Raw genomic sequence first — 57,671 nt, forward strand, 5'->3', positions numbered from 1 at the left:
CAACAGAGGATTGTTCATTATTCCTCCTCATGGACAGGCGCAGGGAATGCTGTATTGGAAATCGCTGTCTCTGATAATGTCATCTCTGGTAACGAGAAGTCCGAAAACACCAGGCGAACCGTCAAATGACCGTTATCAGGTGTGACCGTGATGCGCTTAATCAGTAACGGGGGCTGCAACTTCTGAACTTCATTTAAAAAATGAAGTAATTGCTCATAGTTGAGTGACAGCATGATATGCCAGAGCATTTGTTCGTTTTCTTTAAGACTTTTCCACTCCATTAACTGGCTGCCAGAGCGGATGAGTGGTAGGTGTAGCCGTTTGAGGACAGTCGTATTTTGCGGCGGGGTATTTTTGTGGGGTAAAGAAAGATCACTGTTTTGAGCCAGGCTGGTCGTCATGTGTTGTATTTGCTGCTGTATTTCGACCAGAGGTGGCCGTTCAACCAGCTGTTGTTGGGCGTGTGCCACATTGTGTTGCTGTTCCTTAATATTGATCCGGAACGCATAAATGTCATGGCGGTTCTGTTGCCAGACCCAAAAATAGAATCCTAATAGCAGTGCCATAATGAGTAATTGCTGTAAGGCAAGTGTCTGCCAGACGGGTCGATAAAACCATTGATAAATCCACTCAACGTTATTACTTCTCATCAGCCCCTCCCGCTAACCAATTTGCATCAATGGTAAAGGCTTTGAAATGATCTTCCGTTGTTGTCATTTTTTTCAGTTGCACATTGATAAGCGAAGTACTGGCAGCCAGATTATCCAATAAATCGGAGATATCGGTGTAATGGTGACTGTGGGCAGTCAACATTAATTGTTCACTGTCATCACTCAATGCAGTCAGCCAACTGTTCTCTGGTAATACCCGAGGAAGTTGGCGAAATAGCTGTAAATACCGTTGATTCTGTTCCATGAATAGGTGTTTTTTCCGTAATTGTTGTGACAATTGCTGGTGGTGTTGCACTGCCTGATCTGTTGCTGCGATAGTGTGTTGTAATTCAGCCAATTGATGGGTAACTTCCGTTAATTGTCGGCGATATTGTTCCATTTGGTTGGTTTGCTGCGTAGAAAGAAACACTAATACTGTTGCCCATAATGCAAGCTGCAAGCCAAGCAGTGCCCCCCATACCTGGCAGCGTTGTTTCAGTTTTTCCTGTCGCCAGGGTAAGAAATTGACTTGATACATCACTAATCACCCGGTCTGAGTGCGAGACCTGCGGCAATCATGAATGCATCTGTTTTTTCTGGCAGTGGGGGATGATAATGACGGAATGCCGTCAAGAGTTGCCAACGATTAGCCTGTTTTGTCGATGTGGATGCTGATATTGTTTTTACTGATGCGCGTTTCAGGGATATTACTTGCTCTTCATCACTGTAATAAATTGCATAACCTTCTGTTTCTTGGGTGATGGGGAGTTGATTGATGATTTGCTCTAGAAGCGGATTTGATAATGAGGCTATCAATCCATAGCTAAAGGGCTGATTAGCAGGGGCGACCCATAGCCAATCCGTTGTACGTTTGTGAATTAACCAACTATCATCAGGCACACCTGCAAGTTTAGCGACATAACGTAATGCACAGGGTGCAATATCAATGGCATCAAGGGATAAATTGACTTCCGAGAACAGATTCAGCCAGAGATTGAGATCTTTTTGACGGGTTGCACTGAGATAAACCTGTTGATCATGAACACGATAATCCAACGCCAGATCACTGACAGGAAACTGTTTTTCAGCATTGGCATGTACAAACCAGCCAAGTTCTGGCTCTTGCAACGTGGTCTGGTTAGGCAGCGTTATCTGCCGTTGTAAAGTTTGCTGAACAGGGAGAGCGAATCTTAGACTAAGATTCTTAGGTAATATTTTTCGCCATTGCATTAAAATGCGGATAAATTTTTCGGGATCTTGTAGCCGTCCTCCTGAAATAATTTCGCTGGATAAATGATATTGCCAACAATGTCGGAGTTGCCAACCATGACGGCGTTTAATGGCGGCAAGGGCACGAATGTCATGATCTTGAATATCCAGTCCGATATACCATTTAGGTGAATACATGTAGCGATCTCCTTATCGACTAGCAACGACTTTAAGGTTGACGAAAACCTAATGAAAAGTTGTTATTGATGAAAGGGGCATTGGTAAAAGGTCATAATACTCATGGTTAGGGTGTTTATCGTCTTTATACTAATCCCTTTAATACTAAACTAAGCCTTTTATACTACGGACTGATCGTTTATAAACTGCCCGATTAACATGGCGTGAGAGATTTCAGGTGAAGTTCATAAAGTATTTTTTAATCCTCATTGTTGTTTGCATTTTATTGGGAGTCGTCTCGATTTTTGGTTTATACAAATATATCGAGCCACAGCTTCCTGATGTTGCAACATTAAAAGATGTGCGATTGCAAACGCCGATGCAGGTGTTCAGTGCTGATGGCGAATTGATCGCCCAATATGGCGAAAAGCGTCGTTTACCACTTACCTTGTCAGAAATCCCCCCCCTGATGGTGAAAGCTTTTATTGCGACGGAAGACAGCCGTTTCTATGAACACCACGGTGTTGACCCCATCGGGGTTATCCGTGCGGCTTTCGTGGTGATGACTTCTGGTCATGCTTCTCAGGGAGCGAGTACCATTACTCAGCAGCTTGCGAGAAACTTTTTTCTCAGTCGAGAGAAGACATTAATACGTAAAGCGAAAGAAGCACTTCTGGCGATTAAAGTTGAGCAATTGTTGACCAAAGATGAAATTCTTGAGTTGTATCTCAACAAGATCTATCTTGGTTACCGTGCTTATGGTGTTGGCGCTGCGGCTCATGTCTATTTTGGCAAGGACGTCAATCAGTTAACACTGGGTGAGATGGCGATGATCGCCGGATTACCGAAAGCACCTTCAACGTTTAACCCACTCTATTCCTATGATCGTGCGATAAGTCGCCGTAATGTGGTGCTGGGACGGATGCTGGAAGAGGGGTATATCACCCGGCGTCAGTATACCGAAGCCAGAGAAGAAAAACTGGTTGCCCGTTACCACGTGCCTCAAATTGTTTTTGCTGCGCCTTATTTAACTGAAATGGTGCGTCAGGAAATGATTAACCGTTATGGTGAAAATTCTGCCTATACAGAGGGCTATAAGGTCTATACCACTATCACGCGCAAAGCCCAATTAGCGGCGGTTAATGCTGTTTGTACCAATGTGATTGATTATGATGTTCGTCATGGTTATCGCGGCCCTCAGGAAGTGTTATGGAAAGCCAATCAGCCAGCATGGAATCAAACACAGATTATCGATAAGCTAAAAACCCTGCCTAAATATGCTTCTCTTCTGCCCGCAATTGTGACGGCATCTAACGTCAATCAGGCACAAGCTATATTGGGTGATGGCAGTAAAGTTGAATTGACAATGGCAGGTGTTCGTTGGGCGCGTCCATTTAAATCCGACAGCCTGCAAGGGGCGGTGCCACGCAGTGTCAATGACGTTATTCGGGCAGGCGAACAAATTTGGGTCAGAAAAGTCAATGACACTTGGTGGCTGGCTCAGCTTCCTGAAGTCAACGCGGCGCTGGTTTCCATTAATCCGATAAATGGGGCAGTAGACGCATTGGTGGGGGGATTTGATTTTGAACTGAGTAAATTTAACCGTGTGACTCAATCGTTGCGCCAGGTCGGCTCCAATATCAAGCCGTTCCTGTATACCGCAGCAATGGACAAAGGGCTGACGTTGGCCTCATTGTTGAATGATGCGCCTATCAGCCGTTGGGATGCCGGCGCGGGAACGGATTGGCGCCCGAAAAACTCACCACCTACTTACGATGGTCCTATTCGTCTGCGTCAGGGGTTGGGGCAATCCAAAAACGTTGTCATGGTTCGTGCTATGCGAGCAATGGGGGTTGATTACGCCGCAGATTATTTGAAGCGTTTTGGTTTGCCGGGTGAAAATGTTGTGCGTACTGAATCTTTGGCTCTCGGCTCACCTTCTTTTACGCCAATGCAGATAGTTCGTGGCTATGCTGTGATGGCAAACGGAGGATACCTGGTTGATCCTTACTTCATCAGCAAAATTGAAAATGATGCAGGGAAAGTGCTGTTTGAAGCGAAACCCAAAATTGCGTGTCCACAATGTGAAAACATACCGGTAATTTATGGTGAAACGGCTCGTTCCATCGAATTGTCTGAAGATTCTATTGAAAACGTGGCCCATTCTAACGTTCCACAAAATTTGGCGGAACCGCCTCAACCCGAGTTAGAAAGCGTATCGGGCAATGCAGAGGCAGGTGATCCACAGTATGCTCCTCATGTTATCAGTACACCGCTGGCGTTTTTGATCCGTGATGCTTTAAATACCAATATCTTTGGTGAACCGGGTTGGATGGGAACAGGCTGGCGTGCAGCCCGTGACTTAAAACGCCGTGATATCGGTGGCAAAACCGGAACGACCAACAGTTCTAAAGATGCGTGGTTCTCTGGTTATGGCCCGGATAGGGTGGCGACCGCCTGGATTGGTTTCGATGAACACAGTCGAAGCCTCGGACGGACTCCGGCTTTCAAAGGCGAAGGGGGAGCAAAGACAGCTCAGCCAATTTGGGATGATTTTATGAAAGTTGCGCTGGAAGGGGTTCCTGAGCAGAAAATAGAACCGCCAGCGGGTATTGTTGCTGTCACGATTGATCGCACTACCGGTAAGTTATCTGACGGTGGTGGGAATACCCGCAAGGAGTATTTCATTGATGGCACGCAGCCGACGGAATACGCTGTGCCGGATGTGGGGACAACAGTGATTGAAAATGGTGAAAGTCATGAGTTGTTCTGATTGTTGAAAATCAACAGTACAGCAACTAGAAATCAAAAGGCTCTGTCATCAGATTGACGGAGCCTTTTTTAAAAGTGATGTTTTGCTGCAACATGATGATCTGAAATCACCCATAGAATAATAAGCGAAATGATTTTAATGATGATGAAAATGAATTTCAAAAATATAGTTAAGGTATTTATTTGTTATTTTTAATAAATGAAATTATTCTTTATCATTATTCCACTGATTAAACCTTACTTTATTTAAGTGTTTGTTTTTCCTTTCTGCGATTTTGTCTAAAACGGGTAAAAAATGGGTATTGAAATATCCATTTTCCATACCCGTTTTGAAAAACAAAAAAGACTAATATTAATATTGTTTATTATTTTTTTCTTGCAAGTATCGCTGTGCAAAAAATAAAGCGCTGACATTTCTGGCTTCATTGAAATCGGGATGTTCCAGTAGTGACATCATGTCAGCGAGCGGCCATCGAATCTGCACCAGAGGCTCCGGTTCATCACCTTTGAGGTGTTCTGGATATAGATTATGGGCAATCACAATATTCATCTTGCTGGAGAAATAGGAGGGAGCCATCGTCAAGGTTGTTAACAATTCTAATTTTTCCGCGCCGAAACCAATTTCTTCCTTCAATTCACGATTGGCGGCTTCAAACATGTTCTCTCCCACATCAATGGCGCCTTTTGGAAAACCTAACTCGTATTGTTCAATACCAACCGCATATTCGTGGATAAGAATTAATTCTTCGCCCACGACCGGAATAATTAGAACTGCTTCACGATTTGTGGGTTTCATTCGCTCATAAATGCGTTTTACCCCATTACTGAATTCAAGATCAACCGATTGAATATTGAATAAGCGTGAGTGAGCAATGTTATTTATATTCAATATCTTAGGTTTTTTTAAGTCAATCATGCTTGCCTCTGATGGCTGTTATATACTGGACGTTGAAAATAATAATGCGCTAAATAACTTAAAAATTATTGTTTTATTTAAGTGTTGTAATGCCATTGCGCACGAATTCAACTTTGCTTTAATATGGCTGATTATGTTAGTAAATGATAGCGATTATCGCTTGAATGTATTTTTGTTGTTATCTTGCCCTTGCAAAAAGATGTTATTTTATGGAAGGTTATTCAGAAATTTATATAACATTTTGTGAATACAATCAAAAATAGATAGCAATAATCGGAATTGCCTGATGCTCTGTGCTTAAAGAGAGGGTTATTTTTTGGATCTCTGTACTGCGGTCACGGTCGTGGAGAAGAAATGAGTTCACTCGTCATTATATTAGCTGCTTTTATCATTAGCCTGATTATAATGGCTTCCTTTCTGATTTTTAGATGGAGGCGGCTTGATAACACGAGTTATTTACAGTTACTCGCCAAAAAAAATCGCCGTAAGCTGGATGCTGATGAATATCAAACAATAGAATCTTATGTGCGAAATGCGCGTCTTATAACAACGAATCGTCGGTACAGCACGAGTTATCCGGTATTACCGATTAAACATCATGGCGTTTATACCATCACCCATCCTGTTACCCGTTTTTCCTCTGCGACAGATGAGGTACACCACTGGCTTTATTATATTGATGAGATGGAAATACATTTGCCTGTATGGTTGGAACCCTTTATTAAGCAACAAAATACGCTGGAGATTGTACAAACAACCTCAATGCCACTTGTTATCACGGTAAACGGCCACTCCCTGAAAGACTATCAGCAAGCGCCATCCATCGTACAATCGACCGCAAAAACCGAACAGGCCTCCATTCAAAAAAATGGCAATTCGAGAGCGAATTTATTGTATACCCGCAAAGAGACATTAGAAGAATATCGTTTACGGAAATCAACAGGTCTCCAGGAAGGTATTCTGATGTGTGCGGGTTTATCACTGTGGTTTGTGGCACTTTTCTTACCTATCCCAATGTTCCCGTGGTTAATGCTGGTGGCGCTCCTGCTCATTCTGACAAGTTTTTGGCCATATTTCCGATTACCTTCTGACCGACAACGGGTCGATATCCATTGTTTCAGCGGCGTTCCGAAACGATGGGGCGTCTTTAGCGAATTTGATCAGAAGAAAAGAAAAAACGTCTCCTTAGGGGGGATTGATCTGATCTATCCCGCACATTGGGAGCCTTATGTTTCCCATGATTTTGATCAACATACCGATATTGATATGTACACCGACTGTCATGTCGTGCGACAGGGGCGTTATCTCTCATTGCATGAAGAAGAGAAACACTATCCTTATCAGCGCTACAATAAGAATTTAATTCTGGCCATTTTCTCGATATTGGCCTTGCTGATGCTCTACTTTTTCCAACCGGTAAGCCTATCTATGCGGCTGAGTTTTGCGTGGTTATATGGCAGCAATACTAAAGTTATCACCAGTCACCATGAGCTACAAAACATGGTGGTGAAAGAGGGCGATGTCTTGAAGGTGAAAGGTGCCGGGATGTGCTATATGCCCCCCATTGCCCTCCCCGAATCCGATGATCGGCTATTTGCACCATTTGACTGTCGTGGGATCTATTGGAATAGTGAAATTCCATTACCTATCGTGGAGTCTGAACTGATCGAAGATATTTCAGCACTGATTAAATTACTCAATGAGCAATTGCATCCAGATGAACGCGACCGAAAGATCAACCCCAGATTGAAACAATCTATGGCCAAATCAGGCATGATCCCACTCGACAAATTTTCGCAAATCATCTTGGCGACGCATAAAGTCTGTTTGCAAGATACGCGTTGTGATCGTTTGAAAACAGCGCTGGTCAATTTGGGAAATGCGGCTAATTGGGATGAATTGTTGAAAGAGGCTAAAACGGGAAAATTGGCTGAAACTAACGTGTTGTTGCGTGCTATCAGTGCCGATGCGTTGGAAAAGTTGGTTCACGCGACAACGCGAGAATTTATCTACCAGGAAATTGGTCGGTGGATTTCGCTGATAAACAGCCCCTCTCCGGGGGGCGTTTTGCTGCGCAGCGATGAAGATAAGTCATTGACTGAATATCCGGTGCGGACGAACTATATCTTCAATTTCACTCCGTTGGATCAGTGGTATGAATTACATGATATCTTAGCGCTGTTGCTGAAGACACCGTTTGATATCTCGGGGATTGTGACAGGCTTGTCCGTCGATCCCAATGGAACTCGTCATATCATGTTGCACCGTGAGCCTGATCCGGCGACGCTCATTCGTTATTTGTGGAGTTGTCTGCTGCTGGCGATCTTGTTGGCGACACTGACCATAAACCCCCTTTTGATTATCAAGAAACGACAGAAGAACCAACGACGCCTGCAAACAGTGACTCAATACTATAATAGCTGTTTCAATCTGTAATAATTGTTTCAATCTACCGCCTTTGCGGGATTAGCGATAAGCCGGCGGGCTGTGTTACCCTCAGTTTGCTTTTTGCCAGCACCGGTTAGGTTTATGGATTAGTTCATTGGGAGAAACATCCATGCAGAATTCAGACTCCGATCAGATTGTTCGCCTTGATAAATGGCTGTGGGCTGCCCGTTTTTATAAAACCCGTTCCATCGCACGTGAAATGATTGAAGGGGGAAAAGTCCATTATAATGGGCAGCGGAGTAGGCCGGGTAAACGGGTTGAGTTGAATGCAGAGATCAAACTGCGTCAGGGAAATGACGAAAAAACGGTCGTTGTCTTGGCATTAAACAGCCACAGACGGCGTGCCGTAGAGGCTCAGCAACTTTATCAGGAAACGGCTGAAAGTATTATGAATCGGGAAAAAACGGCATTGGCTCGTAAAATGAATGCACTCACCATGCCGCATCCCGATCGTCGTCCGGATAAAAAAGAACGGCGTACATTAATAAAATTCAAGAACACAAGATTAAATGGGTCGGAAGATACTGAAAAAGCCTGAAGCCAGAGAGTATCGCCGTCTCAGTGAGATGAGAGAGATTTATGACCAAGCATGATCAATTACACCGTTTTTTATTTGAAAGCCACTCTGTCAGGGGGGAACTGGTTTCTGTTAGTGAAACTTACCAACGGATGCTGGAAAATCACTCATTTCCTCAACCCGTACAGCAGCTATTAGGTGAGTTGTTGGTCGCAACCAGTCTGTTAACCGCGACATTGAAATTCAATGGGGATATCACCGTACAAATTCAGGGGGACGGGCCAGTGAAAATGGCGGTGATTAATGGTAATAACCAGCATCAGATGCGTGGCACAGCTCGCATTGATGGCGAAGTGAATGCGGCCAGCAGCCTGCGCGACATGATCGGTAATGGCTATATGGTCATTACCGTGACCCCAACAGAAGGTGAGCGTTATCAGGGCGTTGTGGCACTGGAAGGCGAAACGTTGGCGGAGTGTCTGGATGTGTACTTTAAGCAATCAGAACAGCTATCAACCCGTCTGTTTATCCGTACCGGGGAACTGGATGGAAAAATGGCGGCAGGCGGTATGTTATTGCAGATCCTGCCGGGGGCACAGAAAGGCAGTGAAGGCATGCTTGACCACTTATCACAGCTGACGGCAACTATTAAGGGAGAAGAGCTGTTTACATTGGAGGCGGCAGAAATTTTGTATCGCCTCTATCATGAAGAGGAGGTCACACTCTTTGATCCTCAGCAGATAGCATTCCGTTGTGGCTGCTCTCGGCAGCGCTGTGCTGATAGTCTGGTGACATTACCCGACGCGGATTTGCAGGACATTTTGCACCAGGATGGCAACATTGACATGGCATGTGAGTTTTGTGGTACGCACTATATGTTCGATGAGAAAGATATCGGTGAAATAAAGGCGGTTAAAGAAGAACCATGACACGGATAGTCATCGCCTGGATGACCGGTTTATCTCGAATGGTATTTATAGGGCGTTATTTACGCCCTTTTTAGTCTGCATTCATCTGTCATTTCGTGTCCTGTGTCTCATATAAACTTAAAAAAAGTAACGTGCTTTCAATTTTTTGATAACAATCGCGGTTAATTAGTCATAATTATTTATTATCCCCACAGAAACAAAGTATAACTGACCAGGAGTAATAAATGGGCGTTACAGGCATTACTGAGCAGGCACTTGAGGTTTATGGTATTCATGGCGTGAGTGAAATCGTTTATAACTCAAGTTATGAACAGTTATTCTCTGAAGAAACTCAATCCTCACTACAAGGGTACGAGCGTGGCACATTGACTCACCTCGGGGCGGTTTCGGTGGATACCGGTATTTTCACCGGGCGTTCCCCGAAAGATAAATACATTGTCCGCGATGATGTGACCCGCGATACGGTCTGGTGGGCTGATCAAGGTAAAGGAAAAAATGATAACAAACCGCTCAGTCAAGAAACCTGGTCTCACCTCAAAAGATTGGTTACTCAGCAGCTTTCAGGCAAACGTTTGTTTGTGGTTGATACTTTCTGCGGAGCTAATGCGGATACACGGCTGAAAGTGCGCTTTATCACAGAAGTGGCGTGGCAGGCACACTTTGTGAAAAATATGTTTATCCGTCCGTCAGATGAAGAATTAGTTGGCTTTACACCTGATTTTATTGTGATGAACGGTGCTAAATGCACTAACCCACAATGGAAAGAACAAGGGTTGAACTCTGAGAACTTTGTGGCTTTTAACCTGACCGAACGTATGCAGTTAATTGGTGGTACTTGGTACGGTGGGGAAATGAAAAAAGGCATGTTCTCAATGATGAACTACCTGTTGCCACTGAAAGGTATCGCCTCCATGCACTGCTCTGCTAACGTGGGTGAAGCAGGGGATGTTGCCATTTTCTTCGGTCTTTCAGGGACAGGGAAAACCACACTTTCTACTGATCCGAAACGCAAGTTGATCGGTGACGATGAACACGGTTGGGATGATGACGGCGTGTTTAATTTTGAAGGTGGGTGCTACGCGAAAACCATCAATTTGTCCAAAGAAGCTGAACCGGATATCTATCACGCCATTCGCCGTGATGCGTTGTTGGAGAACGTCACGGTATTGGCAGATGGGACAATTGATTTCAATGACGGTTCCAAAACAGAAAATACCCGTGTTTCTTACCCGATTTATCACATTGAAAACATCGTTAAGCCGGTCTCAAAAGCAGGTCACGCGACGAAAGTCATTTTCCTGACCGCAGATGCCTTCGGTGTCTTGCCCCCGGTTTCCTGTTTAACACCAGAGCAGACTCAATATCACTTCCTGTCTGGTTTTACCGCAAAATTGGCGGGCACAGAACGCGGCGTGACAGAACCAACACCCACATTCTCTGCCTGTTTCGGTGCGGCATTCCTGTCATTGCATCCGACACAATATGCGGAAGTGCTGGTTAAGCGTATGCAGTCATCAGGCGCGAAAGCTTATCTGGTGAATACGGGTTGGAATGGAACAGGCAAACGTATTTCCATCAAAGATACCCGCGCAATTATCGATGCGATTCTCAATGGTGACATTGAAGATTCAGACAGCATTCAACTGCCGATTTTTGATTTGGCTGTCCCGACGACTTTACCGGGAGTAGAGACCAACATTTTAGACCCACGTCATACTTATGCGGATAAATCCGAATGGGAAGTGAAGGCAAAAGATCTGGCACAACGCTTTATCGATAACTTCGATAAATATACAGATACTGCGGCGGGTGCTGCATTGGTGAACGCTGGCCCTAAACTGTCGGTTTCTTAAGGTGCTTATTTAACCTCAACTTTGCTTAAGCACAGCAATTTCTTGTTCACGTAAACCTAAGTTCGGCTTTTTCGGTTGGAACGTATCAGTCATTAAGCCTGATACCCATCCAACAAAAAGCCGACAACCCGCAATAAGGGCTTAAGCTATCAGGTGATCTGCAAAAAAAAGCCCCTAAAAAAAGGGACTATTATCTGATATCGGGTGTTTTGGTCTTAAAAAGAGACGGAGGTGTTTTGTGCTGTTAGGGTAAATTCTATGACATTGGTGTTTATGTTGCTCGATTGTTCCTTAATGAAACTGAACGCTTTCATCGGATCCCCATTCAGTGTGGGTAGCGGTTTTTCGATAATGAATAGGATATTATTGGTGTCCTCTGTGATTTTATAATCATTGGACTCAATAAAATTCATTGAACGACATACGACAACATCGTCATTAATACCCCATATCACTTCTTTGGGGAATGGATTTTCTATCACACTCGAATTAAATGGAGTGAATGTTTCTTTTCCCGACGCAACGGAAAGATTCAAATGACCTTTACCTAGTTTATTCACATCCTCTCCCCCGATAGGACACATGGAGATCAATGAGGCATAATTATAAATATCTACGATAGGATTTATTTTTTTTAACTTACCTTTCAAAAAAACATCCAGAAGATACTTGATAGAAACCCTGGCTTTTTTGGGGTGGCTAAACGCATTATAAATACCGGACCATTTTTCAATCTCAGATTTGAAAATAGCCTGATCGATATCTCCTATATTGCCGAAATCTACAGGTTTTATTAATTTGTTATTTATTCCTTTAACAAGCAAACCATAAACTGCGATATCAGGGAACAATTCGATAATGGGTCTAGCTATTGATACCTTCATTTGAAAACCTCATTAAATAAGAATTCATAATAATCGATCCCTTGAAGGGAAACGACCGCAAATGAAAAAACTTATCCAGAAAACCCGAGATAAGGACTATGATCCGCGGCTGATAGCATTTAGAAATACGCTGTCACTGAAAGTGTTCTACTCAGGGGAGGATTTTTCAATGACGGCTTAAACCATCTTCGGGTTAATGAATCCGTAACTCTTTCTTTAGCAATGCTAATATGCTACTCACTTTAGGAAGCAATTGCTTGCCAATTGGCCATACTAAATTCAGTGGTAGGCCATCTGTGGTCAGTTCAGGCAAAATGATCACTAAATCACCTCGTTTTATATCATCACAGACCAACCATGTTGCCAATTGTGCTATGCCATATCCCGCTTTAACTGCACTCGCCTGCGCCTCGCCGCTACCAACGATAATACGTCCTTCCATTGTCTTACGTTCAACCAAACCCGTATTATTTGTGATCAACCAGGGACTCGTGCTTCCATCAGCCTTACCGTAGAGTACAGAATCATGAGATAGCAACTCGTTGACTGACGTCGGTGTACCATTTTTTGCTAAATAGTCGGGTGAAGCACAAAAAATTAGACGCTCGCTACCAAGATAAGTGTGTCCCAAAGAAGCGGGCCAATGTTCCGCTCCCCCAATACGTACTGCTACATCTATGCCCTCATTGAGCAGATCAACAAAGCGATCCGTGAGGGATACGTGAGGCAATAAATAAGGATGCTGTTCTGTAAGCTGTAAAATGAGTGGCATAACATGTAAACGGCCAAACGCTTCTGGGGCATCTAAGCGCAATCGCCCTACCGGTTCTCTAAATTGGGTACTGAGAACAATTTCCGCTTCTTTTAAGTCAGCAAGAACACGTACACAAGTGCGGTAGAACGCACTGCCCGCGTCAGTCAGAGCCAATCGACGAGTTGTGCGTTCAAACAGGCGAGTACCTAGCCGATCTTCCAAACGTGCCACACTCTTGCTAATTGCAGAGTTGGTCAAATTCAACTGATGTCCAGCTGCAGTGAAACTCCCTAAATCAGCTGTGATTACGAAGGCTTCTATACCTTTAAAACGTTCAAAAGGCGTCATATTACCCTCCTAATTATGGATTTAAATTCCATAGTAGTATGAAAAAAAAACAAATATAAGATTTATTTTTTTCAATAAACTAGCACAACAATTGATATTAAGCTGGAGTCTTTTTTAATGTCTTCTTATTCCACATCGGTCGCAACAGAATCAGTTAGCCGTAATGGTCTTTCTATTGTTATCCTTGCCATCGCGGCTTTCGTTATTGTCACAACAGAATATCTCATCGTTGGGCTTCTTCCCTCATTGTCCCGTGACTTAAATGTTTCAATTTCAGCAGCAGGGCAACTTGTGACATTATTTGCATTTACAGTTATGTTGTTCGGGCCAGTATTAACTGCATTATTATCTCACATCGAGCGTAAGCGCTTATTTATCGTCATCTTGCTAATATTTGCGGTTTCTAATGCACTAGCCGCAGTTGCGCCAAATATTTGGGTACTTGCTATTGCGCGTTTTATTCCTGCTTTGATGTTACCCGTATTTTGGGGAACAGCCAGTGAAACTGCCGGGCAAATTGTGGGGCCAAAACGTGCAGGACGAGCTGTTTCACAAGTTTACTTAGGTATTTCAGCAGCGTTACTGTTCGGTATTCCATTAGGAACGCTTGCGGCAGATTCCATTGGTTGGCGAAGCACGTTCTGGGGGTTAGCTGGCTTGTCTCTTTTGATGGCAATGCTTATCTTTATCTTCATGCCGACCGTTGCTCGACCAGAGAAGATAAAAATTAAGGAGCAAACTCGTATTCTAAAAGATCCTCGATTTGTCGCTAACGTAGTGTTATCTGTTGTTATTTTTACTGCAATGTTCACCGCTTACACCTATTTAGCTGATACATTAGAACGCATTGTCGGGGTTCAACCGGCATATGTTGGATGGTGGTTAATGGGCTTTGGTGCTATCGGCTTGATTGGAAACTGGTTAGGTGGTCGCTATGTTGATCGTCATCCACTAAGCGTGACGGTGATATTCACGCTATTGTTAGGTATAGGAATGGTCTTCACTGTACCACTGGCCAGCTCTTCGTTCCTGCTCGTCATGTCTTTAGCACTGTGGGGTATTGCTTATACTGCGTTATTTCCCATTTGTCAGGTACGCGTTATGAAATCAGCGTCACATGCTCAAGCTTTGGCAGGTACTTTGAATGTCTCTGCTGCTAACGCAGGAACAGGATTAGGTGCAATCATGGGTGGGGTAGCCATCACACAATGGGGTCTGGGGAGTATTGGCTACGTGGCGAGCGGTATTGCTGTTATCGCTATCCTTATGGTGGCATGGATTGTGCGATTAAAGTAAATGGAGAGCTTAAAATAGAAAAGAGTAAAAGCTTCACCCTGGATTTTAAAATCGTTGAAAAAACGTGCGTCAATATCAGGCAAAAAAAAGCCAACATAAAGTTGGCCTATAAAGTAAACACTGGAAGCAATGTGAGCAATGTCGTACTTTCACATGGACCCTGAAGGTGGTGCACTGAAAGTATTAATAATGATAATCGTTCTCAATATCATTTGTAAAGCGTTTTTTTAATCAAATTTGGGGGGCGTTTAAAAATGTGATTTAGCCAGGGTAGTCGTTATATTGTTGATTATCCCCCCAGTTCCATTTGATAGAGATGTTGAGTCTCTGAGTCGTGAAATTGATAGGGTGTCAATTGATAACCTCGTAACCAGAGTAAAAACCAGCCATCATGTGTGTCTGGGCAAAGCCCAGCAAATCGAAAACCCCCTTTTTTGAGCAGTGAGTAGAACCCCAGCGTTTCTTCACAGGCCGGGAGTTTCAAATAAATTAGCTGACCGGTCGGAAAATCGATCACCTCCGATAAAAAGTCAGAATGAATCTCGTATAGCGTGATATCCAGACGACGACCGGATTTTTTAATCGTAAATGGTTCAGCGATCATTGAACGCTGATACACGGATGGGGTATATGGAGTTGATTCGCCGACATATTGGCCTATCAGGGAAACCCAGTTTTGCCAGGGCTGTGGCCAGTTGAGCTTAGGTAATGGCAATGATTTCAGCGGCAAAACCCCCTGAACGATACTTTCAGGTTCGGGTAAACCAAATGGCGAATCGACATAATCCAGCATCAGCGCCGTAGAATGGAAACCTAAATTTCGGGCAATGTGCTGGCTTTTCGGATGTGAACATACCTGTTTTATCGTCAATAAGTTATAACCTTGCTCTTTCGCGTAATCGCATAAATAACTGCCCAGAGACTTCGCCACACCATAACCTTGAAAATCAGGATATACCGCAATCAGTGCTAACTCGGCCTGATTTGGCTGCATGGGATCTTTGACCAAAGAAGCATGACCGATAAGCCGCTCCTGATGGAATGCTAAGGCTGAGTGCCATTGCCCGGTGATTTGGTTATCATTGATCAGGCTTGGTAGATAAATGTCAGGATAAACATACGAATTGCCGTAAACTTCACGGAATAATTGGCTGATTTTTCTATCATCACCTGACTGATAGCGGCGGATCTGAATAGTGGGATGGAAGATAGTCATATCGATTCAACCTTAATGATAATTACGCAGATCCACAACACGTTGCAATTTACCTGACCGTGGATGGGTATACATATCATCGATATTAGTTTGTACGATCTCCAACATATTTTTCTGAGTACAAAGTTTGTCCAAATGCGGAAAGGCAGTCATGACCCGGTGGCGTATTTTGTCAATGTCGACAGTCTGGAGGCTTGCAACCAATAAGCGGATTTGATCTTGCCCTTCTTTCTGGCTGAACTCCAATTGCCAGGCTAAAAGCTCGCGGTGTTGTGATAGCTGTGCTGCTAAATCGTCAGGGAATAAAGACAATGTGCCAAACCGGATACGGTAACCTTGATTCGCTCGTCCTTGTAAGGTGAACTTGCGCTCTGCCGGTTCTGAATCACACCAGCAAGCCATATCTCCGGTAGGATAACGGATGACGGGCATGAGCCGTCGTTGCAGATTAGTGACAACCAAGAGCCCACGTTTACCGGGTACAGTAATTGGCTGGTGGCTTATTTCATCGATGATCTCAACAATCGTATCGTTCTCAAATACCCGGTGTTCCCCTTTTTGACAGCCGGTATCCGCATAGCCGATTAAACCGGCATCGACACTGGCACACCCTATGGAGCCTAAACGAGCCTGAGGGAAAACATGTCGTATGATTGCAATTTGTGCATCGAACATACTTTCTCCACCGTAAAGGATGGTTTCCACCCCTGGTAATGTTTGTCCTGTGTCTTTCAGATAGTGAGCCAGGCGGATTAACTGAACCGGTACGCCTGCCAGCACATTGATATTATGAAGGCGGATATTGTTAACCAGCGATTCATCCTCGATCTTGCCAGCAAAAGGAAATTCCAATAGGGGCAGTGGTGCATTCGATAATGCACCGTGGATGAAAACAAAGCTGGTATAAAGATCGCCGGCAAAAAACAAATTGGCCACCCGATCCCCAGGATTTAATTGGCGGGCAATACCTTGGCCAAAGGAATGAATGAATGTTTTCCACTCTTGTTGACTGAAAACCGACAACCGTCCATCACTGGTTGAGCCGCCTGTTTTAAACACGTGACCGCCTTCCGGCGGCGCAGTCAGCACCGGCCATGTTGGCAAATTGTTTGAGTGTGCCCAATAATGACAGGGTTCCACGAGTGGCAAATCTTCTAAAGTCCAATGCTCTGGAATGGACTGATAGCATTCTCGGTAATAAGCAGAATGTTCGCGCACATAACGGATCAAATTAATCAAGGTTGTTCTGGTCATCATGTTAATTTTACCCAATTAATATTGACGCAAGTCGATGAACAATGGTGTTTTACCACTGTGTTCATTACGCTGAAAGTCAGCAGCAGAAGTGGAAATGATGTCTAAGATCAGGAGATTGCCTTCAACCACTTCCGTTATTTTGGGATTTTTCAATATATTCTGGCGTACTTTGGCTGGTTCGGCATGATCAACCAATAGCCGGATAGTATCGATACCATCACGGTTATGATCGATTATCCATTGTACGGGTAACGCCAGTTGTTCCGACAAGTCAGCAAGATTAAAGAAAATACTGCCTATACGCAGTATGGTGCCATGACGCTCTTTAAGCCGGAAACGCGGTGAGGTAAGACCACAAGAGCAGGGTTGATTAACCCAACAACCAAGATCCCCTAAATCGTAGCGCTGGACACATTGTGCTTCACGATGGAGGGAGGTAAATACCAGACGCCCGGTTTCACCTTCTGCCACGGGTTGATCATGCTCGAGATTGAGAATTTCCAGCCATTGGGTATCCGCCATTAAATGGAAAACGCCATCCTCACTGGCTGCACAGGCATGACCCACCGGGCCGGCATCCACCGAACCGTAAATGGTTGAGCGGATCAGGGTAACGCCAAAACTGGACAGGAAGTTTCGCTGATGCATATTCAGATGTTCTCCCCCTAAGAAGAGCTTACGAATACCGCCATACTGACGTAATTTGGTCGCTTCATTTAAAAATAACCGATGCAGTGTGCTTGGCATCCCCACCAGCGTATTAATGCGTTGGTTCACGATAAAATCTGCGATTTCCCTAAAGTCATTGTCAGCTGGGCCACCCATTGGATATTGCACCACACCCAATTTATCCAGAATGGTGAAGAAACTTATCATGCCGCCATACAATTTTCCGCCGTATAACAGGTTCATGACCCGATCGGTGGCAGGCTCAAGCCCGGAAGCGAAAACACCATCGGCGGCTGCCCGCATTTGTCGGTGATAATCATCATAGCTGTAAGCCGCCAGTTTAGGCTTGCCACTGCTGCCACCACTGAGGAAAAACAGGCGAGCTTTATCATTAGGCACTTGTGCCTGAAAATCAGTCTTATTCATGAGCGGAAGATTTTCTAGTCCGCGTGGGCGAGATGGCGGCATATCAAGATGGGCACAACCCGCCATTAAATCAGGTGCAAGACTGACAGAAACTCGCTTGGTAAAACGTGACAGTGCATAGACACCATCGTGTGGCTCACCATGATAACCGTCGTGCATCTGACCTGCGGGCGTGATGCGATTAATGCCCGCGGCAAACAGAGTGTGGCTCATTTCGGTGATCTGCTCTTGGCGGGTTATCAACGCACAACTTTGCAGATAGTGGCGCCAGGGTAGCAAAATAGAGCACAAACGCTGACGCGGGGCAGGGCGTATCTGCAATGTACGGAATAGCGGAGAAGCGGCTAATTCCTCTTCATGACGCCATATGACCCGCCAGTCGTCAGTGCGCCAGATTTCTCCGCGAACCTGCGTAAACGCGAAGTCGAGTTGTTGGAAAGCCGTTTGAGTCGTTATTTCCGCCGCTTCCTGAATATTCTTTTGCATGGTGGGATATTGCCCGGAACGGCGTTGCAGGGCGGCGGCCATGCGTTGTCCGATATGCTGTAAAACGTTAGGATCATCGCTATCGACCAGTAAACATTGTGGGCTAGAACAGGCTTGTTGATCATAACGACAGATATCATCTGCCAAGGCATCCAGTTGCGTATCAGCAGTAGCTTCCGGGCTTAACCAGGCAATACTGATGCGGTGTCCCCAATCGATCCAGCGGCAACCCGTGGGCAGTTGAGAACGAATAGAGGCCAGAGATGAGTCGCTGCCCCAGGCAGAAACAGCATCGGCATGACTGAACAATTCTGCCAGTTCTGTCACGGGTAAAGGCAATACGGCGACTCGATCAGCTAAATCACCGGAAATATCATGGGCTAAAAATGCGGCCAGAAGTTGCGCACTAAACCCGTTATCGCTGCTGCTTGGACGTAACCAGTTAATATTACCTACCAGCAAACTCTCTATGACCGCCATAAAAGGCAGAAGTTCAGCATTGGACGGCGTAATATGGACAACCAATCCTAACGGCTTCCATGACTCATATCGATTCTGGTTATAATCGAATCGGCGCAGTGAAAAAGCATTTTTGCCGAGTTCCCGTTCCAATTTGGTTTCCAGTGCTTCACGTTGGCAAAAAGCGATAAGCGCTTGCCGTGTCTGAGGGTCAAACAGGGGATGATCGTCCAGGTGGGAGAGATAATCGGCAAATTGTTGAGCGCAATCAAGTACCTGTTCAGCCGTATGGGGATGTGCCAGCAGCTCCGGTAAACGTTCACGCAATGTTGCAATGGTCTGTCCTGCCAACGGTTCAGTAGAAATCGGGGGAGTGATTGTTTTTATAGCAACGGTATTTACGGAAGACATGTCAGGATCTCTTAATCAATTCTGAAGCGGCAATAGCACAACTCCGATTTTTGCTGGTACCCGCCCGGCCAAGTAGTTCGAACCAGTCAGTTTCAATCTCACAACCACAATGTTTACCCGGATGTAGTACGGCCAGATCACTGGTCACGATGCTATGGGCTGGGCAGGAAGTAATAAAAGGAGAAGTAAAATGCAGAAAACCCGGCTCCCCATAAGGTTGGCACTCCAAACTGGCGGTATGGCGTACATATGCGCGGGCATAGACCGGAACGTGAAAATGATGGTGAGAACATTCCACATAAGGTACGGGATGTTCAACGGAACCATAGCCATCACGACAGCGAATATCAGGGATACCGAGCTGTTCGGTCAACCGTTGATACAGTTCTTTTTTAGGAATGGATTTATCGGCATGTGTTTTCCAGCCTCCGCCAAGGAAAACCAGCGATTCAGGATGTAATGTCAGTGCAGGTAGTCCCATTTGCTGCATTCTTTGCAGGGTAAACCATAAAAAAGCCGGGAAACCGAAGATACGTACCGGTAACCCTTCCTGAGCAAATTGCTGGAGTGCGGTAATGGTACCGAAGGGGTCGAATTCATTCCCTTGCCCGTTATGGCGCAACGCATAGTAGGCTCGATTGACGGGGGCATATTTGCACAAGAATTGATCGGTGTAAGCCGTGCCTAAAGTGATGGCACCAGCCGGTTCGTAGCTAAGCAGCAGATAGTTACAGGGCTGATCCGGGGTATTCCAGCCATAATAGTCAAAAATACAATCCACCATATGCTGGGCGGCCTTAATACTTGCAGCATCATAGCGCATACGGCTTTTTTGCCCGGTAGTGCCGGAAGAAGTCAGTTCCAGTGCGTCTCGAGCACTATCACTTAAGATCAGATTGCGTTTGAAATAATTGGCAAAGAGTAAAGGCAGGCTTGACCAATCCTCCAGCGTCATTAACGCCTGTTTATCCAGCCCATGATCCAACAGCCACTGTTCATAACCGGGGGTATGGTCACAGTGGTACTGCGTCAGTTCACGCATTGCGTGATTAAATAATTCATCATATTCGGTACAAGCACGGTAAGGATGTGTGATAGCACACAGTGCTTTGACGTGAGGTAAGTCTTGCATATCAGAACTCATTTTTCAGTAACAACCACGTAGGGTGATTAATTTAAATAAATTTAATTAATTTATTTGTTTTTATATCGGATGTAATCGTTTTTGATAGATTTTATTTATTATATTATTTAATAAATAAAATCACCTCTCTTAGACTTAATTGTTGATCGTAGTTACAGTGTGATGTTTTTATTGGTGATAATGATTAAGGTTGTTATTTAATTTATTTGTCATATATCAATATTAAATACTGGTTTTTTCTATTTGTGTAGTCAATGTGGGTTATGTGCTTTCTGCGCGTATTATTCCAAACCACATGGGAACAATCAAATTGTTTTTCTAATGATTCGTTCTGTTGTGAGGTTTAAGATAATCATTATTTAATAGAACAATGACATTAATTATTATTATGTTGTTGTTAATTTCAGTGTGGTTTTCATGGTGAATGGCAGAAAAATTTTTTCTTTTTCTAAGAAAAGGGCAGGAATGGTGGCTCATCATTTCCAGGCCTTAAGTCTTGCCTCTGCAAGTTAATTGCGCCTGGCACGCTTCCATGAAAAGCGAATTTTTAGATTCTATTTCTTTCGTTTATTCTTGTGATGCTTGTTTAATATCATCGATATGATAATTCAGATGTTTGCTAACTCGTGAAAGAATCAAAGTTCAACAAAGGAGTAATGATGGAACTTAGACACCTTTCTCAGAATTTTGCAGTTAGCGCCATCGGCTATGGAGCAATGGGCTTAAGTGAATTTTATGGGGAAACAGATAATAATAATGCGTTAAAACTATTGGATAATCTGCTCAACACCGGGGTGAAATTCATTGATACCGCCAATTTTTATGGTCGGGGTCACAATGAAAGACTGATTGGACATTTCCTTGGTAGGCTTGATCAGGCGACTCGTGATGAATTTAAAATCGCCACAAAATGTGGTATTGATCGCGATCCTAATGAGGCTTATGCACGTAGGATCAATAATGCGCCTAATTACATCACTCAATGCTGCCATGAGTCATTGCAGCGTTTGGGGATTGAAAAAATTGACCTCTTTTACTTGCATCGAGTGGATAAGGATGCCTCGATAGAAGAAAGCATGGACTGTTTATCACGTCTAGTGAAAGAAGGGAAAATTGGTCATGTAGGTTTGTGTGAAGTGTCAGCCAGCACGTTGAGAAAAGCGCATGCGGTATTTCCTGTGACAGCACTTCAGACTGAATATTCTCTCTGGACACGTGATATTGAGGATGAAATTCTGCCAGTCGTGAAAGAACTGGATATAGGCTTGGTTCCATATTCCCCTTTGGGACGGGGTTTCCTGACAGGGCGGTATCTGAAAAACAGTGATTTTCAGGAAGGTGATTTCCGTAAAAATAATGCGCGTTTTCTGCAAAAGAACATGGATCATAATCGTCAGCTTATCAATGCAATACATCCATTGGCAGAAAAGTACAACTGTACGACTGGACAGATCGCCCTGGCATGGTTGCTTGCACAATATGAAAGGACAGTACCGATTCCAGGGACAAAAAAGATGAGTTATCTGGTTGAAAATGCGGGTGCTGCGGCGATAGAACTCGACAGAACAGATCTCGAAACGCTCAATAATACCCGTAACACGTTCACTGTAAAAGGAAACAGATATAGTGAAGATGGTATGAAAGGTATTAATGCTTAGCTGTTAGTCCGTTTAATCCCGCCCGGTGTTCCGGGCGGTTTATTCACCATGATTATTGTGCATATTGTATATTAGCGAGTGACACTCAAAGCAATGCCTTCCCCTCCACCGATGCACAGCGCCGCAATTCCTTTATTGCAATTTTCTCGAATGAGTCCGTGTATTAATGTTACACGTATCCGACATCCAGAGGCGCCAATGGTGTGCCCTAGTGCGATTGCTCCACCATAAGGATTTATGCGTTCAGCAGGAATACCGCAGGAATGAGAAACAGCTAGAGCCTGTGCTGCGAATGACTGAAGTTCCAAGCTCAACGGCTGACTGGTTGGCGAGAGCCCCCATAAAAGAACCAGTTGCTGTTCGTTTTGCAGCTATTACAACGATTTCATCCATCATTAACCTCTTGATGCAATTGAGTTAGATTTTTCTGTAGCAACAATCGCAGCGCGGTATGCGGTTAGCCCATTCATACACGCAGGTACTCCCGCATATATTGCCATCTGTATGACAACTTCAAGTAACTCTTCTGGTGTTACACCAACGTTAAGAGCACCTCGCATATGTAATTCCAATTGGTTCATAATGTCCCGACCGTAATTTGTTAATTCAGTATCTTGTTTCATATAGCCTTATCCGTAAATTTTTCACTGACGGGTTTATTAGAAGGGATTATCGTAATGAGAAGTATCGATAGCGTAATTGCTGTACCTGCCGTAACAAATAGTGCATGAAGTGATAATGCGGAGACGATCCAGGCCCCCACTGAGGCTCCAATACCGATTGCTCCGTTAAAAAACGAAACATAAACTGCAGATGCAGGAAAAGCTTCATCGCCTGCCAGACGGAAAACCCAGGTTTGAAAACCGACGAAGATTCCTGAAATTGATATCCCCCACACAACCACCGTAATCAGGATATTGGTACGTGATATTGACTCTGAACTATTGCCTAACATCAGAAGAACAATACCGATAAGCAGAGCCGAGAGTATGACAGTGGCTTTTAGATACTTATCAATAATCATACCTGTCAGGAAATTACCAGCCAGGCCAGCAATACCATAAATGAATAGAACTGCAGGTATGAAATTTTTAGACAATGTTGGTTGTGAGTGAAGCCAAGGTTCGATGAAAGTAAAAGCGGCAAAAGTTGATCCCAGTACTTTTTTTAGGGCATTAATACCCAATGTACTTTTGGATGTGATCTTAGGGACAATAAGCATAATACCAATGAATGCGACTACACAGAGCAGTGCCATCAGCCAAAATGCCTGACGCCAACCGAAATTCAATCCTATATAGTTAGACAAAGGAACACCAAATACACTGGCAGCTGATACCCCACCAAAGACAATAGATGTTGCTGTACCCAGATATTTTATAGGTACCATCGCCACTGCTGTGGCGCCGATCATTGCCCAAAAAGCACCATGAGCCAGAGCACCAACGATGCGGGCAATCAGCAGTACGCCAAATGAATCAACAGTTGCAGACAAGGCATTTGATACGAACAGAATAATAGTTAGGGTTAACAAAAGGCGCTTTTTGGATAAATGACCCAGAAATAGGGACGCAAAAAGCGCACTCAATGCACCTACCCAAGCGTAAAGAGATACTGTCATCCCAATACTGGATTCTGAAGTGTGAAGTCCGTCTGCAATAGGTGTCAACAAGCCAATCGGAGCCAACTCAGTTGTTACTATAGTAAACGTTGATATAGAGAGAATAAATAAAGCTAGCCATATCCTGAATGACATCTCAGGATTTTTAATTTCTGAAGTCATAAATTACGACCTGTGAATGAATGTTAAATATTGCTCCATCCTTTAATCTTCGCGTAATCAAGGCGCTTTTCATTAGATCCCACGCATACTGGATTAAATTAAATTCGAGTAAAATATATTTTTGAACCATTGGCTATCTCCTTAAATGCGCGTAATTTGATAAACTCATCAATATTATGTGCTTCACAAACAAAGTGTTTTTTAGACTATTATTTAATCCATTAATAGATTTAAGATTAACGTTATTTGGGCGAAGAAATCTTGAAATTAATATATATTTTTCAGACATATCAAATGCTCAGTGGTGATGGGGTTCATTTGCAAAATTACCACGATGAAATTTCATGAGAATTGTTAATTTTGTGATTCATTTTTTATATCAATGGATTTCAATTCATCATGTCAATTAACATTTACAATAAAAATGGATTGATATAAGGTGATAAAGTGAGAGGGCAAAATATTTGTCACGCAATATGCCATCCAATTCATGGAGACTCTGTGGACAGCATTAACAATAAGCTACCCAGTATAAAACAGTTACAATGTTTTTTAGCTGTTGCTCAGGAGCTTAATTTCAGGAGAGCCGCAGAGAGGCTACGTATGACACAACCCCCTCTGACTCGGCATATCAAATGTCTTGAAGAAATTCTCGGTTGTGATCTTTTTTCCCGTAATACTCATGAAGTTCATCTGACAGATGCCGGGCGGATGTTAGTTGAAAAAGCCACATATCTTATCAATGAATTTACGTTGTTTATGCGTGAAATTAAAAATGAGAAAGCGCATGTGCGGATTGGTTTCACCCGAACATTGAATTTCGACAACATACCCGAACTGGGTGATAAGATAAAAACACTGATGTTCGGCGATGATATTGATATACAACACCTGACTTCCAGCCAACTTTTGCATTTTCTCTCGAAGGGGCAGATGGACATTGTGATTACAGGGGAACGGAGTTTGCATAGCGAACATGATTTCAAATTTCACTGGATCTATCGAGAACCTCTTTTACTTGCCATGCCATCTTCTCATCCCGCTAGTTTGAAGGGAAAAATTGCTCTCACCGATGTCTCAGATCTGCCTTTGTTTTGGTTTTCAAGGAACGCAAATCCCGTTTTTTATGACAAATGCGAAAAATATTTTCAGCGTTTGCCTTTCTTGTTGCAAAGGCGCAAAGAACCGGATGATTCACTGGTGATGCTTGCGAATATTGCAAGAGGAAAAGGAATGGCGCTTATGCCTCGTTCCATGTGTGTATTCAATCAAGAAGGACTTTGTTACCGAGAGTTGGTTGATGATGCTGCTCAATCCCTGAATATTGATGTCTATGCTGTAACGAGTAAAAACGAAACCAGAGAAGTGGTTATAAATGGCCTAAACTATTTGCTTAGCGATACAGCCTCCGAATGAATATCTATCTTATTTTTCAAATAATTAAACACAGATCTAAAGCATGAACGTTTTTAGCGACTTTTTGAGTGTATCTATTCATTTTTAACGAATATCCTCATTTGGATGCTTATTTAAGCACTCCTGCGTTAAACCTAGATGGCGTTGGTATCCAACCAACGCCATCTGTCAAAGTGAAAAAGTGGCTATTTTATTCCTGGCTCACTAGTTGCCAATGCTTGCGCACAAGCCCACGCTGAGCTCCACGCCCACTGGAAGTTATATCCACCGAGCCAGCCGGTCACATCGACGACTTCACCAATAAAGTACAACCCTTTTACCTTGTGAGCTTCCATCGTTTTTGATGACAACTCATGAGTATCTACTCCGCCAAGTGTCACTTCCGCGGTACGATAGCCTTCTGTACCATTCGGTTGTACTTGCCAGCATTGTAGAGTCGCGATCAATGCTTTTTGCTGGGTGGAATTAAGCTGCTTTAAAGGCACTTCCGGTAATTGTCCAAGAGACTGAAAACACTCGATCAAACGCTTAGGCAGTAATTTAGCCAGCGTGTTTTTTAAACTCTGATTGGGATGAGAGCGCTGTTCTTTATCCAGAAAACAGGCTAAATCTGTATCGGGAAGTAAGTTAATACTCACATACTCACCGGGTTGCCAATAGCTGGAAATCTGCAAGATCGCAGGGCCGGAAAGTCCGCGATGAGTGAACAGGATATTTTCCCTGAATACGGTCGCGTCTTTGGCAGACACAACAGCAGGAACCGCGACACCCGAGAGAATTTGTAATCGCTCTAGTAGCGGCTTATGCAGGGTAAAGGGAACTAATGCTGCCCGTGTGGGCAGGATATTCAGTCCAAATTGTTCTGCAATGCGGTAACCTAAAGGAGAGGCTCCCAGGCCGGGCATGGATAATCCACCTGAAGCCACAACAAGTGAGTGTGCACTTACTTTTTTTTCTGATGCGGTAATAACAAAGCCTTGCTCTGTTTTCTCGAGATGAGTGACCTCATTGCGCAACCGAATAGTGACTTGCCCTATTTCACACTCTTTTAAAAGCAGGTCTATAATTTGTTGCGCTGAGTCATCACAGAAAAGTTGTCCCAATGTTTTTTCGTGATAAGGGATATGATGGCGTTGTACAAGATCAAGAAAATCCCATTGGCTATAGCGAGCAAGTGCTGACTTACAAAAATGGGGGTTGGCAGAAAGGTATGCCGTCGGTTCGGTATACAGGTTGGTAAAATTGCAGCGTCCTCCGCCGGACATCAAAATTTTTCGGCCTGCTTTTTTGCCGTTATCCAGTACCAGAACGTTTAATCCGGCTTGTCCTGCCTGCGCAGCACAAAATAGGCCGGCAGCGCCAGCACCAATAATAACTACATCAAATTTTTCCATTAATCAGTCTCTATCTGGCCGAGTTATTTGTAGGAATTGACATCCTCCCCTCCGGAGTCACAAAGTGCGAAGGTGGGAAATTCCCATTAGTGTTCGATGGGATTTAAATCTAGATGGTAAGGTAGTGACCATTCCAAATGGCATTCGTGGTTAGCTGTCGTTTGTAGCGTGCCATGCCGTTTACGGAATGAGGCACTATCCATATAATCCCTGCACCGTGTGGGGGAATAGGATACAAAGAGGCGAGTAAAACCGAACTTATGTGGGGGGCGTCTCGTAAAGACGTTTACGTTTTTCTTCCTGCATCTACATCGACACACTTTTCCCATTAATTAAACTGAAAAAGTGCTGATTGTCTGCCCATATTCCTCCTGTAACTACCCATTTTACTCTATTTATCACGTGTATCGTGTAACTAATGCCATAATTAAACATGTTCTAACAATAGCAACACGATACGACAAATTGGTACGGCAATTAACGCCAGTTTAATCGCACAGGCTTTTTTCATCCTATAAAGGACAATGTGGGCTGTATGAACAACGGACTTAAATTGTCACCAGCCCCTGGAATATTATTCTATTTCAATTAATTGCTGTTTTCTGGCGCTCATCGCGCTGGTGGAATGATTTCTTGCCAACAAGGTATATATTGTTGGCAACACAAATAAGGTGAAGAATGTCCCGACCAGCATGCCAGAAACAATGACGACGCCAATGCCAAAACGACTATTTGCCCCCGCACCACTGGCAAATAACAGGGGGATCAGGCCGATAACCATGGCGGCTGTTGTCATCAGTACTGGCCGCAAACGAATTTTAGCTGCCTGTAAGATGGCTGAGCGTCGACTTTTCCCTTCCACCGCCTGCAATTCATTGGCAAATTCCACCATCAGGATACCATGCTTACTGATAAGCCCAATCAGTGTCACTAATCCGATTTGGGTATAAATATTTAATGTGATGTATCCCATTGCCAGTGGGATCAACGCACCGCAGATAGAAAGCGGTACTGTAATCAAGATAATCAAAGGATCAACCAGGCTTTCATACTGAGCAGCCAGCACCAGATAAATGATGAGCAAGGCTGACAGAAAAGCAAACATCAGCGTATTGCCTTCCTGCTTATATTGACGTGAATCAGACTGCCAGTCATGACTGAATCCTGCTGGTAAACGCTTGGCTGTCTCTTCAAGAAAAGCGAGAGCTTGCCCCAGCGTCACGCCCTGAGCGGGAATGGCCTGAAAAATGGCCGCATTTTGTTGATTAAACTGGGTTAATTTATTGGGCTCAGTGATTGTCGAAACAGACACCAGGGTAGAGAGCGGAACCATGCTTTGGTTTTCGCTGCGCACAAAATGCCGCGCCAGGGCTTCCGGTGTTAACCGCTGGCTGCGTAGACTTTGGGGGATAACATCATACGAGCGTCCTTCCATACCAAATCGGTTGATATAGTTTTCTCCCACCAGGACCGCCAGTGATTCACCAATGTCTTGCATTCGGATGCCAAGGCTATTGGCTTTGGCGCGATCAACCTGCACTTGTACCACCGGATTGTTGTAATCCAGGTCACTGTCTACAATGGCAAATAGTCCACTCAGGCGGGCCTGGTGCTTGATCTCTTCCATGGTCTGATACAACACGGGATACCCTTGTGGACTGTGCAATACCATTTGTATTGGCAAGCCTCCGGTGGAGCCCGGTAAAGGTGGAAGTTGGAAAATAAAAATACTGTTGCCCTCGATTTCACCAACGGCGGCTTGTAACTGACCCTGGATTTCGGCCGCTGAACGCTGACGTTCAGCCCATCCGGATAAATTGGCACCAGCAAAGCTCGCCGAGGGGCCGTCAGTGCCATTAATTATCCACGTGCCAACAGATTCAGGGATCTCGTTAAACACCTGCTCCAATTTTTGCGCAAATTTCTCGACATAATCCAGATTAGCATGTTGGGGCGATTTTATTGCGGCTAGCACAACAGCCTGATCTTCCGTGGGGGCTAACTCTTGCTGTGCTTGTTTATAGAGCAAAGGAAGGCTGAGACACACCAGTAAGGCAAAGCCGCCGGTCACCCAACGGTGTCTCAGGGAGAAATCGAGCGCACGCGAGTAATGATGGGCCAGACCATCAAAAAATGCCCCTGCTGCCTGAGCCATCCGGTTTTCTTCCTGTTTTGGCTGTAATAGAAAAGAACTCATGACCGGCGATAAAGTCAACGCAACGATGCCCGAGATGACCACGGCTCCGGCCAGCGTCAGAGCAAACTCCTTAAAGAGTGCGCCGGTCAGGCCAGACATAAATCCAATGGGGGCGTAAACCGCCGCAAGGGTAATCGTCATGGCAATGACGGGTCCTGAGACTTCACGCGCGCCAATTAATGCGGCGACCACCGGGGATTTGCCTTCCTCAATATGACGATGCACGTTTTCCACCACCACAATGGCATCATCCACCACCAGACCGATAGCCAGGACCATGGCCAGCAAGGTCAATAAATTAATGCTGAAACCAAATGCTAGCATCAATCCGGCGGCACCCAGCATAGATAACGGGATCGCAATAATGGGGATCAACACACTGCGCAGAGAGCCCAAACAGAGATAAATCACGGCGATAACAATAATCAGTGCTTCCAGCAGGGTATGCACAACTTCGTTAATCGACGCTTTAATAAACCGTGATGTCTCAAAGGCCAATTCGACGTTGACTCCCGGCGGCAATGTTTTCTGAATATCCGGTAATAACTGTTTGATACCATCAACAATCACCAGCGGGTTGCCCGTTGGCGTGGAAAATAACCCCAAATGCACGGCCGCTTTGCCACTCAATAACGCACTGCTTTCGGTGGTCGCGGCACCCAACTCTATGGTTCCGACATCTTTCAGGCGTACCAGGCCATTCCCGTCATTACGAATAACCAGATCACGGAACTCTTCAACATTGGTCAGGTCGGTATTCACACGAACGTTGGCGATGACATATTCTCCTTTGACTTTTCCTGGGGCCGCCTGATAGTTATTTTGCCTGACTGCGGCGGCAACATCTGCTGCTGTGAGCCCACGACCCGCCAGGCGATCCGCATCCAGCCATAGGCGCATGGCCAGTTGTTGGCCGCCAAAGACCTGTATTTTTGAGACACCCGCGATAGAAGAAAACATAGGCTCAACCACCCTGGAAAGATAATCCGTCACTGCCGGTATCGGTAAGGTATCACTGGAAAATCCCACATAGGCCACGGCTGTTGATTCACCGGATGACAGTTCAATCACGGGGTCATAAGCCTGCTGCGGCAGCTTGTACCTGACCTGGTTGACCTTCGTCATCACCTGGGTTAACGCTTTAGTCGAATCACGATTAAGCTCCATTCGGATAGCCACACTACTTCTGCCTTGCACCGAAGAGGAAGACATATAATCGATCCCTTCGACAGACGAGACGGACTGTGAAATCGGCTGCGTCACAAATCCCTGAATTAAATCAGCAGAAGCCCCCGGGTATTCGGTTGTGACAGTAATTGTTGCGCTTTCTAACTGTGGATATTGTCGGATCGGTAATTTGCTCAAGGCAAATATCCCGATTAGGACCAGCAGGGAATTGACGACCAATGCCAGCACTGGACGGCGAACAAAAAGGTCAGTAAATTTCATGGCCTTGTCCCCGCAGTTGAGCGTGCCGTTATTGCTAGCGTGTCAGTCTCCGCTGCGATCACTGCGGTGCCCTCGTTGAGTTTCAATTGCCCTGAGGTCACGACCTGATCGCCCAGACTGACCCCCTTCCTGATCTCGACTAGCCCTTCCCACCTTTTTCCCACCTCAACAGAGACTTTCTTGACCGTGGTAATCTGATCAGCAGACGACGTGGGATTGACGACAAATACGGTACTCCCGTAAGCGGTATAGGTTACCGCAGTTTCAGGGATCATCAATGTTGGCGCCTTATCCTGATGGACCACCTGAATGTTGGCGTACATGCCGGCTTTGAGCTTTCCGTCAAGATTGTTGAGTATGGCCTGAACCTGCATCAGGCGGGATTTACCAATTAAAGGATCGATGGCACTGATTTTGGCGGGGAAAGTTTGATTCGGATAAGCATTAATCATGACATTCACCTGTTGCCCTGCTGTCAGCTCAGGACTGGCCTGTTCATCCAATGAAAAATTCAATCGGAGGTGCTGAGCATCCACCAAATTAGCAATCGTTTCCCCCGCCTGCAGATATTGCCCTTCATGCACCTGCCGAATCCCCATCACGCCAGCAAACGGTGCACGAATGGTTTTCTGGGAAATCAGCGCTTCAGTCTGGCGGATAGCGGCTTGCGCCATATCACGCTCCGCCTGCACACTATCCAGCTGTGCAGCAGAAACACCATGACTGGAAAATAGCTGGCGGGTACGTTGATAAAGCTTGTCCGCATGTTTCCACTGCGCTTGCAATCGCACTAATTCTGCCTGTTCAACCGCATCATTGAGACGGACCAGAAGTTGGCCTTTCTCAACATATTGCCCTGATTCAAATTCGATATGCGTAATACGGCCTGCTGTCTCGGCGGCAACATGCACCTGTCGGGCAGCCTCAAGCTCTCCCACGCCATGTATGATGCTGGGAATATGACTCTCTTTCACGGCCGCCAAGGCAACCGTCACTGGAGGATAGGCCGGATTTTTTTGCATATCCGGTGTTAAACCATTTATGCGATAAATAGCAAAACCTATCATTCCCACCAATAAGGTTATTACCACCCCAATAACTATCTTCTTTTTTGCCATCATCCACCTCTGTCGGCTTTTTTTTGTGAAAAGTTCAGTGCCTCTATCAGCCCAGTCAGCCCATTACTTACTTTTTATTTTCTTTCTCAAATGACTCGCAATCGCAGTGGCCATTAATCCGCCTATCACCGTGGTATGCTCAAGCGCAAAATACAGTGAGATTTTGGCGACGTCGCCAGAGAAAAGCCAAAAGGTATGCACCATCACAATGGTGAAAAAGAGGAAAACGGACAGCATTCCGGCTCCAAGCCAAACAAAACGGTCAAATAAGATAAGCGCTGAACCGGACAGTAAAACCAGGGCTGAAGCGATATTAAATAACCAATCCGGATGCAAGCCTGCGGCGCGCATTTCTGCCAGACTTCCTTCGAAATCGAGAAGTTTGGCAAGCCCGGAAGATATGAAAATAACCAGAAGCAGTAGCCGGACAATCAGCCACCCCCCATCACTCTCCAGTAAGTTTTCAATAAAACGTTTCATCATCTCTTTTCCTGAGCATTAAACACAAACAACCCCACCTTTCTGGTTAAAAAACAGAGAGAACGGTATGGGTTGACAGAGACAGTAATATTGCACTATAAATCCTTAAGTTAACTTGAGGTCAATAGACATGACAAAAGATAAAGGCATAGATTTTGATCGGGCTTTGACTATCGGCGAAGTTGCCAAACGAAGTGGTATTGCCGTTTCGGCCATTCATTTTTATGAATCGAAGGGGATAATTAAAAGTTCGCGCAGCCCCGGTAACCAGCGACGTTTTCATGCCGTTGTGCTACGTTATCTTGCCATTATAAAAATTGCGCAAAGTACCGGGATCCCCCTGAAAGAAATTCAGGAGGTTTTGTGTCAATTTCCAGCTAACAGTAATTTAACGGCGGAACAATGGCAGACAATTTCTTCACAATGGCGCAATAGACTGGATGAGCGTATTGAGACACTCACAAAATTGCGCAATCACTTAAATCGCTGTATCGGCTGCGGCTGCCTTTCACTGACGGAGTGCCCTTTACGCAATCCGAATGATATTTTGGGTAAAAAAGGAACAGGGGCTGTTATTTTGAAAAAACCCTGAAAATCCAACCTTATATTAATTATCTCTATAGAAATAATATTATATTAATGCAATAAGTCAATATGACTATTTTATAAATGGAGTAAACTATCGTACAGTTTATCCTAAACAAAAAATAGTAAAATGCAATTAAAGAATAGTGGATAAACGTTGATGCTTTCCGCTTCTAGTTAAAAGTTTGTTCTTCATAATATTGAATTTCTATCATTTTTATATATTAATAACCATTCCTACTAGCGTAGTGTGATAATATAAATTTAATATTATTAAAATAAAAATATTATCTCAATGATATTTGTTGTGGTTAATAATATTGAAAGCATTTTAAAAGTGGTTTAACGTTTCATTCTTTATATTAAGCTATCTGGGAATATTGATGAAACATCATAATATTATGCTCTTGCTTGTCCTGGCTATTGCTGTCTTTGGCGTTATTACCACTGAAGTCGCTGTCATCGGCCTGCTACCGCAATTAGTCTCACAACTTCACGTTACACCTACACAAGTCGGTTTTCTTGTCAGTATTTATGCTGTCATTGTTGCCATAACCGGACCATTCATCACATTATTACTATCGCGATATAATAAAAAATACATTCTTCTTACCATCCTGCTTATATTTGTTATCTCTAATTTTATTTATGCCACAACAAGCAGCTTTGATTTAATTTTATTTTTCAGAATATTGCCAGCACTGTTTCATGCCACTTTCTTTGCTGTAGCGCTCGTCATAGCGGCCAATTCAGTCGCTAAAGAGGAAAGCCCAAGAGCAGTGGCGAAAGTTTTTGCCGGGGTTGCGGTAGGGTTGGTATTAGGTATGCCGGTTAGCTCGTTTATCGCAGAACATTTATCATTAAGTGCTGCCTTTTATTTTGGTTCAATATCTTGTTTGCTCGCTTTTATCGGTATTTTGTTCTTTATTCCTGCTTCAATCCCAACAGAGAAGGTCAACCTTTCCAGTCAATTAATGATATTACGCAATGGAAAATTATGGTTCACCATTGTTACAGTAACAGCTGTATTCTCAGCAATGTTTGCAAACTTTAGTTACATTGCCGACTATCTTGCTAAAATTACGCGTCTTGATAATGACACTATCAGTATTTTTCTCGTCTTATTTGGTATTAGCGGAATATTTGGGAATTTTGTTTTTGGCCTTTTTTTACAAAGAAATGCGATAAAAACAACGAAATTATATCCTATTTTGTTGACGTTATTATATATTATTATTTGGATTATGGGTTTTTCCCCAATAGCGATGTTGATATTAACTTTTTTTTGGGGCGCGTTACATGCATCAGGACTCATTATCAGCCAAACCTGGCTTATGAAGGAAGCCAATGAAGCACCTGAGTTTGCCAATAGTCTGTATATATCGTTTTCAAATTTAGGAATCACCGTCGGAGCTATGGTCGGTGGATGGGGAGTCGCTTATTTAGGCGTCCATTCTATTGTTCTTATTAGTATAATCTTTACGATTACGGCATTTTTAAGCATCTATCTTAAGAGTAACATGGATAATAATACTCAATAATCGTAAGGCTGATGTTTAGCCAATCGGGCACCTTATTTAAGGTAAAAAAATATCGCTCATAGACGGCCGAGAAACCAAAACCATGCATTGATTTATTATGACGTTATGGGCTTTACGGGAACGATCAGGGCAAACCTTGGCGATCACAGGAGTCATATTTTATGGTTAAGTTATTGATTTAGTTTGTATAATTTTCGCTTGATAAATGAGTACCCCCATAATTGTAGCGGCCCGCATTTAAAATATGGCGGGCTTGCATTTATCTGCTTTTTTAGCCCACATTAATTGTAAATGAAAATACCTTCCAGCTCATATTAACTGCAAATGAGCTTGCATTTATCTTTTTCGGCTCGAATTTCATTTCGACCAGCTCACAATAACTACAAATGAAATTTTCTGCTTAACCCAATCTATTGGATTGTATGGGTATACCCTATAAAGACAATGCAATGAGACAGTTTTTGTGTTAATCCAGCATTAGGGTTGTTTTTGTCTCATCCACATGCTACGTTTCATTCATCTAAAGGTAAACGAGACACTTTCCCCATTATGGCTCTTTATGGCTATGCCCGCGTATCAACTAATGATCAGGATCTCGCCCTACAGTCACAAATGCTTCGTGTTGCCGGTTGTGAAATCATCCGGGCCGAAAAAGCCAGCGGAACCAAACGGGATGGGCGGAGTGAACTGCAATTGTTGCTGGATTTTTTGCATCCGGGCGATACGCTGATTGTCACGCGTATAGATCGTCTGGCTCGTAGCATCAAAGACTTGCAGGATGTTATTTATTCTTTAAATCAGCGGGGGATTACCCTTAAGGCTACAGAGCAGCCTGTCGATACACGCACGGCAGCCGGAAAAACCTTCCTCGAAATGGCATATAATCAGCACAAGTCAATCTTCTGGCACAACCAGCAGAAAAACCTTTGGAACATGAAAATGAACAACACAACCTAGCAGAATTTCCCCATCTGTACGCAGTCGATTCACGCTATGGTGAAGATGTACGCCGCATAAGTTTGGTAGGGCAACTGTGCTTTACGAGGTAGACGATCAGGCTAAACAAGTTAGTATACTGGCAGTTGTTGGTCAGAGACAGGCTCCCTACTCAATACGCTAATTCAGCATTATTATTTGCAGTCATCTTAGAAACAGATTTTAATCTTATTCCTTTTTGCAGGTGTTTTTAACGTACCTAACGGGGATTTTTAGTGACTAACCTCACCCGTTTGACATAATGAGTTATGGGTATCTTAACGTATAGATAAGATAGTTTTTTCATTTTTAAAATTTTATTTTGAGTCATTTTTGTAATATCATGTTTTTTTACAGTAAATCATATAGGGTATAGTAATGGCGAATATTATTTATCTTAAGTTACAAGGAAAGACACAGGGGTTAATCTCTGGAGGGTGCTCTACTGTAGATTCTATAGGGAATAAATTTCAAAAAGGTCACGAAGACGAAATATTGGTTAATGAGTTATCCTCTAACTTATCAATGCATCAAAATGTAAATTTTCAGCCTATAGATATACGTAAACCTATCGATAAATCATCTCCTTTATTATCACAAGCGTTAGCATCAAATGAAATATTAACCTGTGAGTTTTTCTTTTATCGAACTTCGATGAATGGTGGTCTTGAACTATATTATAAAATTAAACTAACCGAAGCATCTTTAGTTAATATAAATTTCTTTTGCCCAAACTCTATAACACATAATGATGCGCAACCAGAGGAATCACTATCCATTAAATTTAAATCCATTACGTGGGAGCATGTAACTGCCGGAACCAGCTCTTATAGTATATGGGATGAGAGGGTATACTAATGATAATAATGCCAACAATGGAACAATTTGATTATTATGGTGATGAATTAATTAAATTATCCAGATATTCAACAGCTTATTTGTTGGATGATGTTGAATCTAAGCGTGAATATTTATATGAAATTAGTCAAGTGGTTAGATTAATAAGGCGTGATTATCAAATTGCCTTATATAATTATAATCAAGGTCGTCGTGAGCACTGGGCTGACATGAAAAGATGCATAGCCGAAATAAGAAGGGAATTGGATGCTGAAAGGTATGGTTATGAACAAGGAAGAAGAAAAGATAGGAAAACATATTTAAATACCCAAGAATACTCAGGAAAAGGATTTCTATATTATGGTAAAAATGGGTTAAAAGTTGTTGGAGGTATTGTGCAGCTTGGAGCTGGAATTATGGCTTTTGGCACAAGGGGAGGGTGGGTAAGAGGCATGGAGTCTAAGGGCATGGGAGTTCTAGCTATAGCCACAGGGGTTGGCGACGCAGTGGAAGGGGCAAGCAATATTATGTATGAATGGACAGATGGCTATATAAATCCAAATAATCCAACTAAGCTTTTGACAGAAAAGGGTTTTTCTTTTTTTGGTGCTGATGAGGGTACTGGGGAATTCGCGTATGATATGGTAAACTTTGGCGTTGGTATTTATTTGGGGTTTACAGCTTTTGCTAAATATGATCCTTCTAAAAGAATTATAAACTTACCTGTGAAAACAAAAAGTGGTCTTGAAAAAGTACCACTTTTACATAAATTATTCACTGAAAAAGGGGGGGTTAGGTTATTCAGGCATATGGAAAATGATTATAAAAGAAAAATGTTTACCAGTGGTAAAGCGGTACTTACTTATAAAGCTAGTAATGCGGCAATTAAAGCATATTTGCTGTTAGATAAATATTTTCTTAATGAGAAAGATGAAAGTAACTGAAAAGGTAAATTATTTTCGCCTTTAAGTATAGAAAAAAACTAAATTTTCTATCTAAGGATATTACTATGGATAGAAGTATTATAGAAGAAAAATATATGAATGCATAAATGAAAAACATCGCAATAGGATTATTATTAGTTGAGTATATGCTTACGAAATAAAGTAATATGATTATGGTGTTGAGTGTGAATACTGTTGATAGATTCCAGCGAAACAAATCACTAAGCCACTCATCATATTTGTCCATTGACTCGTGCTCTCTTTCGTATGCATTTTTTAAAGAATTAATGTCTTTTTTTGACAATTTACTTAATAGATAAATATTATTTTTCTTCATGGTGTTTCTCTTGTTTATGGGGGATAATGTTTTTATCACCCAGTGTAAATTTTCATTATCAAGCTAGTTTTAGTTGTATTTTCTCATAAGGTGAATCTTTATCCTCTTCTGAGAAATTAGTGTTTATTTTTCTATAAATGCATTTTGAAATTTAAATTCATGGGTTATTTTATCATCAATGCACTGAAAAATTTTCAATTCTAAACTTTCATTTTTATCAATAGCATTAAGTAATAAAGGTGATGCACCATCTACGTTTTTTTCTAAAATGATTTTGTCTATATGACTTAAGCCATCAATGCCCTTTGATAACTCAAGGGAGTGGAGCTGTATTTTATCTTTGTGGACACCATTTTCTGAACAGTTTTTCGATAACAATCCTTGCTCTGCCCCTGAGATTTCCATGTAAGTAGTATACTGCATAGTATTTCCTCTTTTGTTAATTAATCCCAAGTAAGCCATTTTTTTTGAAAATAGGCAATGAGAACCTAATGCAATAATAGGGTTTCTGTAAATTTACATAATGAATCGTCTCAGAAAATGGGAATTTAAAGTCCGTCAGGCAGTGAACGTTGTCACCGTTCACCGTCTGATGATTAGACAAAATGATTATTGCAGAGTCATTTTAGACTATAAACACATACGCCCCCGAAATTGTGTATCGACTTGGCGGAAGACTCACTATTCACGAGGGCGCAGGCTCAAAACTTAAAAAGAGTTTAGCATATGTACAGACAGAAACAACACCCCGCCATAAGCCTGTCTTTCATACACAAATCCCTGAGAAAAAATCGGGGGATTTTTTTGAATCTTTTTCCACTTTATCGATCTGAGTAATAACGATTTCATTGAGGTACGGTAAAATGTTCCAAACTCACGCAGAACAATGGGCTGATGAAACTTTTTCTCGCGCAAATTTGGGTGATAGTCGGCGTACAAAACGGCTTATCAAATTCACACCACTGCATCATCTATCTTCTCCCTTCCAGATATTGGGCATGATTGTATGTCCCGCGAATCGCGTTCTTATCCACATGTGCAAGCTGTGTTTCAATCCACGCTGAGTTAAAGCCCTGTTCGTGCAGAATGGTGCTCATCGTGTGGCGAAAACCATGCCCCATTAGCCTGCCTTTATACCCCAGCAGCTCAATAACCTGATTAACGCTTTCCTTGCTGATAGGCTTGCGAGGGTCGTTTCGATCGATAAAGACCAGCGGATGATGCTTCGAGATCGGTTCAAGCTGTTTAAACAGCGTAATAACCTGCTCTGAGAGCGGCACAATATGGGGCCGCTTCATCTTCATCACCTCTGCGGGTATTTCCCATAATTTCTTCTCAAAATCGATATCCACCCAGCGTGCGAAACGCAGCTCTTGCGTGCGTACCCAGGTCAACATAATGGTCTGTGTGGCGGTTTTGGTCTGTGTATCCGGCCAGAGCTGTTGAAAGATCTGCTACAGGGTTGTATTCAGCTCTTCCGGTAACAATAGCGTAGCGGTAGACCTCATTACAACGCTGACGGACTTTGCGCGCCGCGCTTTTCAATGCGACGAAGAATCTCAAGCCAGTCCATCGGCTTAATATCGATGATAGGGAGTCTTCCCGTATGAGGGAAAATATCTTTCTAAAAAGTATCAATGATTTCATCACGATAGCGTAATGACTAGCGATCGGATTTTGACTAATGCCATTCACGAGCAATGGCTTCGAAGGTATTTTTCTGACTTATTTGCAAGGCGAGCTTTTCTTCTTTCTTAACCTCACTAGGATCGTTCCCAGCGGCAAGGATTTTCCTGGCCTCACTACGTTTTTCACGTGCGTCAGCCAGTGAGATATCAGGGTAGACACCAATAGAAAGCACCTTTTCTTTACCGGCAAATCGGTACTTCATACGCCAGTACTTGGAGCCATTTGCGTTGACAAGCAGGTACATACCGTTGCCATCAGCTAGCTTATAAGGCTTTGGTTTTGCTGTTTTGACTTTTACGTCAGTTAGCGCCATTTCATCCTCCGGTTTTGATGAAGCCATCCTCCAGGGGGATTTCCGCTAGTAGCCTATCTGATACCCCTTAACCTTTCGCATAACAAAGATGCTGTTACAACATTTTGTTATATATAGCATTTCTACCATTATGGGGGTGTTGATGTTTTGAGGGGAAAATAGTACCCCATAATGCACCCCAAAAAATTGCTTGATGTCTGTTGAGGTAAGTTGACTACAGAAGAATAATTTTTTTATTTTATCTGTAGTTAATGGGATTTTGTTGACTTAGGGAGAGTTCAGAAGAGGTATAATAGCGGAAGATCACAGGAGTTGAACCTGCCAAGGGCCGCTGGCGACCCCATCTGGATTTGAAGTCCAGCCGCCCCACCGGGGACGATGATCTTCCATTAAATAACTTGATGGTAAGTGAGGATTATAGCGCGTCTTCAATCATATCTAAACACCGTCATGATTCTCAGATCGCGGATAGAAATAGTGTTCAATTATTCGCAGAAAAGTGCAGCATTAGCATTGAACTCACGATATCTTATCCCCATCTATCGTCAACAACCCATTGGGATATAGCTGGTTTCAGCCTATACTCAGCGACACATATAAGGCGCTCATTATGACTAATCCGTTACTGACATCTTCTGCATTGCCTCAGTTTTCTGCAATCGAACCCAAACATGTCGTGCCTGCAGTGAAAGAGACGTTGGCCAACTACCGTCAAATAATTGAGAAGATTTTATCTGAAAATTCCATCTTTACTTGGGATAATCTGTGCCAGCCTATTTCAGAAGAGAAAGATAAACTTTCCCGCGTCTGGTCTCCTGTCAGCCACCTGAATGCGGTCAAAAACAGTCCAGAACTTCGCGAAGCCTATGAACAAAGCCTGCCCCTGCTCTCTGATTTTGATACTTGGCTAGGGCAACACAAAGGGTTGTATCAAGCCTATAAGACGCTGAAAGAGAGTGAAACTTTCAAAACGCTTTCCCAACCACAGCGCAAAGTGGTTGAAAATACGTTGCGTGATTTTGAATTGACCGGGATTGGCTTGCCGGAAGAGAAACAAAAGCGTTACGGTGAAATTACGGCCCGTTTGTCTGAATTAGGTGCGAAGTTCGGTAATAATGTGCTGGATGCCACAATGGGATGGACTAAGCTGATTACCGATGAGCGCGATCTGTCCGGTCTGCCTGAAAGTATCAAAGCCGCTGCTAAAGATGCCGCCGAAGCTAAGGGACTGGAAGGATGGCTTCTGACGTTGAATATGCCAAGTTATCTGCCTGTTATGACCTACGCTGATGATAGTGCATTGCGTGAGGAAATGTATTACGCCTATACGACTCGGGCTTCTGAGCAAGGGCCTGCGGCCGGTAAATGGGATAACAGTGATATTATGGCAGAAATACTCGCGCTGCGTCATGAAGTTGCTCAGTTGCTAGGGTTCAAAAACTATGCTGAAAGCTCCCTCGCCACCAAAATGGCAAATACACCTCAACAAGTCCTCGATTTTCTACACGATCTGGCCAAACGCGCCCGCCAACAAGGTCAGGAAGAGTTAGAAGCACTCACCGATTTTGCCAAATCTCACTATCAGGTTGATGAGCTGAAAGCATGGGATCTCACCTATTACAGCGAGAAGCAAAAACAGCATCATTTCTCCATTGATGATGAACAGCTTCGTCCTTATTTTCCTGAGCAACGTGTATTGGAAGGGTTGTTTGAGGTCGTTCGCCGTATTTATGGCATCACCGCCAAAGAGCGACTCGATATAGATACATGGCATCCTGATGTGCGTTTCTTTGAATTGTATGATGATAAACAAGCCTTGTGCGGCAGCTTCTATTTGGATCTCTATGCACGAGAGCATAAACGCGGTGGCGCATGGATGGACAACTATGTCGGCAGAATGCGACGCGCGTCCGGCGAATTACAACATCCGGTTGCCTATCTGGTTTGTAACTTCAACAAACCCATTGGTGATCAACCGGCTTTGTTCACCCATAATGAAGTGACAACACTGTTCCATGAGTTCGGGCATGGTCTGCACCATATGCTGACCCAAATTGAAGCCCTGGATGTTGCCGGCATTGATGGTGTGCCATGGGATGCCGTAGAGTGCCCAAGCCAGTTTATGGAAAACTGGTGCTGGGAACCGGAAGCACTGGCGTTTATTTCCGGTCACTATCAAACGCATGAACCCCTCCCCAAAGAGATGCTGGATAATATGCTGGCTGCCAAAAATTATCTGGCAGCGATGAGTATTCTACGTCAGCTTGAATTTGGTCTGTTTGATTTCCGTCTGCATGCGGAATATGACCCAACGCAAGGCGCCCAAATCCTGGAAACGCTGCGCTCAGTGAAAAAACAAGTCTCTGTTGTGCCATCACCGGATTGGGGACGCTTCCCGCACGCCTTTAGCCATATCTTTAGTGGTGGTTACGCCGCAGGTTATTACAGCTACCTATGGGCGGATGTTCTGGCAGCAGATGCCTATTCTCGCTTCTCAGAAGAGGGCATTTTCAATCGCACAACGGGTCAATCATTCCTCGATCATATTTTGTCCCGTGGCGGTTCAGAAGAGCCAATGACGCTGTTTGTTCGTTTCCGCGGCCGTGAACCAGAACTGGATGCCATGCTGAAGAGCTATGGCATCGGTGGATAATAACCTGTGAAAATTTGTTTAATTTGTGAAGAAGGCGCTGATCGCAGTGCCTTATCGCGATTGGCGGAACGGTGGCATCTGATCCACGATGACACGTCTGTCATGGCTCTGGTATTAACCCCCGAACGGCTGGAATTGCATAAACGCGATGAACCCAAGTTAGGTGGGATTTATGTCGATTTTGTTAGTGGAACAATGGCACACCGTCGCCGCTTTGGTGGCGGGCGTGGTGAAGCTGTCGCTAAGGCGGTAGGCATTAAGAAAGATTATTTACCCCATGTCGTAGATGCCACTGCCGGATTGGGACGTGATGCCTTTGTATTGGCCGCTATCGGTTGTCATGTCAGCATGTTGGAGCGTCATCCTGTGGTCGCGGCCTTGCTGGATGATGGCCTGCAACGCGGTTATCAAGATGCAGAGATTGGCGGCTGGCTGAAAGAGCGAATGACGCTTCTCCACACCTCAAGTATTACTGCATTGGCGGAGATGACACCGGTGCCAGATGTGGTTTATCTCGACCCCATGTATCCACACAAGCAAAAAAGTGCGCTGGTCAAAAAAGAGATGCGGGTTTTCCAATCACTGGTTGGTGCTGATGAGGATGCAGATAATTTGCTGGAACCAGCTCGGATGCTGGCAAAACGTCGCGTTGTCGTAAAACGACCAGACTATGCAGAACCATTAGCCGGTATTAAAGCGTCTGCGTCAATTACCACCAAAAACCACCGTTTCGATATTTACCCCTGTTGAAATAAACCCCATGTTCGTTTACGTGGGGCAATATTCCCCCCGGAAGATGGCTACCCCCGTCCGTTATTAAATCAGGCGGGGATGTCACATGGCGGTTAACGGATCTGTTGATGATTATCGGCGAAATTACACAATTCCCTGCGATAACATCGCTTCCGCCACTTTAACAAAACCGGCAATATTCGCACCCTGTACGTAGTTAATTCGCTTGCCTTCTCCACCATATTCAACGCAAGACTGATGGATATCGAGCATAATTTGACGCAAGCGAATATCCACTTTCTCCGCTTTCCAGCTTAAACGCGCTGCGTTTTGCGCCATTTCCAGCCCTGAGGTTGCCACCCCACCCGCATTGGCGGCTTTCCCCGGTGCAAACAAAACGCCAGCATCAAGGAAAACATCCGTTGCTTCAATCGTTGTTGGCATGTTGGCGCCTTCTGCAATCGCTTTCACACCATTTTTAATCAACGTCTTCGCCGCGTCCAAATCCAGTTCGTTCTGCGTAGCACAAGGCAGGGCAATATCCACAGGAATAGACCACGGGTTTTGCCCCTTAAGGAAAGTCAGCCGACGCTCTTTAGCATATTCTTCCACCCGGCCGTAACGCTGATTTTTGATCTCTGCAAGATGAGCCAGTTTCTCCGGTGTAAAACCGTCTTCATCCAATACGCAACCGCCTGAATCCGATACTGTCACTACTTTCGCGCCCAATTCCAGACATTTTTCAATAGAATATTGGGCAACATTCCCCGCCCCCGAGACAGATACCCTCATGCCTTCAAACCCCATACCATGACGTTTAAGCATTTCATGGGTGAAATAAACCAACCCGTACCCGGTTGCTTCCGGACGGATCAGGCTGCCACCAAAAGCGAGATCTTTGCCCGTAAAAACACAAGCGGTATTGTTGGACAGCTTTTTCATCATGCCCGCCATAAAACCAACTTCACGATTCCCGACCCCGATATCGCCGGCAGGTACATCAGTATCGGGACCCAAATGACGGTAGAGTTCGGTCATCAGCGCCTGACAAAACCGCATAATTTCACCGTGGCTTTTACCCTTGGGATCGAAATCAGAACCGCCTTTTCCTCCCCCCATTGGCAGCGTTGTCAGCGCATTTTTCAGTGTCTGCTCAAAACCCAAAAATTTTAGGATAGACAGGTTGACGGAAGGGTGAAAACGCATCCCGCCTTTGAATGGCCCAATGGCAGAATTAAACTGTATTCGCCACGCCCGGTTTACGTGTACTTTGCCTTGATCATCCACCCAACTGACACGGAATTGGATAACCCTTTCCGGCTCGACCAAACGCGCCAATAATCCTTGAGCACGATATTGTGGGTTTTGTTCAAGAAAAGGCCAGAGAGAGTTCAACACTTCTCGCACTGCCTGTAGGTACTCTGGTTGATGTGGATTGTGGGACTGAATCGAATCGAGAAATGAGGCTAAAGAGGATGAAACATTCATTTAAGGCTTCCTTTATTGTCATTCAGAAGTGATGCCCCCCTGCTATTTTCCATATTATTTTTTTGTCGAAAATGCGAGGTAATTACAGTTTGCTTTCTGAATATAGCACTGTTTTATGCTTAAATTTCAATAACTATTTTTTATTTTATTTCTGAAAAAACCTTTGACAATGGTTAAAGCAGTTTCATCATCTTTTCTTGCGCCAAAAAAATCGCCCGCATAAGCAGGCGATTTTACAGAGTAAAAAATCAACCGAAGATTATTCTTCATCACGCAAAGGAACAATCAACATATCAACATGAACAGTGTTAATCAGTTGGCGAGCCGAAGACATCAACTTACTCCAAAAATCCTGATGGTGACCACAGACCACTAAATCCATATCGTATTGTTTGATCGCATCAACCAGGACTTGCCCTAAGTCACCACTACCACTCAACGTTTCCTCAACGGGGTAGCCTGCACCCTCAGATAATTCTTTCAGGGAATTGCGTGTCTCATCGGCGATACGCTCCTGCATATCACCGAGGTTCACATCAATCAGACCGGTATAAAGATCGGAGTAGTTAACATCAACATGGATCAGGGAAACTTTGGCATTGTACGGTTTCGCCATTGACACAGCTTTCTCCACCAAAACCTGACTTTCTGGAGATAAATCAACCGCAACAAGAATATGTTTGTAAGCCATAAGAACTCCTTCCATAACGTCGATTAAAGGGATTGACAGCATTAAATGCCATGATTCGATAGGGATACTATAACGGTTCAAGCCGCTTTTCGAGTGTTGTTTTGATCACAACTTATTGTTTTATTTTCTTTGCTATTTGAAAACTTAAGAACCGTTGTAGAAAAAACAACATGATTGGCAGGTGCGTCGCAATGACTTTAAGGCGCAATTTATCCTGGCGGGAGTATCGTGTAACGTTGTTCAGGCTAGGCCTGATAAACAAGGATACATTCACGTAACGTTACGCGATGAATATCAACGAATAAAAAAGGGCCGGCTTGCAATCGCAAGAAACCAGCCCTCTTTTTAAGACATAATCAGATCAGTTTCAGCGCGATCCAATACAGCAAGCCTGACAGCCCAATCGAAATAGGCAACGTCAGCACCCACGCCAACATGATATTTTTGATGGTCTTGCCTTGCACCCCACCCCCATCAACCAGCATGGTTCCCGCTACCGCAGAGGAGAGCACTTGTGTTGTGGAAACGGGCATTCCCGTATAGCTGGCAACACCAATAGAAACAGCCGCAGTGACCTGAGCAGAAACGCCCTGAGCATAAGTCATGCCCTTTTTGCCGATCTTCTCACCGATAGTCACAGCAACACGTTTCCAACCCACCATAGTGCCCAAAGACAGAGCAAGCGCAACAGCAACAATGATCCATAACGGAGCGTATTCTACCGTCTTCAGGATATCTTTGCGGTAACCGTTCAGAGAACGCGCATCTTCCGGTTTGGTTTCAGGCAGTTTAGCCACAACGCTTGCGGTATCAGCAATACACATCAGCAAACGTCGCATTTTACTACGCTGCTCTGGATTTAACTCATTGAAGTTCTGGATATTTGTCAGCATGCTTTCCGCCGTGCCTAATACCTCCAATGCCCGTGAATTATCACAGTGGAGTGTCATATCCGATTGATCTTCAACAGAGGACGCGACGGTGTTCAATTTAATCGTATGAGCCAACTCAGGCGCGTGCTGTTCATAATGCGACCGCAAATGGAAAACAGCATCACGTGTACGAGAGATATCATAACTCGCTGAATTCATATTGAGGACAAAGCCCGCTGGCGCAACGCCAATCAGAACCAGCATGATCAAACCAATCCCTTTCTGACCATCATTCGCACCGTGGGAGAAACTGACCCCCACCGCGGAGAGGATCAGTGCCGTACGTGTCCAGAATGGCGGTTTACGTTTACCATCCTGTTTTTCACGTTCAGCCGGTGTCATATGAATACGACGACGTTTTTTCGTACCACTCCAGTAACGACGCAGCAAAAATACCATGACGCCAGCAATGATCAACCCAACCAGAGGAGACAGGATCAAGGACATAAAAATCTGTATCATCTTCGGAATATTCAACGCATCCACCATCGATGAATGGGTAACTATCGCATTGGTGATACCGATGCCGATAATAGAGCCAATCAACGTATGGGAACTGGAGGCAGGAAGACCGAAATACCACGTACCCAAATTCCAGATAATCGCCGCCAGCAGCATAGAAAAAACCATAGCCAAACCGTGCGCCGAGCTGACATTCAGCAGGAGATCAGTCGGTAGTAGATGCACAATCGCATAAGCGACACTTAATCCACCCAGGAGAACACCCAAAAAGTTAAATACCCCTGCCATAACAACGGCAAGTTGCGAACGCATCGCACGGGTATAAATAACAGTTGCTACTGCGTTTGCGGTATCATGAAACCCATTGATGGCTTCATAGAAAAGCACAAACAACAGAGCAAGCACTAACATAAGGCCGGTATAAAATTCCAGGCCAGTAAACAGATGTAGCATAAACGTTAAGCCAGTTAGTAGGACATGAACGCGCGCATTATCATGGACAAACGTTAGCACGAAAAGAAAAATATGACCTTTTTTTGATTTAAAGACAATCAAATAATACAAAAACCATTTTATTTTGCAAAAATATCAAAGAGTTAATTAAACTTAATGGTTTAATGTTTTTTTGGCGAAAAATCACTTTTTTCCGCAGAACATGAAACCAAATGCACATTTTTCTCTGTAGTGCATGCGCAGAGCCTTCACAATGTCGCCCTCTTTACCTCCAAAGAGTACTCCTGCCGACATAAGACGGGAAGGGAATTTGGCTGGGGTTGAAAAGTTCGTTGCATTGAAACGGCTGAATATGAACTTCAAAAAAAGTGTTAAAACACACCAACGCTGCCGCTTAGGTAAATCCCCTTATCCCACCCTAATAAATTGCGGGAGACCCTGACACCAGAACCATCAACTGGTATATAGCCCAATCCTCAACGTTCGGTTAATTTTTCGATAACGGGATACCCAGCAAGTTGATATGTCTACACTATTTTAATCAGTAGCAGCATGGGAAAAAACGTAGTGTTCTACAGACATATCCCCATCTGATCCTGGTCACAGAGGATTATTTGAATATAAACTTGATAATCCATAATATAAGAACCCAGTTTATTAATGCGAACGGTTACCCAGATTCCGTCCATACCTTGCTTTCGTTGATTATATAAATCTTATTTATACAAAGCTAAATCCAGCGACTAAATCTGCCAATGGCTAGTTCTGGAAATATCACTTCATAATCAGATTCGTCATGGGTTATCTCTCTGCTAACAGGTAAATACAGACAGCATAACTATTTAAAATACAGACAAAAATAAGACTAAAACTCCCAAAAAATATTTATTTTTCCTCTTCTTATTTCTGAAAGAAAAATTCTTATTCATGTTATTTTCTCTATTTATTTTAAATTTTATTCATAAAAGTTTATGTTGAAGATTTTTTTGCTTTATCAATAAGTTTGTAGCCCGTTGAAATGGGCTATGTTCATCTATCTGGCTATCCAAGGATAAGATCTTTATTGTCATCCCTCGACTACTGGCTTTTCCGTAACGGGTTGCAATACGCCGATTTCTTTCAGAAAATCGAAACAATTGCTCTGCCGATTCCTCGAGACCCACCAGTAACTAATGCAACTTTACCGTTTGGTTTACTTGCTTTTAAAGTATCCACTTACGCCTCCATATTTTATGGACCTAATGGTGATTTAGTTCTATCTTGATGCAGTTGAAAAACGCATAAACTCTGGATTTTTGGCAATTTGGCAATATAGATTGCTACCAGATTGAAAATATATATATCTTGCTGATTTAGTTACTTTCAGAATATGTTATCTTTTTTTAAAATTAGCTACTTGCAAAGTAAGCACACATAAAACCAAAACAACCAAAAATACCCCTGTCCAAGTGGCAACTACAGGATTTTCACCAAAAATCCCCATTGAGAATGAACTGAACGTGGTGCCTGACGTTACACCTAGAGTTACTAAAGTAGTGTGAACTGTGGTGACGAGAAATCCAGTTCCTCCTGCTTTAGTAACGCGGGTTACTAAAGCAGGGTTCATAGAAATCCCTATTAACCCAACAATAAGAACCATAATTAAAGTTATTGTTTTCACATGACTAAATAAAGATAGAGTAATCAGTGCAACAAGCAGGATTGAGTGTCCAGTTATCAGAATACCGACTGGATGTGCATCGGCAAATCGCCCCACAATTAAATTCCCAATAACAGTACAGATACCATAACCGAAGAGAATTGTAGTGGTTGCATCTGAACTGAAGCCCGCATTTTCTTGCAATAATGGCGTGAAGAAAGAAAAGGAACCATATGCTGCCCCAATGGTAAGAAAACTTACAAGATAACATGACCACAGCTTTGGTGATGTTAAATTGTGCAGATCCTCGGCAGACTCACTTTCAGATGCTTTTTCAATATCAGGTAAGCCCTTAGCTACAATGAAACTAATAATTAATGCAGCAATTCCTAGTAGATAAAAACATGCCTGCCAGTCCCACTGATTAGCTATATAGTGGCTCATCGGCAAACCAATGACAGTTCCCACTGTTAAGCCACTTAACACGATCGAAACAGCACGCCCAATTTGAGAAGGGGATGGAGCTAAACGTGTTGCAAATATTATAGACAGGCCAAAGGTTGCTCCAGATAAACATCCAGTAACCAGTCGAGCCAATGCTAGCCACCAATATTGATGCACAACAGGCGCTACCAATTCGATTACTGCATACCCAGCGATGACACAGGATAATGCCAGACGTGGTGATTGGCGGCGTAAAAAAAATGTAATGATAGGCGCCCCAATTGCCATTCCTAGCGCGTAAATGGACACCAAAAGCCCTACACGGCTAATTGGCTCATTTAGATCAGTCGCAATGCTAGGTAACATTCCAGCAGTTTGTAATTCGCTCATTGTGACAATAAGAATTGCCATCATCAAAATATATAAATAGCGTTTCAAGCTTTCACCTCTTGGTATGAACCATATTTTGCTCCTATTACACGAGCGAGCTCCTGATTGGTGTTGGAAACTTCAGGAATCGGACGGCCAGCTTGTGCCGTTAATCCTACGTTAAAGAAAAATTGTTCAAACCCGCCTGCGAAATAGAAACGCCAAGGTCACTTGCCATCACCGGAATCATGCCGGCAACCTGAAACTCACTGGTAACCATGGCAAAAATGCCGAATGTCAATATATATACGGCAAATGGCAACACTTCATTTTTACTGTCTGCGACGGATGTATGCTTCATAAATATCATTCCTTTTCCTAAGCAGCACCCAGAGGGATGCCATGTAACACATCTGAAGTTTCTGTCGTGTTTCCGGTACGTTTTTCTTAAGCCGATGTACTATGCTGCACTATTTTGTAATAGTGACTACAAAAAAAGCTAACTCACTTGCGAAATAGCGTCAAGAGATTTATGTTATTCCTACTACATAATTGTATGGGAGGGTAAAATGGCTCAGAGAGGTAGGCCTGTCAGTTTTGATCGCGAGGTTGCGCTTGAACGAGCTATGAAGATCTTTTGGTCCAAAGGATATGTTGGTACTCAGCTGGTGGATCTCACTTCTGCAATGAATATCAATCCGCCGAGTTTTTATGCTACCTTCGGCAATAAAAGGAAAGCATTCTACGAAGCGGTTGAACTGTACATCCGTTCCGTAGGTTCCAAATCTATGCTTAAGCTGGCGGAAGGTGATACTGCCGCGGATGGATTGCGCGCCATGCTGGAATCGACGATAAAAATTGCGAGGTCGAATGAGGCCGGCGGATGTTTATTGATGATGAGCGTGGTCAATCATGTACCTGGCGACGATGACGAATGGGTTCATTTGAAGAATATTCGTCAAAAGACTTTGTCTTTGATCCGCGAGCGAATTGAGCGCGGCATTGCCGACGGGGACTTACCGAAAAAGAGCGATGCCAAGGCTTTGGCATCGTTTTTTTTCGGCATTACTCAAGCTATTTCCTTCCAAGCTCGTGATGGAGCGTCCGAAGAAGAACTGACCCGCCTGATAGAACCGGCAATGGCGGCGCTTTCACCAAAGTAGGCAGTAGGCACTCCTGATGCAAACCGCTTGAGGGTGAAATTATCCCCCTCAAGCGCTAAGTTGCCAGAACATCACCGCAATATTCCCGATAGTGCCTATTACCAGGACGGTAGCCGTTTCTCATCCGTGTTTGCAAACTCAATAAAACGTTTTTGAAACCATTAATTCACGATTTTCTTTAGGAGAAAATCAACACATCCTTTAAAATGCGCCAGGTAATACGAACCCGTTTGCTGGCCAAGGTGGCCGTGTCTCCATAACCCCGCATCGGGCAATCAACTTTTTCAGCCACTCACCCAAGCCATCATCACGTTTTTGACAACCGAGTATCACCGCGCGGGCGCCATGAATGATTAACGTTCGCAGGTGACGGTTGCTCTGTTTGGTCATACCTGACAGGAGAATTTTCCCACCGGAACTGTATTGGCGTGGAACCAGACCACACCAGGAATGGTCAATACCCGATGAAAAACAGCCTGAATGTCTTTATCTATTCGTGAATGCGCGCATCAAATCGTTGCATATCTTCTTGTAACGAATGGAATAGGCGGAGGAGTAAAGGATAATGAATAGTTTCCTTCCTCCGAAATATCAGGCAGAGCCTGCCGGAGTTACTGAATTCCCGCAGGGATAACGATCCCCTGCTCAACGAGCAACGCCCGGATTTGATTAACCCATGCGGTACGTCGTTCTACCGCGAGTTGTCGGGCACTGCGTAGTGCTTTGATACCCTGTTATTTAAGGGGTTTGACCGGAACAAAGTGGATCCCTGAACGACAGTCGGTTTTACAGATAGTCAACACATCTTTTGCCTTAAGACTTTTTTGTTTCAGGTAACATAGTTATCAGCTAACCAGACACAGATCTGAAAAACGTTTTTGGCGAGATCAATGCTCACCATTTTGATGGTGTTCATGTGAGAACCTCCCAAAATGCAATGTACTCAGTATCACGTCAAAGATGACACAGTTAGCAACTGAAAAAGGGTGCGTCCATCACCACAGTTAGCTTATGGTGTGATGAAATCAGGAACATTATTTAACGCAGAAATACCACTTGCAGTTTAATGACTGAGGCGGTATCTGATTTATATAATATAAATGGGGCTGTCCTAGTACTACAGCCGTACTCTCTTGGGAATCAATGAGCTTTTTGCGTGGGCGGAAATCAGCATTCAAAAAAAGAAGAAGTAACATCAATTCAAGTGTTCTATGGAATTATTCTCTATTGAGAAGAGTGAATACGGCTGTAGTACCACATAGTATCGTCATGAGATATTCAACCAAAGCGCGAGACAACGGATCTGAACGATGGCAAGAAATGAGGCACTATTTTTCGCATATCGCGTTGCTATACCCCACCAATGTTTTTGTCCGTCCCATATCCTGATTCCCCCCCTTTAGCGCCAGCCACATGAGGATGAACTTTGATATGGCTGGCATCCATCATTAACCATTCGAAATCCGGTTCAGATATCAGGTGTTCAAGTAGGGCTTCCCATACCCCTTTACGCCCCGGCAAATGTGGACCAAGTAAGTTCCAAATATGATCTGAAATATCATGACGGCGGTATGCGGGTGTGTTCATTGTAGTCAGGATAATGGGGGAGTTTAAACGCGTTTCGGATCAGGAATACCATCTTGGATTTGCTCAAAAACAGGGGGAGCTTACCTGATGACTGTTTAATACGACAGAACCTTTGCTGGACAGCTTCATCACGATCCGGGATCAAAGGTGTGGGAACGCCCCATCTGTACTATCTCAGATTACTTTACTCATTAATATAAATACCAGTCGATATAAAAGTTGTTGACAAAGACAATCTTGCACCGTAGATTTATATCAATTGGTATATAAATCAGTAGGGTGCGTACCTGCTGAAAAAGGATAGACAAATGCCGCCAATTCGTCACGTCTACCGGGATATCCAAGTGAATCATTCTCATACTGCTGGAGTTCGACTTGGCCTCATTGGCTGGAGCCTCACATCGACACGGATTCAATCCTTATCACAGAGCTACTGGATCACGCATACCGTCAAGCTACTGAGGCTTGCCTCCAAAATAATCTTTCATTTTTAACCATTCATAGGAGCTTTAATCATGAATTCACTCACAGGCAAAGTCGCCCTCGTTACTGGTGGCAGCCGCGGTATTGGTTCTGCCATTGCTCGCATGCTAGCAATGCACGGTGCGGACGTTGCCATCACCTACGGTTCTTCCAAGGACAAAGCAGAGGCCATTGCGGCAGAGATCCGCGCATTCGGTCGGCGTGCTGAAGTCATCGCTGCCGATGCGTCCGATGTCACCCAGATCATCGCCGCCGTGGATATGACCGTCGCGAAACTCGGACGACTCGACATTCTGATTAACAATGCTGGAAACTTCCTTACCGGTACTATCGACCAGCTTACACTTGATGATTTCGAACGCACCATGTCGGTCAATCTGCGAGCGGTGTTCGTCGCTATCATGCAAGCGGTCAAGTACTTGCCCGATGGCGGGCGTATCATCTCTCTGGGGAGCTGCCTTGCCCCTCGCGCCGGGCGAGCCGGCATCAGTCTGTACGCTACTAGCAAGTCGGCCTTGGTCGGTTTAACTAAAAGCGTTGCGCATGACCTAGGCAAACGCGGCATCACAGTCAATCTAATCCATCCGGGCCCAACCGACACTGATATGAACCCAGCCGACGGGCCGCGCGCACCATCAACACTGGCTGAATTGGTTCTGCCCGCCTACGGTCAACCCGAAGATATTGCTGCCACCGTACTGCACTTAGCTAGCGATAGCGGGCGTTATATTACTGGTGCAGTGATTGACGTGGACGGCGGCTTCAACGCTTGAATCGGTCTAAACAGAGGAGCATCGTAATGAAAAAATCCTATGCCAGTATACGGCGCTGGCTACTACTACTCACTGTCTGTCTAACCGGAATTTTGACGCCGCTATGTTTCACCGGCCCGGCAGTGGTATTGCCATCAATCCAGCAGGTATTGGGTGGTACACCCAATCAGCTTAACTGGGTGATGAATGGCTATATTTTGACCTATGGCAGCCTAATGATGGCAGGTGGAAGTCTAGCCGACATCTATGGTCGCAAGCGGGTCTGGTTGCTTGGGTTGATGCTGTTCATCGTGGTCACGTTCACCATTCCCTACGCGCCGTCGGTGTTATGGATGGATGTGTTGCGTATGCTTCAGGGTGCAGCGGGAGCCGTGGCATTCGCCGGAGGTGTTTCGACCCTGGCACAAGTCTTCCACTCCTCGGAGCGCACCCAGGCATTCAGTATCCTCGGCACCTGCTTCGGCGTAGCGCTGGCCTTTGGCCCGCTAGTGGCTGGCTGGCTGGTAGACACGGCTGGCTGGCGCTGGGTGTTTTTTGCGACTGCGTTGCTCAGTGTCGTTAGCCTAGTTCTAGCGCTCTTTACCGCCGACGAGTCGCGCGATCCGCAGGCTACTGGCTTGGACTGGCCGGGTGCGATCAGTTTCACCGGCTTTCTGACGCTGTTGACTTATGGACTGTTGCGGGTACCCGAGCATGGGTGGGCGGACACTGGCGTCGTCGCGTCGCTGGTGGCGACTATCGTGCTGTTCGTCGCCTTCGTTGTCATCGAGCGGAGGCAGGCTCGCCCCATGCTCGACTTGTCTCTGTTCGCCAGCGCCCGCTTCGTGGGTGTGCAACTACTCGGCGCTTCGCCTGCTTTTTTCTATATCACCTTGATCGTGATCTTGCCAGCGCGTTTCATCAGCGTGGATGGTTACAGTGCATTGGAGGCAGGGCAAATCATGATCGCCTTATCTGCGCCACTGCTGGTCGTGCCTTTCCTCGCCGGTGTGCTGGCGCGCTGGGTGTCGGCTGGCGTACTGTCGGGCATAGGCCTATTGATCTTGGCACTGGGCCTAGCTCTGTTGGGCCATAACTTGGCGGGAGGCGCTGTCGATGATGCATTGCATTGGCCAATGCTGTTGATCGGCGTGGGTATCGGCTTACCCTGGGGTCTGATGGACAGCTTGGCTGTCAGCGTGGTAGAAAAAGAACGAGCAGGGATGGCCACTGGCATCTTCAATGCGGTCCGCGTGTCAGCCGATGGTTTAGCATTAGCTGTATTAGGTGTGCTGCTGGTGATCCTTATCCAGTCTGGTTTGTCCGATGTCACTTCCAACACCGCATTGAGCCAGGCTGCCAGCCGTGCCGCCATTGGTGATCTAGCTGGCGCCAACACCTTGTTGCCTGGATTAGGAGACGCGGTGCTACGTAGTTACGACGCAGCATTTCGTACTACCCTATTCATCCTGTCTGGTGCTTCCGTGCTAACGGCGCTGGTGATCTTCACGCTGTTGGGTCGAGCGGGCACGCATGGTGAAAGCATATCCGTTTCGGCAAACAATGTCTGATATGATTTTCTTCAACTTTTTCTAATCTCTGAAAAGGAAATTAATTATGAGCAAGATAGTTCTCTACACCTCCTCTGCCATCTCCAGCGGCAACGGGTGCAATGGACATGTACGAAGTACCGATGGATTGCTGGGCCTCTATCTGGCGTCCCCAAGTAATTTGGCGGTATGGATGAAAGATCAATCCAGAGCAACTGTTTGGGTTATGTCCCATTAATGACGGCAAATTAGCAAAAGTTGAGGTGATTGTTTTTCAGGCGGTCAGCAGATAGAAGTATTCCGCGGGAGAAATCGAGGTTCCGTACTGTTGCACATACTGACCTTTGCTGAGCATGCAAAGCAACTCTATGCAAGCCAGCAGGGTCTGTGCCCGCCGAAAATTTTTGAACCCCTACAGTCACGTTTGCTCTCGGCGGAACGATTTAAATCCTAACATCGGGCTGAGCCAGCGTTTGACATGGAGAGGGCCTTGTTCAATGAGATTATTCAGGTATGTGTTTGGCAGGATATCGCTCTGGACTCGCTCAAAAACAGGGAGGATGACCTGATGTTCTGCTAATGCGATAGAACGGGTCTGTATGTTGCGCAAAGGAGAATACCCGCAAGCACTAGAATATCCAATTTCACCGGCGGCCTATTTCGGTCGTGTATTCAACCTGTTGATTGGCCATCAATAATAGAACTCACGCTCGATGAATGTGCCAATGATCTTGTCATGCATTTCAACTGACTTAGAATAACCCAGCGTCTTGCGATTGAGTCGCTTTAGCCTGTTACGCAGGTTCAGATTTTCTCGTTCAATACGTTGAGTATAAAGTTTACCGGTGATATGTTTCTCATCAGCCAATATGTCATATGCCCCGAAATTATCGGTGCACCAGAATGCCACATCAAAAGCGGATAACTTTTCCAGCAACGTCCTGAGTGTCTGTTTGCTACGGGCGCCAAAAGCGTGAGCGACAATACGTTTCAAGCGAGGCTCCCACGCGTACCACAACCAGCGTTGCCGTTTTTTGTTACTGATGAATGACCACATTTCATCGACTTCACAGATAAGCTGAAGCTCAGGGGTATCCAGCGGCAGCGTGGTTACACATCGCGGCGCGAGTTTTTTAAAGTGCGTACAACAGCGTTAATGCTGACATGAAGTGCCCGTGCCGTATCACGAATACCGGCGTTATTCATGGCAAGCTTGACGATTTGCTCTTTTATACCCGAATGGCAAGCCCGGTAAGTGTATTCGAGCTGGAAGGTTCTACGACAGGACTGGCAATAATATCGTTGATGCCCACCTTCTCCTTTACCGTGTTTTTTAACAGGCGTGGTTTGGCCACAAAACCGACACTTCACTTCAACTAATGCCATCACTATCCCTCACGTATTTACCCTCATTATACGTGAGAAACAACGGGATGAATACGTGACCGCCTATTTCTATCAGCTAACTGCATAAAAATAAATTAAGATACTTGTGTTTGCGCGTGCTGTATTAGCAACTGCTAGTGCTGGCTCTAATATCCCAAACATTCATTATTTGCGTAATGGATGACTCGAGAACTGCCAGAGGAACTCCGCCCCTAGCTAGGGTTGAAAATCCTAACAGGAAGCTGTCGAACATTGTAGCCATTACTGTTGGATCACTTTCTCCTGCCAATTCACCGTTATCTATGGCCCGCTGGACACAGGAAGTGAACCCTTTCCGTACTCGTTCTCTGGCATCGATCAGCAGTTTTTGGATACGATTGTGCTCCGGTGAGCAAACACTCGCTGACAGCACCAACAAGCAGCCAGGAGGATGGTTACATTCCGTCTGCATTTTTGCTGAACGACGTAAAGCCAGTTCAATTCCCTCCTTAGGAGGAATATTTTTATCCCAAAGACTAGTGGTGACTTGACCGTACGTATCAATATAACGGGCTACCACTTCTTTAAATAATGTCTCTTTGGAACCAAAGGCCGCATAGAAACTAGGCGCTGATATACCGCCCATCCCAGCCTTTAGTAGGTTTAGAGACGTTGATTCATAGCCATGCTCCCAGAACAACAACATTGCTTGATTGATTGCTTCATCACGATCGAAGCTACGTGGGCGTCCCATCTTAGCCATAACCATTTCCCCATTAAAAACAGACTTAGATATTAATCGATATAAAAGTCCTTGACAAGATAACTTCACGACCATTATATTTTATATCAATTGATACATATATTGAAGGGGTCATTGTGATGCGCGGAAACACCTCTGCGTTACTTGAAACAGAGAGTGAACTCCGGCCAATTTCTGGGCTATTCGTACTCGCAATGACGAGTTTTATCGCTATCCTGACAGTGATACTTCTCGCAGGACTCTTACCACAAATTGGCATGAACCTCAGTGTATTAGAGGCGTTAGCTGGTCAGCTCGCTCTAAGCTTTCTATTAGCGGCAATTCCTCTTACAACAGCAACACGCAATTTGCGCCAACAATCTGTCTCATCATATTTTCGAAAGGTAAGCGATTTCCTAGGCATTGGGCAAGACGGTGATATAAAAATGTAAATCTACATCTACACATACAAAACCGATAGCCTAGCATTAACAATAGAGGACTCGTTAACCAAAAATAGCAATTTTATTTTTTGGCTTCAGTGAAGCTATTTTACTTTGATAAGGAATCAAATTATGACTAAAACTTTGTACACTACATCTGTAATTTCTACGGGCAATGGCCGTAAT

General features: G+C 44.3%; 47 protein-coding genes, 1 tRNA gene and 7 pseudogenes (2 of these 55 cut by a window edge). 23 read left to right on the top strand and 32 right to left on the bottom strand.

Features of this window, described 5'->3' with window-relative positions; all coding sequences use genetic code 11:
• The 4 genes in view from pilQ to pilM are tightly spaced (at most 2 nt apart) and all read right to left on the bottom strand, a layout consistent with a single transcriptional unit that may run on beyond the window.
• Positions 1-18: the beginning of a type IV pilus secretin PilQ gene (gene pilQ, locus XPG1_RS00235; RefSeq protein WP_084717240.1), read on the bottom strand. Its footprint begins 1,122 nt before the window's first position; only the first 18 of its 1,140 coding nucleotides appear in the window; its start codon is at positions 16-18; the stop codon falls past the left edge of the window.
• A complete protein-coding gene (locus tag XPG1_RS00240) occupies positions 18-650 on the bottom strand; it encodes a hypothetical protein (RefSeq protein ID WP_045957299.1) in 633 nt (210 codons plus the stop codon). Before XPG1_RS00240 ends, pilQ begins: the two co-directional genes overlap by 1 nt.
• Entirely contained in the window at positions 640-1,188 is a 549-nt protein-coding gene (locus XPG1_RS00245; protein WP_052708206.1) for a PilN domain-containing protein, read from the bottom strand. Before XPG1_RS00245 ends, XPG1_RS00240 begins: the two co-directional genes overlap by 11 nt.
• Positions 1,189-1,190: 2 nt before the next feature.
• Positions 1,191-2,057, bottom strand: coding sequence for a type IV pilus biogenesis protein PilM (gene pilM, locus XPG1_RS00250; RefSeq protein ID WP_045957301.1), 867 nt, complete (start codon positions 2,055-2,057; stop codon positions 1,191-1,193).
• 217 nt (positions 2,058-2,274) lie between these two features.
• On the opposite strand from pilM, the gene mrcA reads away from it, so the two are divergent.
• The gene (gene mrcA / locus XPG1_RS00255) at positions 2,275-4,809 is read left to right on the top strand and encodes a peptidoglycan glycosyltransferase/peptidoglycan DD-transpeptidase MrcA (protein WP_045957302.1); all 2,535 of its coding nucleotides are present in this window, start codon (positions 2,275-2,277) and stop codon (positions 4,807-4,809) included.
• Positions 4,810-5,160: 351 nt separating this feature from the next.
• Here mrcA and nudE read toward each other — a convergent pair whose 3' ends face one another.
• The gene (nudE, locus tag XPG1_RS00260) at positions 5,161-5,724 is read right to left on the bottom strand and encodes an ADP compounds hydrolase NudE (RefSeq protein WP_045957303.1); all 564 of its coding nucleotides are present in this window, start codon (positions 5,722-5,724) and stop codon (positions 5,161-5,163) included.
• Between the two features lie 354 nt (positions 5,725-6,078).
• On the opposite strand from nudE, the gene XPG1_RS00270 reads away from it, so the two are divergent.
• From XPG1_RS00270 to pckA, 4 genes are all read left to right on the top strand, one after another.
• Positions 6,079-8,160, top strand: a complete 2,082-nt coding sequence (locus XPG1_RS00270) for an IgaA/UmoB family intracellular growth attenuator (protein ID WP_045957305.1) — start codon at positions 6,079-6,081, stop codon at positions 8,158-8,160.
• Positions 8,161-8,281: 121 nt separating this feature from the next.
• Positions 8,282-8,710 (top strand): ribosome-associated heat shock protein Hsp15, encoded by a 429-nt coding sequence (hslR, locus tag XPG1_RS00275; RefSeq protein WP_045957306.1) that lies wholly within the window; start codon positions 8,282-8,284, stop codon positions 8,708-8,710.
• 41 nt (positions 8,711-8,751) lie between these two features.
• Positions 8,752-9,618, top strand: coding sequence for an Hsp33 family molecular chaperone HslO (hslO, locus tag XPG1_RS00280; protein ID WP_045957307.1), 867 nt, complete (start codon positions 8,752-8,754; stop codon positions 9,616-9,618).
• A gap of 224 nt (positions 9,619-9,842) precedes the next feature.
• Positions 9,843-11,471: a phosphoenolpyruvate carboxykinase (ATP) gene (pckA, locus tag XPG1_RS00285; protein ID WP_045957308.1), complete on the top strand. Its 1,629-nt coding sequence runs from the start codon at positions 9,843-9,845 to the stop codon at positions 11,469-11,471.
• Positions 11,472-11,486: 15 nt separating this feature from the next.
• Here pckA and XPG1_RS19200 read toward each other — a convergent pair.
• The 3 genes and pseudogenes from XPG1_RS19200 to XPG1_RS00295 all read right to left on the bottom strand — a co-directional run.
• Positions 11,487-11,599, bottom strand: a pseudogene (locus tag XPG1_RS19200) (IS982 family transposase); the annotation flags it as partial.
• Positions 11,600-11,686: 87 nt separating this feature from the next.
• Entirely contained in the window at positions 11,687-12,355 is a 669-nt protein-coding gene (locus XPG1_RS00290) for a B3/B4 domain-containing protein (RefSeq protein WP_045957309.1), read from the bottom strand.
• A gap of 193 nt (positions 12,356-12,548) precedes the next feature.
• Complete coding sequence (locus XPG1_RS00295; RefSeq protein ID WP_045957310.1) at positions 12,549-13,457, bottom strand: LysR family transcriptional regulator; 909 nt, start codon at positions 13,455-13,457, stop codon at positions 12,549-12,551.
• Positions 13,458-13,574: 117 nt separating this feature from the next.
• On the opposite strand from XPG1_RS00295, the gene XPG1_RS00300 reads away from it, so the two are divergent.
• Positions 13,575-14,753 carry an MFS transporter gene (locus XPG1_RS00300; protein ID WP_045957311.1) on the top strand — a complete coding sequence of 393 codons (1,179 nt, stop codon included), beginning with the start codon at positions 13,575-13,577 and terminating at the stop codon, positions 14,751-14,753.
• Between the two features lie 289 nt (positions 14,754-15,042).
• Here XPG1_RS00300 and XPG1_RS00310 read toward each other — a convergent pair whose 3' ends face one another.
• The 4 genes from XPG1_RS00310 to XPG1_RS00325 are packed head-to-tail and all read right to left on the bottom strand — an operon-like array spanning position 15,043 to position 20,809.
• On the bottom strand, positions 15,043-15,969 hold the full coding sequence (locus XPG1_RS00310; protein WP_045957313.1) for a GNAT family N-acetyltransferase: 927 nt from the start codon (positions 15,967-15,969) through the stop codon (positions 15,043-15,045).
• A 12-nt stretch (positions 15,970-15,981) separates the two neighbouring features.
• A complete protein-coding gene (locus tag XPG1_RS00315) occupies positions 15,982-17,226 on the bottom strand; it encodes a phenylacetate--CoA ligase family protein (RefSeq protein WP_045957314.1) in 1,245 nt (414 codons plus the stop codon).
• A gap of 15 nt (positions 17,227-17,241) precedes the next feature.
• Positions 17,242-19,677, bottom strand: coding sequence for an acyl-CoA reductase (locus XPG1_RS00320; RefSeq protein WP_045957315.1), 2,436 nt, complete (start codon positions 19,675-19,677; stop codon positions 17,242-17,244).
• Between the two features lies 1 nt (position 19,678).
• The gene (locus XPG1_RS00325; protein ID WP_045957316.1) at positions 19,679-20,809 is read right to left on the bottom strand and encodes a LuxE/PaaK family acyltransferase; all 1,131 of its coding nucleotides are present in this window, start codon (positions 20,807-20,809) and stop codon (positions 19,679-19,681) included.
• A 671-nt stretch (positions 20,810-21,480) separates the two neighbouring features.
• Here XPG1_RS00325 and XPG1_RS00330 point away from each other — a divergent pair.
• The gene (locus XPG1_RS00330; protein ID WP_045957317.1) at positions 21,481-22,479 is read left to right on the top strand and encodes an aldo/keto reductase; all 999 of its coding nucleotides are present in this window, start codon (positions 21,481-21,483) and stop codon (positions 22,477-22,479) included.
• Positions 22,480-22,550: 71 nt separating this feature from the next.
• Here the strand turns inward: XPG1_RS00330 and XPG1_RS17190 are convergent.
• The 3 genes and pseudogenes from XPG1_RS17190 to XPG1_RS00340 all read right to left on the bottom strand — a co-directional run.
• Positions 22,551-22,778, bottom strand: a pseudogene (locus XPG1_RS17190) (acetyl-CoA C-acetyltransferase); the annotation flags it as partial.
• 96 nt (positions 22,779-22,874) lie between these two features.
• Positions 22,875-23,102 carry a carboxymuconolactone decarboxylase family protein gene (locus XPG1_RS00335; protein WP_071825276.1) on the bottom strand — a complete coding sequence of 76 codons (228 nt, stop codon included), beginning with the start codon at positions 23,100-23,102 and terminating at the stop codon, positions 22,875-22,877.
• Entirely contained in the window at positions 23,099-24,262 is a 1,164-nt protein-coding gene (locus XPG1_RS00340; protein ID WP_045957318.1) for an MFS transporter, read from the bottom strand. Before XPG1_RS00340 ends, XPG1_RS00335 begins: the two co-directional genes overlap by 4 nt.
• 501 nt (positions 24,263-24,763) lie before the next feature.
• On the opposite strand from XPG1_RS00340, the gene XPG1_RS00345 reads away from it, so the two are divergent.
• Positions 24,764-25,678 (top strand): LysR family transcriptional regulator, encoded by a 915-nt coding sequence (locus XPG1_RS00345; RefSeq protein ID WP_045957319.1) that lies wholly within the window; start codon positions 24,764-24,766, stop codon positions 25,676-25,678.
• A gap of 185 nt (positions 25,679-25,863) precedes the next feature.
• On the opposite strand, the gene XPG1_RS00350 is transcribed toward XPG1_RS00345, so the two are convergent.
• From XPG1_RS00350 to XPG1_RS00365, 4 genes are all read right to left on the bottom strand, one after another.
• Positions 25,864-27,072 carry a BaiN/RdsA family NAD(P)/FAD-dependent oxidoreductase gene (locus XPG1_RS00350; RefSeq protein WP_045957320.1) on the bottom strand — a complete coding sequence of 403 codons (1,209 nt, stop codon included), beginning with the start codon at positions 27,070-27,072 and terminating at the stop codon, positions 25,864-25,866.
• 574 nt (positions 27,073-27,646) lie between these two features.
• Positions 27,647-30,718 (bottom strand): MexW/MexI family multidrug efflux RND transporter permease subunit, encoded by a 3,072-nt coding sequence (locus XPG1_RS00355; RefSeq protein ID WP_045957321.1) that lies wholly within the window; start codon positions 30,716-30,718, stop codon positions 27,647-27,649.
• A complete protein-coding gene (locus tag XPG1_RS00360) occupies positions 30,715-31,836 on the bottom strand; it encodes an efflux RND transporter periplasmic adaptor subunit (protein WP_045957322.1) in 1,122 nt (373 codons plus the stop codon). Before XPG1_RS00360 ends, XPG1_RS00355 begins: the two co-directional genes overlap by 4 nt.
• Before the next feature lie 63 nt (positions 31,837-31,899).
• Complete coding sequence (locus tag XPG1_RS00365; RefSeq protein ID WP_045960278.1) at positions 31,900-32,316, bottom strand: DoxX family protein; 417 nt, start codon at positions 32,314-32,316, stop codon at positions 31,900-31,902.
• Positions 32,317-32,446: 130 nt separating this feature from the next.
• Here XPG1_RS00365 and soxR point away from each other — a divergent pair, with 130 nt between their 5' ends.
• The 6 genes and pseudogenes from soxR (at position 32,447) to XPG1_RS00390 (ending at position 37,198) form a co-directional block, all read left to right on the top strand.
• Positions 32,447-32,908, top strand: coding sequence for a redox-sensitive transcriptional activator SoxR (soxR, locus tag XPG1_RS00370; protein ID WP_045957323.1), 462 nt, complete (start codon positions 32,447-32,449; stop codon positions 32,906-32,908).
• Between the two features lie 376 nt (positions 32,909-33,284).
• Positions 33,285-34,442 (top strand): MFS transporter, encoded by a 1,158-nt coding sequence (locus XPG1_RS00375; RefSeq protein ID WP_045957324.1) that lies wholly within the window; start codon positions 33,285-33,287, stop codon positions 34,440-34,442.
• Positions 34,443-34,991: 549 nt separating this feature from the next.
• Positions 34,992-35,318 (top strand): annotated as a pseudogene (locus tag XPG1_RS00380) (recombinase family protein); the annotation flags it as partial.
• A gap of 77 nt (positions 35,319-35,395) precedes the next feature.
• A pseudogene (locus XPG1_RS18780) lies at positions 35,396-35,562 on the top strand (type II toxin-antitoxin system RelE/ParE family toxin); the annotation flags it as partial.
• Between the two features lie 233 nt (positions 35,563-35,795).
• Positions 35,796-36,275, top strand: coding sequence for an Hcp family type VI secretion system effector (locus tag XPG1_RS00385; RefSeq protein ID WP_045957325.1), 480 nt, complete (start codon positions 35,796-35,798; stop codon positions 36,273-36,275).
• An 8-nt stretch (positions 36,276-36,283) separates the two neighbouring features.
• Positions 36,284-37,198: a DUF4225 domain-containing protein gene (locus XPG1_RS00390; protein WP_157879403.1), complete on the top strand. Its 915-nt coding sequence runs from the start codon at positions 36,284-36,286 to the stop codon at positions 37,196-37,198.
• 460 nt (positions 37,199-37,658) lie between these two features.
• On the opposite strand, the gene XPG1_RS00400 is transcribed toward XPG1_RS00390, so the two are convergent.
• Positions 37,659-37,958: an Hcp family type VI secretion system effector gene (locus XPG1_RS00400; RefSeq protein WP_045957328.1), complete on the bottom strand. Its 300-nt coding sequence runs from the start codon at positions 37,956-37,958 to the stop codon at positions 37,659-37,661.
• Positions 37,959-38,398: 440 nt separating this feature from the next.
• On the opposite strand from XPG1_RS00400, the gene XPG1_RS19110 reads away from it, so the two are divergent.
• Positions 38,399-38,599, top strand: a complete 201-nt coding sequence (locus tag XPG1_RS19110; RefSeq protein ID WP_071825278.1) for a transposase DNA-binding-containing protein — start codon at positions 38,399-38,401, stop codon at positions 38,597-38,599.
• Here XPG1_RS19110 and XPG1_RS00405 read toward each other — a convergent pair.
• A pseudogene (locus XPG1_RS00405) lies at positions 38,507-39,537 on the bottom strand (tyrosine-type recombinase/integrase). The gene XPG1_RS19110 and the pseudogene XPG1_RS00405 overlap by 93 nt on opposite strands.
• 296 nt (positions 39,538-39,833) lie before the next feature.
• A tRNA-Sec gene (locus XPG1_RS18150) sits at positions 39,834-39,925 on the bottom strand.
• A gap of 222 nt (positions 39,926-40,147) precedes the next feature.
• Here XPG1_RS18150 and prlC point away from each other — a divergent pair.
• Both prlC and rsmJ read left to right on the top strand, forming a co-directional pair.
• A complete protein-coding gene (gene prlC / locus XPG1_RS00410; RefSeq protein WP_045957329.1) occupies positions 40,148-42,190 on the top strand; it encodes an oligopeptidase A in 2,043 nt (680 codons plus the stop codon).
• Between the two features lie 6 nt (positions 42,191-42,196).
• Positions 42,197-42,940 carry a 16S rRNA (guanine(1516)-N(2))-methyltransferase RsmJ gene (rsmJ, locus tag XPG1_RS00415; protein WP_045957330.1) on the top strand — a complete coding sequence of 248 codons (744 nt, stop codon included), beginning with the start codon at positions 42,197-42,199 and terminating at the stop codon, positions 42,938-42,940.
• Between the two features lie 126 nt (positions 42,941-43,066).
• On the opposite strand, the gene gdhA is transcribed toward rsmJ, so the two are convergent.
• The 5 genes from gdhA to XPG1_RS00440 form a co-directional block, all read right to left on the bottom strand.
• The gene (gdhA, locus tag XPG1_RS00420) at positions 43,067-44,410 is read right to left on the bottom strand and encodes an NADP-specific glutamate dehydrogenase (protein WP_045957331.1); all 1,344 of its coding nucleotides are present in this window, start codon (positions 44,408-44,410) and stop codon (positions 43,067-43,069) included.
• 259 nt (positions 44,411-44,669) lie between these two features.
• A complete protein-coding gene (gene uspA / locus XPG1_RS00425) occupies positions 44,670-45,101 on the bottom strand; it encodes a universal stress protein UspA (protein WP_045957332.1) in 432 nt (143 codons plus the stop codon).
• A gap of 356 nt (positions 45,102-45,457) precedes the next feature.
• Positions 45,458-46,948 (bottom strand): inorganic phosphate transporter PitA, encoded by a 1,491-nt coding sequence (gene pitA, locus XPG1_RS00430; RefSeq protein WP_045957333.1) that lies wholly within the window; start codon positions 46,946-46,948, stop codon positions 45,458-45,460.
• Positions 46,949-48,320: 1,372 nt separating this feature from the next.
• A complete protein-coding gene (locus tag XPG1_RS00435; RefSeq protein WP_045957334.1) occupies positions 48,321-49,469 on the bottom strand; it encodes an MFS transporter in 1,149 nt (382 codons plus the stop codon).
• 106 nt (positions 49,470-49,575) lie between these two features.
• On the bottom strand, positions 49,576-49,761 hold the full coding sequence (locus tag XPG1_RS00440; protein ID WP_045957335.1) for an MFS transporter: 186 nt from the start codon (positions 49,759-49,761) through the stop codon (positions 49,576-49,578).
• A gap of 208 nt (positions 49,762-49,969) precedes the next feature.
• On the opposite strand from XPG1_RS00440, the gene XPG1_RS00445 reads away from it, so the two are divergent.
• Positions 49,970-50,563, top strand: a complete 594-nt coding sequence (locus tag XPG1_RS00445) for a TetR/AcrR family transcriptional regulator (RefSeq protein ID WP_045957336.1) — start codon at positions 49,970-49,972, stop codon at positions 50,561-50,563.
• Between the two features lie 201 nt (positions 50,564-50,764).
• Here the strand turns inward: XPG1_RS00445 and XPG1_RS19205 are convergent, their stop codons facing one another.
• Together XPG1_RS19205 and XPG1_RS00455 are read right to left on the bottom strand one after the other, a co-directional pair.
• Positions 50,765-50,953, bottom strand: a complete 189-nt coding sequence (locus tag XPG1_RS19205; RefSeq protein ID WP_436286814.1) for a hypothetical protein — start codon at positions 50,951-50,953, stop codon at positions 50,765-50,767.
• Between the two features lie 977 nt (positions 50,954-51,930).
• Positions 51,931-52,150, bottom strand: a pseudogene (locus XPG1_RS00455) (IS5/IS1182 family transposase); the annotation flags it as partial.
• Between the two features lie 512 nt (positions 52,151-52,662).
• Between XPG1_RS00455 and XPG1_RS00460 the strand changes: the two are divergent.
• The 3 genes from XPG1_RS00460 to XPG1_RS18155 are packed head-to-tail and all read left to right on the top strand — an operon-like array spanning position 52,663 to position 55,173.
• Entirely contained in the window at positions 52,663-53,406 is a 744-nt protein-coding gene (locus XPG1_RS00460) for an SDR family NAD(P)-dependent oxidoreductase (RefSeq protein WP_231853072.1), read from the top strand.
• Positions 53,407-53,432: 26 nt separating this feature from the next.
• Positions 53,433-54,956, top strand: coding sequence for an MFS transporter (locus tag XPG1_RS00465; RefSeq protein WP_045957338.1), 1,524 nt, complete (start codon positions 53,433-53,435; stop codon positions 54,954-54,956).
• A gap of 46 nt (positions 54,957-55,002) precedes the next feature.
• Positions 55,003-55,173 (top strand): hypothetical protein, encoded by a 171-nt coding sequence (locus XPG1_RS18155; RefSeq protein WP_157879404.1) that lies wholly within the window; start codon positions 55,003-55,005, stop codon positions 55,171-55,173.
• Between the two features lie 36 nt (positions 55,174-55,209).
• Here XPG1_RS18155 and XPG1_RS18790 read toward each other — a convergent pair.
• The 3 genes and pseudogenes from XPG1_RS18790 to XPG1_RS00480 all read right to left on the bottom strand — a co-directional run.
• Positions 55,210-55,449: pseudogene (locus tag XPG1_RS18790) on the bottom strand (hypothetical protein); the annotation flags it as partial.
• Between the two features lie 177 nt (positions 55,450-55,626).
• Positions 55,627-56,321 (bottom strand): IS1 family transposase gene (locus XPG1_RS17845; RefSeq protein ID WP_157879406.1). Its coding sequence is split into 2 segments (ribosomal slippage): positions 55,627-56,072 and positions 56,072-56,321, totalling 696 coding nucleotides; the frame shifts between segments, so codons are not numbered across the junction.
• Between the two features lie 124 nt (positions 56,322-56,445).
• Positions 56,446-57,063 (bottom strand): TetR/AcrR family transcriptional regulator, encoded by a 618-nt coding sequence (locus XPG1_RS00480; protein ID WP_045957340.1) that lies wholly within the window; start codon positions 57,061-57,063, stop codon positions 56,446-56,448.
• Between the two features lie 119 nt (positions 57,064-57,182).
• Here XPG1_RS00480 and XPG1_RS18725 point away from each other — a divergent pair, with 119 nt between their 5' ends.
• Together XPG1_RS18725 and XPG1_RS00490 are read left to right on the top strand one after the other, a co-directional pair.
• Positions 57,183-57,494, top strand: a complete 312-nt coding sequence (locus tag XPG1_RS18725) for an MFS transporter (RefSeq protein ID WP_045957341.1) — start codon at positions 57,183-57,185, stop codon at positions 57,492-57,494.
• Positions 57,495-57,617: 123 nt separating this feature from the next.
• Positions 57,618-57,671: the beginning of an organic hydroperoxide resistance protein gene (locus tag XPG1_RS00490; protein ID WP_045957342.1), read on the top strand. The gene runs 372 nt beyond the window's last position; 54 of the gene's 426 nt are visible here — the first part of the coding sequence; it begins with the start codon at positions 57,618-57,620; its stop codon lies beyond the right edge, outside the window.

Source organism: Xenorhabdus poinarii G6, assembly GCF_000968175.1.
Lineage (GTDB): Bacteria > Pseudomonadota > Gammaproteobacteria > Enterobacterales > Enterobacteriaceae > Xenorhabdus > Xenorhabdus poinarii.

Coding starts and splice junctions, on each gene's coding strand:
- XPG1_RS00350 (WP_045957320.1), bottom strand. CDS start 27,072: ATGGAAAAATTTGATGTAGTTATTATTGGTGCTGGCGCTGCCGGCCTA.
- XPG1_RS00300 (WP_045957311.1), top strand. CDS start 13,575: ATGTCTTCTTATTCCACATCGGTCGCAACAGAATCAGTTAGCCGTAAT.
- XPG1_RS00245 (WP_052708206.1), bottom strand. CDS start 1,188: ATGTATCAAGTCAATTTCTTACCCTGGCGACAGGAAAAACTGAAACAA.
- XPG1_RS00335 (WP_071825276.1), bottom strand. CDS start 23,102: ATGAAACAAGATACTGAATTAACAAATTACGGTCGGGACATTATGAAC.
- hslR (WP_045957306.1), top strand. CDS start 8,282: ATGCAGAATTCAGACTCCGATCAGATTGTTCGCCTTGATAAATGGCTG.
- XPG1_RS00295 (WP_045957310.1), bottom strand. CDS start 13,457: ATGACGCCTTTTGAACGTTTTAAAGGTATAGAAGCCTTCGTAATCACA.
- XPG1_RS00445 (WP_045957336.1), top strand. CDS start 49,970: ATGGCTCAGAGAGGTAGGCCTGTCAGTTTTGATCGCGAGGTTGCGCTT.
- XPG1_RS00440 (WP_045957335.1), bottom strand. CDS start 49,761: ATGAAGCATACATCCGTCGCAGACAGTAAAAATGAAGTGTTGCCATTT.
- XPG1_RS00355 (WP_045957321.1), bottom strand. CDS start 30,718: ATGAAATTTACTGACCTTTTTGTTCGCCGTCCAGTGCTGGCATTGGTC.
- XPG1_RS00325 (WP_045957316.1), bottom strand. CDS start 20,809: ATGCAAGACTTACCTCACGTCAAAGCACTGTGTGCTATCACACATCCT.
- uspA (WP_045957332.1), bottom strand. CDS start 45,101: ATGGCTTACAAACATATTCTTGTTGCGGTTGATTTATCTCCAGAAAGT.
- XPG1_RS00340 (WP_045957318.1), bottom strand. CDS start 24,262: ATGACTTCAGAAATTAAAAATCCTGAGATGTCATTCAGGATATGGCTA.
- gdhA (WP_045957331.1), bottom strand. CDS start 44,410: ATGAATGTTTCATCCTCTTTAGCCTCATTTCTCGATTCGATTCAGTCC.
- XPG1_RS18725 (WP_045957341.1), top strand. CDS start 57,183: ATGCGCGGAAACACCTCTGCGTTACTTGAAACAGAGAGTGAACTCCGG.
- XPG1_RS00310 (WP_045957313.1), bottom strand. CDS start 15,969: ATGACTATCTTCCATCCCACTATTCAGATCCGCCGCTATCAGTCAGGT.
- XPG1_RS00400 (WP_045957328.1), bottom strand. CDS start 37,958: ATGCAGTATACTACTTACATGGAAATCTCAGGGGCAGAGCAAGGATTG.
- pckA (WP_045957308.1), top strand. CDS start 9,843: ATGGGCGTTACAGGCATTACTGAGCAGGCACTTGAGGTTTATGGTATT.
- XPG1_RS00320 (WP_045957315.1), bottom strand. CDS start 19,677: ATGTCTTCCGTAAATACCGTTGCTATAAAAACAATCACTCCCCCGATT.
- XPG1_RS00290 (WP_045957309.1), bottom strand. CDS start 12,355: ATGAAGGTATCAATAGCTAGACCCATTATCGAATTGTTCCCTGATATC.
- XPG1_RS00330 (WP_045957317.1), top strand. CDS start 21,481: ATGGAACTTAGACACCTTTCTCAGAATTTTGCAGTTAGCGCCATCGGC.
- pitA (WP_045957333.1), bottom strand. CDS start 46,948: ATGCTACATCTGTTTACTGGCCTGGAATTTTATACCGGCCTTATGTTA.
- XPG1_RS00270 (WP_045957305.1), top strand. CDS start 6,079: ATGAGTTCACTCGTCATTATATTAGCTGCTTTTATCATTAGCCTGATT.
- XPG1_RS00465 (WP_045957338.1), top strand. CDS start 53,433: ATGAAAAAATCCTATGCCAGTATACGGCGCTGGCTACTACTACTCACT.
- XPG1_RS19110 (WP_071825278.1), top strand. CDS start 38,399: ATGTTCCAAACTCACGCAGAACAATGGGCTGATGAAACTTTTTCTCGC.
- XPG1_RS00365 (WP_045960278.1), bottom strand. CDS start 32,316: ATGAAACGTTTTATTGAAAACTTACTGGAGAGTGATGGGGGGTGGCTG.
- pilM (WP_045957301.1), bottom strand. CDS start 2,057: ATGTATTCACCTAAATGGTATATCGGACTGGATATTCAAGATCATGAC.
- prlC (WP_045957329.1), top strand. CDS start 40,148: ATGACTAATCCGTTACTGACATCTTCTGCATTGCCTCAGTTTTCTGCA.
- XPG1_RS00375 (WP_045957324.1), top strand. CDS start 33,285: ATGAAACATCATAATATTATGCTCTTGCTTGTCCTGGCTATTGCTGTC.
- XPG1_RS00385 (WP_045957325.1), top strand. CDS start 35,796: ATGGCGAATATTATTTATCTTAAGTTACAAGGAAAGACACAGGGGTTA.
- XPG1_RS19205 (WP_436286814.1), bottom strand. CDS start 50,953: ATGACCAAACAGAGCAACCGTCACCTGCGAACGTTAATCATTCATGGC.
- XPG1_RS00480 (WP_045957340.1), bottom strand. CDS start 57,063: ATGGCTAAGATGGGACGCCCACGTAGCTTCGATCGTGATGAAGCAATC.
- XPG1_RS18155 (WP_157879404.1), top strand. CDS start 55,003: ATGAGCAAGATAGTTCTCTACACCTCCTCTGCCATCTCCAGCGGCAAC.
- XPG1_RS00315 (WP_045957314.1), bottom strand. CDS start 17,226: ATGATGACCAGAACAACCTTGATTAATTTGATCCGTTATGTGCGCGAA.
- nudE (WP_045957303.1), bottom strand. CDS start 5,724: ATGATTGACTTAAAAAAACCTAAGATATTGAATATAAATAACATTGCT.
- soxR (WP_045957323.1), top strand. CDS start 32,447: ATGACAAAAGATAAAGGCATAGATTTTGATCGGGCTTTGACTATCGGC.
- XPG1_RS00390 (WP_157879403.1), top strand. CDS start 36,284: ATGCCAACAATGGAACAATTTGATTATTATGGTGATGAATTAATTAAA.
- XPG1_RS00360 (WP_045957322.1), bottom strand. CDS start 31,836: ATGGCAAAAAAGAAGATAGTTATTGGGGTGGTAATAACCTTATTGGTG.
- hslO (WP_045957307.1), top strand. CDS start 8,752: ATGACCAAGCATGATCAATTACACCGTTTTTTATTTGAAAGCCACTCT.
- XPG1_RS00240 (WP_045957299.1), bottom strand. CDS start 650: ATGAGAAGTAATAACGTTGAGTGGATTTATCAATGGTTTTATCGACCC.